Raw genomic sequence first — 57671 nt, forward strand, 5'->3', positions numbered from 1 at the left:
AAGCCAATAAAGACTGGGCTATGTCTGATAAGATACGCAACGAGCTCACTGCCTTGGGATTCGAGATTAAGGATACCAAAGACGGCTTCGAGTGGAAGCTCAACAAGTAAACGAATGACACCGCAGGAATTCTTTCGGAACGACCGGTTTGCTTCTGATGCCGGCATAGAGTTGATTGAAATAAAACCCGGTTACGGTAAAGCCCGACTGGAGATAGGTCCTCAACACCTCAATGCCGGTAACACAACACAAGGAGGAGCGATCTTTACGTTGGCCGACCTGGCTTTGGCTGCCGCAGCTAATTCACACGGCACATTGGCCTTATCAACTACGTCGAACATCAGCTTCTTGCGAAGTAGCGGACCGGGAGATATTCTTTATGCCGAGGCAGTAGAAAAATACATCGGACAACGAACAGCGCACTACCAAGTTGATGTAACTAATCAGAACAGTGAACTGATTGCTACATTCAACGCAAGTGTTTATCGAAAAGATATACCGTTAGGTTTTACTTTGTAACGATAGATGTAAGCGGGTACCTGTTGCCCCGCACGCTACTTAAGAAGGCTTTTGCCGAACCAAAATTGAGGTACAAATCCAAACGAACCGGGAGGTGATTTTTATCGTCTGTAATATAGAAGGTAATCACCTCCTTTTCTTTCCCTTTCTTATACTCCACCAAAGAGAAAACCAGGCAACGATAGGTTGTGTCATTCTCGGCAGTAAAGCTTTTCCTTCCTCTGAAGATGAGGGTTTGCTCCTCAACCTTACGACCGGTGGTCATGGGGAATTGAATGCGCTGCCCCACTTTATAATCAGTAGGGTCAAATGAACGTGCCTGCGCCAGAATGCTCAGCATATCATAAATGCAACGGCTGTCACTGTACTCCGAACGCTCAATCTTTCCGTCCTTCATTCGGGACTGCTTTACGTGACACAAGCCATTGCTATAAGAAAAGCGAGCCTCATCAATGGTATAACGTTTGCCTTCTTCGGCGGCCTTCTTGAAATAATAAGGTTCCAAGCGATTTCCGATGATACAAGTAACCGTATCACGCATTTTAAAGAAGAAATCAGCTTTCTTGCTTCCTATAGCCAGCAGGTTAATGCGGTAAGCCGGCTTTGCCTGATAGATGGTTTCATTGGTAGTAAGACTTGCCAATCCCGCTTTTGTCCAGATAAACTTCCAGTTGAAAAACAAATCGTACATCACGTGTTCGCCCGACTTAAAAGCATCGTTCTTAGCCTCGCACTGTGCACTTGCCGGCATGGCAAACAAGCTCAATGTTATAACGAGCAGCAACAATTTGCAACTAGTAACTACGCCTCGACGAGCTATTCTGCTTATTGGCAGCATTGTTCTTTTTCTTTTTGTCTTCATCCGGTTTTTGTTTTTTAAGTTCATCTAGTTTTTGTTTATCAAGGGGTTTAGATAGCACATTCCAGTCTTGCTCCAACTCCCAAAGAGCTTTTAACTCAACCAGTTGGGGGTAATAATAAACCATTTCGGGCTGAAGCTTCTTTTCATAGTTGCCCGTATCCCATTTATAATTACCATTCGTATCTTCAATAAGTCGTGCGGTATATTTACCGGGGTTCAGGTAATAGAAATCGGCCTGCCCATTGAGCACCGGTAGCTTTCTGACCACCTTATCCTGCCCATCGAGCAACTCAACGAAAGCAGCAGTTTGAATACCGGACACATTGAAATAAATGGCTCCGTATTCCTCCAACGAACGAACCTTGAAGTTCTGCTTTATTTTATTGGAATGCAATCCGTATAAACCGACAAAAGCCATTGAATCAACCTCCAGTTCATATTCCGTTCCGGGTTCCCAATTACTGAATAAATTATAGCGACGCAGTTCAACAGAATCGGGCGCAAAGGCAAAAGGCGCCTCTTTCCAAAGAGAATCGACCTTCTGTTTCAGGTGAATGGCACCGCCTATGTAATGATCCAAAGGTTCATCAAACACAAAACTGATACTATCATATACATTCATTGAGGCCGGAATGGTGGGAGTAACAGCAATAAAGCGTGTTGGCTCCGGTTCATTCTCCTTCCCTTTTTTCTTTTTCTTCTCGGGTTGGCGATCTTCGGGTCCTCCCTTCGCCTTTTTAACGATCAGATTCAACGTATCGGTACGGGGAACCAGCTGATTAAGCGTATCGGTATACAAATAGCTGAGACTCATGCTTAGCGTATCTTTTTTATAGATCAGCGAGTCTTTTACCCAATAATGTATGGTGTCATTCTTATGATTCTTTTCAATAAGGAACGCATCTTTCTCGTCAAAGTTAAGTCCCTTCAAAATCGGTAACGTATCGGCTTTAGCAACAAAATACAAAGAAAACTTACGATCCAGCGTACGCTCGCTCTTAGCCAGGTACTGCGAGAAGAGTTCTTCTTTGAAAGTACGCAATATCAGGTTATCGGGCAGATAGTGGGTGTATTTACGTGGCACGATGGTGTCAATGGTCAGTGAATCTTTCCAGGTAGTATCGTTGCGAAGGCGTTCCTCAAAACCGGGAATCACTAACGAGTCATTGAAAGCAAGTACTTCACTTTTCTGAGAATAGATAAAATTCTGATCGGCATCCTGCAAAGCGTAAATGCGATATTTGCCGGGCGCTATACCCCGAATGGAGAAATGCCCGCGACTGTCTGTCCGTGCTACCCTGTCGAACGGTTGCTTCACAAACGCCGAGTCTTGTAAATTAGCGTGCAAGCCTACCAATATGCCTTTAACCGGTTCCAGGTTCGATGCGTCGAGTACGGTACCCGAAACAACCATGCTGTCAATAGCGCTACCTGTCGAGAAGGTAAAAGCAAAATTACCTAGCGGATTACCTTCGTTGTTATCAACAATGGCATCGGAGAAGTCAATGGTATAAGTGGTATTGGCTTTGAGGGAGTCGAGCAGATTTATAGAGACCTTCTTCCCTGTCGTTTTAATTTCAGGCTGCTGCACCTGAGGAGGCGAAACAACGACTTTTTCGTTAGCCTTTTCGAGCTTGACGAATTCATCGAATTCAATTAGTATTTTTGTTCTTTTATTGTTTAAGGCACCCGCCTGAGGGGTACTCCCTATTACTTTGGGAGGCGTTTCATCAATAGGTCCTCCTTCGGGACGGCCCACGTTGGCACAAGAGTAAAAAACTCCTACCATGGCGGTAGCAGCCAATGCATACCGGGCAAAACGCTTCGTGTTATGATACTTTCCGTTTAACATGCTGCAAAAATAAGGGTTCTGCCTGAATTAGCACTATCTTTTACACATATTTATAAAAAATAAGAGTGCAGGAAAGCAATCGCCTGCACTCTGTTGTTTACGGATGTACCTCTTCAAATGCCTTGTTTTCTTCCTGAACCTGCGAAATAGTTTCTTTCAGGTCGGCAATGGGAAGGTCAAAACTATACCACGCTGTATAGCAATCTGTTACATACCAGTTACCGTCAATCAATTCAAAGACAACACGAAGGTCAACTTCCGATTCCTCATAACCGGCCTCGAACTCTTTGTGAGTAGGCTCGTTCACCACAAACCGCGACACATAAACTCCGCCTTCATCTTGAACGATGCGTTCTTCCTTCAGCGTTTCTTCATCGAGCAACGGCCATTTCTCTTTGGTGAAAGGAAATGTTTTTTCACTGTTTCCATCATCAGACATGAGCGTAATGGGAGTTTTCAACGGAAACTTAACGCGAGTGTACTGAAAAGCGGCACTCGAAGTAAATTTAGTCAGAAACGCCTCAAAGCTGTCGTCTTTTTGTGTAGTACCGGGAGTCACATCTTTCCCCGATGAATCTTTCGCCGATGTGTTACCACAAGAGATAAAACACACGCTAGCCAGCATAGTTACCATCAATAAACAGAGCGCAAATCTTTTTGCATTCATAGCCATAAAACATTAAATTGTTGAAGCTCAAAATTCAGCAGGCAAATATAGTACAAGTTCGGAAAATAGAATCAAAAGTGCAGACTTATTTATGCTTGAGGTACTCATAACCAAAACGACAACGAAGACAATCCTTTTTATCACAATATTCTTTCTGCAACTGTAGTATGGCTTGTGAGTCGGATGCCGATTCCACTTCAATGCCTGCCGCCTGCCACAAACGGATCACGTAGTTATTCTCTGCCTTCAATAACTCCAGATAGTTGCCTGCCCTTTGGCACAATTTGTCATCGCCCTTATGTAATCCGTAAGCATACAAGAACGGAACCACTGTATTAATGAGAATAAGGCTAAGCGAGTCCTCGCTAAGGTTCTTCTGCCTGCGAAGCGACGATTTACTAAAAATGAAATGTGTATCCCAATAAGCTGATGTTCGTGTTAAAAGCAATTTCTTTACTTGTTCCATAGAAGCAGCTTCCACGACCTTGGAAAGGAGTCCGTTGGCAGAGTGATAAAGATAGGCTAGTTGGGCAATCCTGACATGCGGAAAGTTACCGGGTCGTAACCGAAGAAAACGCCACAAAGAGGCATCCATCTCATTCAGACTGAATTTGTGTTTCAAATAAGAATATTCTCTCTGCAAAGACAAGTAATACTCATCTCCTTCTTCCTCAGTCAAAAGTCCAGCTTGTCCAAAGAAGATAGCCTCAACCTGAAATAAGTTATCGCGATGCTTATCCACCGCCCTGAAAGAAACCAGATTAGCCCAAGTTTCAAAAGCATCCCCATTCAGCCCGAACCCATAATTACGGGCCAGCGTCATAAAGAAAGTATCCTCCCAATGCTGATTGGTGCGTTGAAGGCGTTGCCTGATCAGGGCAGTTTTCTGCTCAAACCGTTCCGACTGAAGTGCCGACATCCACGAATGCACAGCCAGTTTAGGTAAACCAGACAAGATAGAGTAACAATAAGGTCTCACCTCAGAACGGTGCAATTGCTCGTAATTAGCCTGAATATGGTCGGGGCAAACCAGTTGCAGCTGCGGTATGCATTCACCCGTGGAACGATGCACTTCACAATCGGCATGGGTAATAATGTGCATAATAACAGAATCGTATGTCTTATCGTGATTATGCCCGTGACGCATCCAGTCCGACGAAGACTGGTGCACTTCCACATTGCCTACCCAAAGTGTTCCGTCAATTTTAAGTTTCGCATTGAAAAAGTCGGGTCCCGAATTACTGTTTTGTAAACCGGTATCAATCACCTCGACCGGTAGTCCTGTCGTAGTTCTTAACTCTTTTAAAGGGAAAATTTTGTGTTTCCATAGGTAATGCAGTAGTTGTTCCATTGTTAACAAGGCGTTAATATGCGGCAAAAGTAATAACTTACCATCAAAATAATTATCTTTGCGTCAATTATTTCTACAAAACATATAGAACAATGAAGATTGCATTGATTGGTTATGGAAAAATGGGCAAAGAGATAGAAAGAATTGCCTTAAACCGCGGACACGAAATAGTGTGTATTATAGATCTCAACAATCAGCAGGACTTTGAATCGGAGGCTTTCCGCTCTGCCGATGTTGCGATTGAGTTTACCAACCCCATGGTGGCTTATTCTAATTACATGAAAGCATTTGCTGCAGGTGTGAAAGTGGTTTCGGGAAGTACCGGCTGGATGGATGAGCACGGAGAAGAGATCAAGCAACTTTGCAGCACAGGAGGAAAAACATTATTTTGGGCATCTAACTTCAGCCTGGGTGTTGTGATCTTCTCGGCAGTTAATAAGCACCTCGCCAAAATCATGAATCAATTCCCCGCGTATGACGTAACCATGAGCGAAACGCATCACATTCATAAGCTAGATGCTCCGAGTGGCACAGCCATTACCTTGGCTGAGGGCGTGCTTGAAAACCTGGATCGTAAAAGTCACTGGGTAAAAGAAGATGCACAACAAGCCGATGAGCTGCCTATCCATTCAATCAGAGAAGGTGAGGTATTCGGTATACATACCATTCGATACGATTCGGAGGCCGACAGTATCAGCATTACGCATGACGCTAAAAACCGTAAAGGTTTTGCATTGGGAGCCGTACTTGCCGCTGAGTATACAGCGGGCAAACAAGGCTATCTGGGCATGTCCGATCTATTTTCCTTTCTTAACGAATAAAAAAACTAAAAGCAATTCACCATGGATAAACGTACACCCCGTCAATGGCTAAAGTGCTGCATAGCAATTGTACTTTACCTTCTGTTTCTTATTTGGGTTAAAAGCTGGTGGGGACTTCTTTTCGTTCCTTTCATCTTTGACATATACATTACCAAAAAGATTCCCTGGACATTCTGGCGGAATTCTAAGAATGAAATGGTACGCAGCATCATGAGCTGGGTAGATGCCATCGTTTTCGCTTTAGTAGCCGTTTACTTTGTGAATAATTACGTGTTTCAGAATTACCAAATTCCGTCATCTTCTCTGGAGAAGTCATTGTTAGTAGGCGATTTTCTGTATGTAAGCAAAGTCAGCTACGGACCACGGGTACCCAATACGCCCCTATCCATGCCTTTGGCTCAGCATACGTTGCCCGTATTGAATTGCAAATCGTACATTGAATGGCCTCAATGGTCATATAAAAGGGTGAAAGGTTTAGGCAAAGTGAAACACAATGATATTGTGGTATTTAACTTTCCTGCCGGAGATACGGTTGCACTGAACTACCAGCAAACTGATTTCTACACGCTGGCTTATCAGGAAGGCAAGAGCATGTACCCGGCCAATGTAAACATGGACAGTATCTCTTTCAAAGAGCAATCCATGATTTATGATCTGTATTATGCTGCCGGACGTAAAATGATACTCTCCAATCCGGCCAAGTACGGTGAGGTTGTGATCCGACCGGTAGACCGCCGAGAGAATTACGTAAAACGTTGCCTCGGCTTACCGGGTGATACACTGAAGATAGTGAACGGTCAGGTTTACATCAACAACAAGATATCTCCCGATCCCGAAGGTGTGCAGTTTAACTACTTTGTGCAAACCACAGGCTCTTACATATCCGATGATATGTTGCGCGAGATGGGTATCAGCAAAGACGATCAGGTTATGTTCAACATTGATCAGGCTTCTGAGCCCGCACTAGTTGCTATGGGACTGGACGGCAGAACTGCCGAAGGACGCCTTTGTCCGGTTTATCATTTCCCGCTAACCAAACAAATGTTCAACACATTTGCGGCTAACAAGAAGCTGATTCATAAAATAATCATGGAATCAGAGGATTATGCCGGACAGCTGTACCCATTGAACATGAACACCAAGTGGAACAGAAACAATTACGGACCGATATGGATACCGGCAAAAGGAACAAGCATTACACTGACCGAAAAGAATCTGCCTATTTACGAACGATGCATTGTAGCGTATGAAGGCAACAAGCTGGAGAAGAAAGCAGACGGACTTTACATCAATGGAGTTAAAACCAACCGGTATACCTTTAAAATGGATTACTACTGGATGATGGGCGACAATCGTCATAATTCGGCCGACTCACGCTATTGGGGTTTTGTTCCCGAAGATCATGTGGTTGGTAAGCCCATTGTAGTATGGCTTTCATTAGATAAGGACCGTGGATGGTTCGATGGAAAGATACGATGGAACAGAATATTTAAGTGGGTTCATTAACAGCAAGATGAAACTAAAGGGAGGAAAGTGGATACTAGCATTTGCGGGAGCAATAATCGCCGTATTGTTGTTCCGGACCTTTGTGTTCGGTTCCTTCCTTATTCCCTCTTCGGGCATGGAGAACGCCCTCTATCAAGGAGATCATATTCTTGTTAATAAGTGGAGTTACGGATTGCGTATGCCATTCATGCAATGGTTTTCTTATCACCGCATACTTGAGAAGCCTATTGCTGTAGGCGACTTTGTAGTATTCAACAATCCGGCTCAACCCCAAGAAAAAGTATGGAGTAACAGAAAGGTTTTCATCAATCGCTGTGTCGGAATACCGGGCGATACCCTCTTACTTGATTCCTTCTTTCACCCTATCAGGACAAGTCAGGGAGTCATACCCGATGAGAAGTTGCTATATGCTTATCCGCCCGAAAAAGAAAATTCGATGGATTCGTTGATTTCGGTCTTATCAATTGCCCCCAGCAAGTTATTGGGGCAAAGCAAGAAGATGCACGTCAGAAGCTTCAGCCGATACGAATACTATCTTTTGGGGCAAGCCATCAGCGGAACCAACTGGGTACGTCCGCTGGCAAGTAATGAAGACAGTCATCAACTAACCTACCGGCTACCCATACCCCGAAAAGGGTCTGTTATTAAAGTTACCCGATGGAATGCCGTATTATTGCGTAACACACTGGTTCTGCATGAAGGCAAACAAGTGGATATAAAAGGAGACACCCTTTACATTAACGGCAAACCCACACAGCATTGCTACTTCACAAAAGATTATTATTGGATGGCAAGCAATAACTCCATCAACCTGGAAGATTCACGTATGTTTGGTTTTGTACCGAAAGATCACGTTATTGGAAAGGCATCGTTCATCTGGTTTTCCAAAGAAAAGGGAAAAGGCTTATTCAAAGGATACCGGTGGAATCGTATTTTTTCGGCAGTGAGGTAATCGTAAAACAAGCATCATGAAAACAATATATCTTAGTTCAGCCTATTTGGCACCTGTAGAATATTACAGCAAACTGAAAGCGTACGATAAGATCTACATAGAGCAGCACGATCATTACGTCAAACAAACCTATAGGAACCGGTGCAATATTGCAGGTCCCGAAGGGGTATTATCTTTGTCGGTGCCTATCATAAGACCCGACACGCCCAAGTGTGCCATGAAAGACATCCGCATATCCGATCACGGCAACTGGCGGCATTTGCATTGGAATGCCATAGAATCGGCCTATAACAACACCCCTTTCTTTGAATACTATAAAGATGATTTGCGCCCGTTTTACGAGAACAAATATACTTTTTTAGCCGATTTCAACGAAGAATTACGCTGTAAGATCTGTGAGCTAATGGATATCAGTCCTGTAGTAGAGCACACCGCTTCTTACCATACCGACTTTCTACCGGATGAGGCCGACTACAGAGAAGTGGTTCATCCGAAGAAAGATTATACGGAAGTTGACAAGGACTTCCTTCCCAAACCTTACTATCAGGTATTTGAAAGCAGGCACGGTTTTTTGCCTAACCTGAGCGTTATCGACTTATTATTTAATATGGGACCGGAGAGTGTTTTGGTTCTGTAATCTATAAATGAATTAAAAATCAATTAACTATATTATCAAATCATGGCAAATTTATTTAGTGTAAAAGACAGAGTTGTAGTGATTACCGGAGGAACCGGAGTTCTGGGAAAAGCTATAGCCAACCATTTAGCCGAAGAAGGGGCTAAAGTAGTTATTTTAGGACGCAAAGCCGAAGTAGGCAACCAAATTGTAAACGAGATTAAAGCCCAAGGTGGTGAAGCCATGTTTCTAGTAACCGATGTATTGAATCGTGAAGTCTTGGAACAAAATCTCGCCGATATTTTAAAAGCGTACGGACGGGTAGATGCACTTCTTAATGCAGCCGGTGGCAACATTGCCGGAGCAGTTATTGCACCCGATGCCACATTCTTTGATCTTAAAATAGATGAATTCCAGAAAGTGGTTGATCTCAACCTCACTGGAACTGTGCTTCCAACACAAGTATTCCTCAAACCCATGGTTGAGCAAAAAGCCGGATGCATCGTTAACTTTGCTTCCATGGCCTCATTCCGCCCTATCACTCGTGTTGCAGGATACGCAGCTGCCAAAGCAGGCATCTCAAACTTTACGCAATTTATGGCAACTGAGATTGCAGTGAAATTCGGCGAAGGAATACGTGTAAACGCTATTGCTCCGGGCTTCTTCCTGACCGAACAAAACAGAAACCTGCTGACTAACCCCGATGGTAGCTATACTGCCCGCGGAGAAGCGGTAATTCGTCAAACTCCTTACGGCCGCATGGGACGTGCGGAAGAATTGTGCGGAACCATACAATACCTCATCAGCGATGCATCGAACTTCGTAACAGGAACAGTAGCCGTTGTTGACGGAGGATTCAATGCTTTTGCTATGTAAATTCAATAACAAGGAAAGAAATGGAAAACAAAAAACAATTATACCTGAGCGAACAAACATGGCGCTGGTACGGTCCGAATGACCCCGTTAGCCTGTGGGACATTAAGCAAGCCGGTGCAACGGGAATTGTTACGGCCTTGCATCACATTCGCAACGGTGAAGTGTGGACAGTAGAGGAAATTACCAAACGAAAGGAACTCATTGAATCGGTAGGTTTGGTGTGGTCTGTTGTTGAAAGCGTTCCCGTGCACGAGCACATAAAAACTCAAACAGGTAATTTTAAGACCTATATAGAGAATTACAAGGAAAGCATACGCAATCTCGGTAAGTGCGGCATCAACATTGTAACGTACAACTTCATGCCTGTACTCGACTGGACACGTACAGACTTAGCCTACGAATTACCCGACGGCTCGCGTGCACTTCGTTTTGAACGGGATGCATTCGTGGCTTTTGATCTTTTCCTGCTGAAGCGTCCCGGTGCAGAAGCCGACTACAGCGATGCCGAAAAGGCTAAAGCCAAAGCTCGTTTGGAACAAATGACGGAGGATGACAAACAACTGCTCATCCGAAACATGATCGCAGGTTTACCCGGTTCAGAAGAAAGCTTCACGCTGGAACAGTTTCAGCAAGAGCTCGACAGATACAAAGACATTGACGCAACGCAACTGCGGTCCAATCTCATTCATTTCTTAAAAGAGGTAGCTCCTGTAGCCGACGAAGCCGGAGTTAAGCTGGTTATTCACCCCGACGATCCTCCTTGTTCAATACTTGGATTACCCCGTATCATGAGTTCGGCAAATGATTTTCAGGCGTTGATTGATGCAGTACCCAATGCATCCAACGGACTATGCCTTTGCACAGGTTCTTTAGGAGTAAGCAGCAGCAATGACTTGGAAGGCATGATGAAGACTTTCGGAGACCGGATTAACTTCGTGCATTTCCGCAGTACACAACGCGATGAAGAAGGAAACTTCTTCGAAGCCAACCACCTGGAAGGTGATGTTGACATGTACCATGTCATGAAAGCATTCCTGGAGCTTCAGCAGCGCAGACAAGTATCCATCCCCATGCGTCCGGATCACGGGCACCAAATGGTTGATGATTTAAAGAAGAAAACCAATCCGGGTTATTCTTGTATCGGAAGACTCAGAGGACTTGCTGAACTCAGAGGTTTAGAAATGGGTATTGCCAAATCGACTTTACTATAATCGGTAGAGAACGAGTAACAGCGTAGTATAAAAAAGAACTTGCCATCTTCCGTAATGGATGTGACAAGTTCTTTTTTGTTTTATATCGTTTTTCCAAGCGTAAGCATCCAATGTCCTACATCACGCCATTCATCAAACTTACGTCCGACTTCCTTCATGGTGGAAACCTGAACAAACCCAAATTTCTCGTGCAAACGTACACTACCGTCATTGGGGATACAGATTCCTGCTATCAATACATGCGTTTGTTCAAGATCAATCTGCTGTAACATGTGCTCATAAAGTAGGGACCCTAACCCTTTTCCCACATACTCTTTATCCAAATACACCGTTACCTCTTTGGTTGACGAATACGCACATCTGTTTTTCCATTTATGAACATAATAGTAGCCCACCACTCTACCCTCAACTTCAAGCACGAAGTACGGTAAATTTTCATTTTGCACCTCAAGGACACGTTGCCCCATTTCTGCTTCCGACACCGGATTCGTTTCGAACGTTACAGCCGTATGCACTACATAATGATTATAAATACGACATAAAGCACTCGCATCATCCGGGTTCGCTTTCCTTATTACCATAATGACAACCTAATTTAATGAACAACATAAAGATTGTCACAAAGATAAGGGATTTAAGATCATAAAGAAACAAATAAGCTTTATAATGTCAGAGACAATCTGCCAAATACATAACGACCGTTGAAACCAAACTGCTGGCCGGTACGGGAATAGATAAAATACCCGGCTCCCACATTACTTCCTTTGTTTTTATCAGGATACACATCAAACAGATTATTAGCACCGACAGTCACCCTTAAGCTCTTTGTAAAAGCATAGCTAGTACTTAAATCGGTAATAATCTTAGGATCGTACGTTTGATAATCGGCAACCGTATTGGTGGCAGCTTCGACCTCACCAAAATACACATTTCTCAAGAACACATTCCAGCGGCCCAGGTTATAGTTCAATGAAAGATTGGCTTTGATCCGAGGCGTAACAGACTCAATATACACCCTGCTGGCATGATCCAGATAAATAGATTCTTTGCCAGCCAGCAAATCAGAAGTGTGTGCATCACCTATAATGGCTGTTTTAACGTACGAACCCGATAAATCAGAACGGAGTGTACCGCCGAATAAGGAAGTCTGATGCGAAAGCACTACATCTACCCCCTTAGTCTCCGTATCAATGGCATTGGCAAAGAAACGAGCCGTTGAAGCTCCCGCCTGATCCAGCAAGTTATAAATTTCGCGATCCTGATCCGTAGCATCGGCAGCATTGCTTCCTTTAAACTGACCTGTGTAAATAACACGATTATCAATCTTAATATAATAACCATCAACGGTCAGCTTAAATGCTCCCAAACTACCGGTAAAACCCAAACTGTAGTTCTGCGAAGTTTCTTCTTTCAATTCAGGAATTCCCAACAACTTAGCCACACGACTGTCGTTGCGGAAAGTACCCGATTGTATGATCTCTCCGTCAGTAAACACACTCGAAGTGGCACTAAAATAACGCTGGTGAAGAGAAGGCGCACGGAATCCGGTACTCGCAGCACCGCGCAGAGCCCAGTTATCATTTAACTTATAGCGCAAAGAAGTTTTCCAGTTGAGGGTTGAACCAAAATCAGAGTAATTTTCAAACCGAAGCGCACCGGTAAGCAACCATGAATCAGAAAAGTTCAGCTCAGCATCCGTATAAACCGCCACCGATGAACGTGTAGCATTAACAGCATTCTCCGGTCGGAAACCGGGAAAAGCCTGTGCCCCACCGGCGTATGCCTTTCCGTTAGCAGCAAATAAAGTAGAAACATTTCCGTTTACGTCGGGCAAGAGTATATCATCACCATTAGCATCCTCTCCAATCACCAGCGCCCTTCCATAATCACGATACGAATCCTCTGTACCGGCTACAATCTGATACTTCTCGTAACGATGTTCGGCACCAAAAGCTAAGTTAATGCCACTCCACACATCAAAAACTCTGTTGACATCAAAATTGGTTGTATTCTGGAGGAAACTATATCCGCCAGCCTCAAAAGACGTTGGAGAAGCCGCAAGCAGCGAAGCATTCAGCGAGTTTGTTGTCTTGAAATCAATGGCATTCTGTCCGAGCGTATTAGAGAAATCAATATTCCACTTGCCTCGTTTTCCACGAATACCGGCCGACAACGAGCGATCCGAATTATCCGTATTGATCAAAGGCAAAAAGCCATCGGGATAGATGCTTGCAATGTTTTGCGTAAGCTGAGCCGGCTGACGACGGAATGCCGCAGACTCACCGTTCCGGAAATTAAGTCCCCCAAAGAAATAGACCTCCGCATTTTCGGCTACAGGCAAAACACTATTCACAAACAAGGCACCTCCCCTGTTCTTCGATTGCCCAACGCGAGATACATAATCGGCACGCGTTTTACCCTGTCTGACCAGTTCCTCTTCGGTAATATCAACTCCCGTAGGATTGGGATACAAATCGGGGCGGTTGTAATCGAGGAATATAGATCCGGTAAACTCCTTCTGTCGGTTTGTGGGATTACGGAAATCATACGAACCCGCCAGATTGATAAAGCCCCCCTTCTTTCCAACGGGCAATCCGAAGTTCACATTAGCCTGTACAGACTCCCCGTCGACCGTGTTCTCAGAGTTCTTTGATAGATACCCGCCCGTAGTAAGATTGGAACGGAGCTGTTCCGTATTATCTTCCAATATAATATTAATGACACCCGCTATAGCATCAGAACCATATTGTGCCGCCGCCCCATCGCGCAGAATTTCGATACGCTTGATGGCAGAAGTCGGTATGGCATTCAAATCGGTTCCAACAGAACCCTTACCAGCCGTTCCGTTTATATTAATCAGTGACGTGGTATGCCTTCTTTTCCCATTGATAAGAACCAACACCTGATCGGGTCCTAGTCCCCTTAACGAAGCCGGATCAATGTGGTCTGTTCCGTCACTTATAGTCTGTGTACTTGAATTAAAAGAAGGCGCCAGGTAATGCAAGATCTGGTTTAAATTCACTTGCGGTATATCCTTCAGCAATTTCGTATCGATTACATCAACAGCTACAGCCGTCTCCAGTCTGGACCGCGGCGCCGCGCGTGAACCCAGCACAACCACTTCATCCAGTTCCAGTAACTCATTGAGAACAAAGTCTACCTTCAAAGGCTTTCCTGCCAGTACCTGAATGGTTTTCTTTTGTGTTGAATAACCTACAAAACTTGCTCTTAATGTATATTTACCCGGGTTCAGGGAGAGTTGAAATTCACCGTCGGCATTTGTTATTCCACCGGTCGCCGTTCCCTCAACCAACACAGAGCCACCTACTAAGGAGCCATTGGCATCAGATACCTTCCCTTGCACCTTTACTTGCTGCGCTTTTGCAGTGCCGATGCCTATCCCCAGAAAAAACAGAGCTGCTAATAGAAGCACTCTTCCCAATCTTACATTCCTTTTTTTCATAATCCTTTTACCTTTACTGAATATCATTAATTACTTATCAACTTTCCATGTTGCAAAAGTAAAAGGTATAGCATAAAGCATCTATAACATGTTTATGGTAATTTTATAACATGTTAATAGTATTTAATAGGGAAAAAGGAGCAATCCCAACGCCGATCCGCTAATAACCAGCCATGCACTATTCACTTTTTTAAAGAAGAAAACAACCAGAAGTCCTAGCAAAAAGATAAGAGTAGTTCGCCAGTCGGTAACCGCCTCAAAGCCCATTTGCAAGCAAACCGCCAGAATAACAGCCACGGAACCCACGTTGACTCCATCGAGAAAGGCCGATACCGGTTTCCATTTCCTCATTCGGGGAATCAAAGGATTGAGCAAAGCAACCAACAAGAAAGAAGGGAGGAAAATACCGATTGTAGCTAATAAGGCCCCCTCAGGCCCTTGAAGAATCCAACCCACAAAAGTAGCGGTCGACAAGACCGGCCCGGGGGTAAATTGCCCTACGGCTACCGCATCCATCAACTCAGTTCGGCTCATCAAACCGGTAGCCACCAATTCCGCATCAAGAAAGGCAAACAACACATAGCCACTGCCATACAACAAAGCACCCACTTTCAGAAAGATCAGAAACACACGCAAGCTGTCGGCAGTAACTCCCCCGGTAGTCAACGGCATCAGTAAAACAGGAAAAACGCCGCTGCTTCGTTGCTTGAAAAAATAAAGCAATAAAGCCAGAACACCAGTTAAGAACAAAGCCAAGATTTCATTGACACCCACTAATGATAACACCACACACAAAGCCCCCAGTACATACAATTCTTTAGCCTTTAAAGCCTTTTTGCCTAAAGTGATAACTGCCGAAGCTATAATTGCCACAACCGCCGGTTTAATGCCATAGATAAACGGTTCCGCCTCAGGAAGCTGTCCATAAGTAACATACAGCCAGGCAAATAGAGAAGTGATTAAAACTGCCGGAAAAATAAACGCCACTCCCGCCACAACAAGCCCCCTCAAGCCGGCACGTTCGTGTCCGCAATGCATGGCCATCTCTGTGGAGTTAGGACCCGGAATCAAATTGGTAGCACCAATCAGATCAAGAAAATGATCAGCATCCATCCACTTACGCTTCTTCACAACTTCCGCTTCCATCATTGCGATGTGAGCAGCAGGTCCGCCAAATGAAAGGAACCCCAGTTTAAGAAACAAACCGGCTATCTCTCTTAGTCGTCCTTTATCAGATACCTTATCCATAGATTGCAAAACACAGCGTTATGACTATAACAACATGTGATAACGATTGATTGTTTGAATCACTCCGCCTCATAAAATGCATGAAAAAAAGTATCACCAAGTATCACCAACCTTGCAGAAACCTGATTATCAGCTTTTTATGTGTGATACTTTACTAAAAAAAAGCCTCACCAAGTATCACCAAGTGTCACCAACTTTTTTGGTAGTGATTCCTTACGATCATATCTCTATTTAGCTCCTATATATAAGCTTTATAATCAGCATGCTTCTGCGATTTATTTTGCTGGTGAGCAATTTTCGTCTCCACCCGGATGTACACAGTTTGTACACCCCCATGTACATGGTCTGTAGTTCCGGGTGTACAAATGCCCTACACCCGGGTCTACAAAAAGTTTTGCAACCAGCAAACCAAATGAATTGCACTGTATGCAATAAAAAGACTATATTTGTGCATCTACTATCTAAAACAAAACTATTATGTCAGCATTCAAGGCATTTACACTGTTTATCACTTGTGGTATTATGTTTCTGTTTTCTTCCTGTTCCTCTTCATCCGGAAGAAAAATAGATAAAACGATGGACGTTGTTGAACGACTTGTTGAACAACATCCCGATAGCGCATTGAACCTGCTCGACTCATTGGTTTATCCAACCAATCTAAACAAACGTCAATATAACCGTTACATGCTCCTTGAACTACAAGCTAAAGATAAAAGTTACAAAGACATAACTTCAGATACGGCTATTTGGGGCGTCAAAAACTATTATTTGCAGAAGAAAGACTATCCTAATGCTGCCATGGCTGCCTATTATTGTGGTCGTGTAAGTACGGAACAAACTCGTTATGATCGTGCATTATACCATTATTTAGAGGCCGAAAAATATGCTTCGTCTTCTGATAATATAAATTTGAAGGGATTAATACAAAGCGGGATGGGAGAGGTTTTGATATACCGGTTCTTAAGTAAGCAAGCTTTACCTAGGTATCAAAAAGCATTAGGTTACTTTCTTCAATCCAATAATTATAAAAATGTGGCTATTACCTATCTATCCATAGGGAGTGCCTTTTATGTTGAAGAGAAGATTGATAGCTCTTTTTATTATTCATTCAAGGCACTTGATGTAGCTGATAAATGCAACGACAGGGGGCTTGTTTCTGACATAAAGCAAAGCATCAGTTTATTCTATTCTAATCTCAAAAAGTACAAACAAGCCAAAGCCTATTTATTAGAATGTTTACCAAACATTGCAGAAGAAAAGAAATCTATTATTTACGCAAAGCTAGCTAATATATTGAGCTTAGAATCAAAAGTTGATTCTGCAAAAGGGTATTTGCATGAAGCTATCAGGTCACAAAAAGATGAAAAGGATAACGCAGTATTAGCAAATATCTATGAATCTTGGTCGTTACTTGAAGAACGTAGTGGGAATTACGAAAAAGCGTTGGAGCAGAATAAGAAATATACTGATTGTGTGATAAATATAATTGGTGATAATGAAGGTGCTGCATTACTCAATATGCAGAAAAAATATCGATTTGAACAGTTGAAGAATGAAAATATCACTTTGACGTTGCAAAAACAACGGATATTGCTGTATTCATCTTTGGGGATTATTGTTCTCTTGGCCGGATTCTTGTTTTATTATCGAAAATACACGTTAAGCAAAAGACATGAATTAGAGGCAGAACAAAAAATTTATCATCTTCTTAATATGGCAAAAAGCTATAGTGAAAAAGAAATAACTTTTAGAAATGCCCTACTAGAGCAGTTTGAAATATTAAAAAAAACGGCTTCTTTGGAAAACTACATCCGGCAAGGTGATAGCAATCGAAGTAAGCTGTTGCTTCGCAAATTTAATGAGATAGTTTATGGTCAGGATACCCTTAACTGGGAGCGACTATATAGAGTGATGAATGATCTTCACAATGGCTTTTTTGATCTCTTGAGAGAAAGATTCCCTCTTTTAGAAGAAGATGAATTTCGCATTTGCTGTCTTACATATACTCAATTTTCCAGTTCAGAGATTAGCATCATAATGGGACAAAGTATCAATACGATCCAGATGAAGCGTTCTGCTATTCGGAAGAAACTTCAGATTCCTTCTAAAGGAAATATTCCTCATTTTCTAGATGAAACTATTCGCGTTTCTTATAAATAAAGCTCCAGATTAATCTTTTAAAAGCTATATCAAGCTTATATCTTATTTATCTTAATTCACTAATAATCAGAGTTTTATAAATTTTAATATAGCCCAAAAAGCTATATCACTCCTTTTGCGTATTGTTTTCTTTATAGTTTAGGTTTAGCTTTGTGGAGTGTCTAAATTATAATTCAAAATAATATGAAAAAATGGATTTTATCAACGGTAATATTCTGCTCTTTTATTACTCTTAATGTGGGCGTTATTTTTGCAGAGAATGCTGCGTGCGAGGGTGCGAAAAAAAATAGATTTATTTATTAATAATATGACTACTCTTTATCAACGATATACTATCATTGGTTTATAAAATTAATCATTAGTGTCCACTAAAAAAGTGCCATAGTTCTTTGAAACATTTGATAATTAGCTAGTTGTCGCAAGAAATTGAGTCAACGGACTTGAACTTGTACCTTTGCAGGTTAAATAGTACTGCATATGTTTCAAGACAAATATGTTTCTGCCCAGTTGACCACATTTTTGGATAGAAATCACTTTAACTACCTTGTGCGTAAATATGGTGGTGACAAGTCTGTGAAGCACTTTACTTGTTGGAATCAACTCCTAGCTTTAATGTTTGGCCAGTTGTCAAACCGAGAGAGTTTGCGCGACCTTATCGTTGCATTAGAAGCGCATCAGGGTAAAACCTATCACTTAGGTCTTGGTAAGCATATAACCAGAAGTAATTTGGCAAAGCTAACCAAAATCGTGATTACCACATTTTTGAGGCATATGCCTATTATATGGTCGAACAAGCAGGAAGCAAGCGTAAAACAGACATATTCAAACTTGGTGGAAATGTGTACGCCTTTGACTCTACAACCATTGACCTTTGTTTGAGTGTTTTCTGGTGGGCTAAGTTCCGTAAGCGTAAAGGAGGTATTAAAGTGCATACATTATATGATATAGAAACACAGATTCCGACCTTCTTTCATATAACAACAGCAGCAGTACATGACAGTAAGATTATGGATGAAATCCCTTACGAAACAGGTGCTTATTATATATTTGACAGAGGATACAACCACTTCAAAAGCCTTTTTCAGATTGAGAACATTGGCTCTTATTTTGTTGTTAGGGCAAAGTCAAACCTACAGTTTAAAGCCAAACGTTGGAAACGTCGGTTACCGGAAAATGTATTGTCTGATGCTATTGGAGAACTGACTGTATATAACAGTTCTAAAGCCTATCCGGATCTGATACGCAAAGTTTGCTACTGGGATAAAGAACAGAAACGTCGATTTACATTTCTTACTAATGCGATGGAGCTATCACCTTTGCAAGTCGCAGAATTATACAAAAAAGATGACAGGTTGAGTTATTCTTTAAATGGTTCAAACAGTATCTCAAGATTAAGAAGTTCTGGGGAGACACAGAAAATGCGGCAGAATACAGATATACTCAGCAATCATAGCCTATTGTCTTGTGGCAATTGTCCAATATGACTTAAAGCTCGACAGGTCTACATACGAAGTCCTTCAAATCCTTGGCATATCACTTACAGATAAAGCTCTTTTGTCGGATCTCTTCAACAAAGCTAATTTCAAAAATGACAAAGAACGAAGCGGTTTTAGTGAACCGAATTTATTTATTTTTTAAGTGTCCACTTTTTAGTGGACACTTATGAAAATTAATATTTAATAAATTTCGTGTTATGAGATTAATTAGTTTTTTAGTTTGTGTATTATTATGCGGTTCTTTTATCGCTTGTAGTGATGATGATAATGCCAATAATAACTTAGAATTGGATGTAGATTATCTTAATCAATCTTCCTGGAAAGGACAGTATATTATAAAAGAAAAGGACGGCAGAATAAACGAGAGATGCAATATCGGATTTTCTTTTACCTCCAGAAATAGGGGCTTATTCACGATATTCAGTAATGAGTCGGAAGAGTTCAATATAACCGAATACATGATATATTCGGTAGATAAAAAGAGTTTGATAATGACTAATGAAGCAGGTAATGCAGCAACTATATTAGGTGATGGCTGGTTAGTAACTGAGAAAGATAAAAACAATCTGGTATTAGTTAGAGACTTAGAAACAGGATTATACACAAGGTATCTATTTTTAAGAAGAACTTATTAGTATAAAATCACTATATAACCATTATGAAAAGGAAATTTAACATCACAAATTGTATCACCTGTTTTTTTATTGCAAGTTTTTCTTTTGTGTTTACCTGCTGTGATAAAGATGATTGGTCTCTGATTTATTTTAGGTGTGAGTTAAATGGAGAACAATATAAAACTCCCAATCCCACTTTTTCATTTGAAAGCAAAAACGAGCCTGTGCTGACTATCACCGCAAGCGAATCAACTACAACATATCATTTTTATACCACTATGTATCCGAAGGACAAGAGCGGTGATAAACCTGCTTATTTTTTAAGTTTTACCCTTTATCTAAAAGAGCCTTTGAAAATAGGAGAAACTTACTTCGTTTCTAAATTAGAAGAACCATATCCGGTTTGGAACATGGATACAAAACCAATATTGAAAGATTATGTATACTTATCAATTTCTGGGACAAATAATATAAGTTATGGTTCTGGAAATTTTAAGTTGGTTGAATATAATAAAGAAGAGCAGTGGTACAAAGGAACTGTTGAATTTGAGTTCGATTCTCTAGTTAAAGAAGAAGGAGGAAGTGAAAAAATTATATTAAAAGGAGAATTTTGTGCAACAGACTATTAACTACATATATTCTTGCTGTTTAAAAACACTAGATTTAACCAATAAAGCAAGGGGCTATCCAATGTTTCGGATAGCCCCTTAATCATTATCTGCATGGCAGATTACTTCAATTCAAAAGAAACGGTACTTCTTATATCAGCCGATGAAGCCCCAACAAAAGCTTCGAAAACACCCGGTTCGGCAACCCATCTATTTTGAGTATCATCGTAATAGCTAAGGTCGGTTTTATCTATTGTAAAGCTGACCATCTTCTCTTCGCCCGGGGCAAGCTTCACCTTACTAAAGCCTTTTAACTCCTTGATGGGGCGAGGTAAAGCCGATTTCTTATCACCGATATACAACTGAACGACTTCAGAACCTTCACGGCTACCAGTGTTCTTTACCGGAACAGTGAATGTAATTGTTTCATCAGCAGTAAGTGATTTTTTAGTGGCAGTAGCTTTACCGTATGCAAAGGTGGTATAACTCAATCCATGGCCAAATGCGAACAGCGGCTTGGTCTTTTTCTGCTTATCAGCCCAACGGTAGCCAACAAAAATACTTTCATTGTACTTCACGTTTATGCTGTCGCCGGGATGCTCACCCAATGCATGTGCACCATTGTCTTCCAGTCTCGCAGGGAAAGTAAAAGGTAACTTACCCGATGGATTGACATCACCAAACAGAATAGATGCCAATGCATTACCCGCTTCAGTGCCACTATACCAAGCCTCAACAATTGCAGGAACTTGTTTTACCCAAGGCATGGCAACAGCATTGCCCGATATGATAACAACTACGGTGTTAGGATTTGCTTTTGCCAACTCGGCAATCAGTTGATCTTGCTCGTAGGGTAAACTCAGCGAACTCCGGTCGTTGCCTTCGCAGTCTTGACCATCATTCTTGTTTAAACCACCCACAAAAAAGACTACATCTGCATCTTTGGCCCATTTCACCGCATCATTTCGTAATGCATCGGCGTCAATTTCCATTTTATCAGGCTCTTCTGCTCCTAACACATCTTGTTCTTTCACTGCCGGAGACACATATCCCGGCGAATAAATAACTTCCGCTCCATCTCCCAAACGAGCCTTGATGCCTTCGAGCGGAGAAACCTCGTATTTTGCCTTGAGCGAAGAGGAGCCACCGCCCACAGTCATCCGTTTCACTGCATTCTCGCCCACAACCAGCACTCGCTTCACTTTCGACGCATCAACAGGCAGCACATTTTTCTTGTTTTGCAAGAGTACAATACCTTGTTGAGCAATGGTACGTCCGGCTAAGGCATGTTCTTCGGTACCGAAAGAACCAAAATGACGTTCCTTAGCCATATTGGTTCTGAATACCAACCTAAGAATGCGGCGGACCTTATCATTCAGTTCTTTTTCGGTGACTTCGCCCTTTTTAATCAAATTCAAATAAGGATGGGCCAGGTAATAATTATCGTAGGCATTGCTTTGCCCCCAGTTCAAACCATTGGTCCAACTTCCAAATTCCATATCGAGCCCATTAAAAATAGCTTCTTTGGTATCATGCACACCGCCCCAATCGGACACCACTACCCCGTCAAAACCCCAGTCGCGCTTCAACAAATCATTGAGCAGGTACTGATTGTGGCAGCAGTGTTCGCCTTTGTATTTATTGTACGACCCCATGATAGCCCACGCTTGTCCTTCATGCACAGCTGCTTTAAATGCAGGCAAATAAATTTCGTGAAGAGCGCGGTCGTCAACCTGCACATTGATATGTCCTCTGTATATCTCTTGATTATTGAGCGCAAAGTGTTTCACACAAGCGGCAACACCGTTTTTCTGAACTTCACGGATATAGGGAACCACCATCTTTGAAGCAAGATAAGGATCTTCTCCCATGTATTCAAAATTACGACCGTTAAGTGGTGTACGGTATATGTTTACACCCGGTCCCAACAGCACGTTCTTATTGCGATATCGGGCCTCTTCACCGATACTTTTCCCATAAAGAGCCGACATCTCGGTATCCCATGTAGCCGCCAAACAAGTCAAGGCCGGAAAGGCGATGCAAGAATCATTTGTCCAGTTGGCACCATACCATTCATCCCAAAGTACTTCGGCTCGGATACCATGCGGCCCGTCGGTCATCCAATTCTCGGGAATTCCCAAGCGGGGAACTCCCGGCGAACTGAACTTAGACTGTGCATGTGTCATGGCCACTTTTTCTTCCAGTGTCATCCGCCTCAACGCATCTTCCACTCTTACTTCAATAGGCTTGTCAACATCCAGATACGCTGGCCTCTGCTGTGCAAAAACAGGCAGCGCGAAGAGTGAAACACCCCAAAAAAAACTTTTTATCTTTTTCATAAACTAATACGTTAATAGTTCTATTATTACACAGTTCTTTCTATTTGCTATCCTCCCAGTTGTCCGTTCGGAAAGGGGCTGCAGGCAATCCGTCTTTATTATATAAGTTCACATCCGGATTATTAGACCATGCATAGCGTACTGCTATGGGATGAGTAATATGAGTGGAAGAAACTACCACTTTGTCGCCATCTAAATAAGCCTGTGCCCATTCAAACTGCTGATTGGCACCAGCAATAGAAAACCCTTCTATATAGCCATACTTATTCTTCACACACAAGCCCTTCCCTATTTGATCATATTCAATATAAACCTTATTACCTATAACGTTCATTGACTTGAAAACAGGGCCGGAACATGTCATCTCTTTCATTCCGTATGTCTTATTCAAAGCAATTAGTGCCAGACGAAATCCTACGTCCTGCTTGTTTCGAGGGTGAAGATCATCACCATCTCCAATATCCGTAATGACAGCTTGTCCTGTTTGCGGCAGTAGCAATGTCATTGTCTGGGCTTCACGTAGTTCGGCCCATTCACTTCTTCGCGGTTTCACATCTTTAGCCATATAATTGGCTAGTTGCACCCAATAAAAAGGCAACTCACGGCCCCACTTGGAACGCCAGGAATTAATCATGGCAGGAAATAGAGTGCGATAGTCATAAGCATATCCCACATTGCTTTCTCCTTGATACCAAATAACCCCCTGAATAGGGAATGATATGAATGGATGAATCATGGCATTGTAAAGCAGTCCGTAAAGCATGTTGGGTGAAACCGTCACATAGTTGAATGCTTTGTTAGTAACAGAGGATTTATACAACCATTCTCCTGCTAATGAATAGCGTCCTTTGGCGGTTTTTATATACATGTCATCGGCATTGCCATACATGCCACCACCTCCTGAATAATCGGATACCTTCACTACGATTGTATTTTCTCCTTCTTTAAGAAGTTCAGACGGGACTTCATAAATCCTATTTATTGCATAGCCTTTGCTTTCTCCTATCTTAACCCCATTCAGCCAAGTTTCATCATCATCATCAATAGGGCCTAGTTGTATCACCGTGTCTTTGCCCGAATCCTCTTTAGGCAAAGTAAATGTTCGCCTGAACCACACAATACCGTCTACATTACCCAATACATTTTCCCAAACTTGAGGAAGCAGCATCTTTTCCCACAATGAAACATCCGTTGAAGGATTGTACCACTGTTCCTTTACGCCAGGATCACGATCCATCGCTTTCTGATATAAACTCTTATTGATTTCGTTTTCTTTCAAAAAAGAATCAAAGTCGGCCATATCAACAGCTTCGTATTTATCATTGAACCTTGCGGGCAGAGCCTTGTAAGCATCGGGGGTAATCCATGATTCTATTTCGGTTCCTCCCCATGATGAGTTAATAATGCCGATGGGAATATTCAACTCCAGATTGAGTTTCCTGGCAAAGAAATAAGCAACTGCCGAAAAATCCGCCACCTGATCAGGAGAACAGACCATCCACATTCCTTCGCAATCATTGCGGGGCTGTGCGTCCATTCCTTTTGTCACATTGAACGTTCTGATGAGAGGATAGTCCGCATTCTTAATTTCTTCCTGATAATTATCAACGGAACTCCAACCATGAACAGGCATCTCCATATTCGACTGTCCCGAACAAAGCCACACATCTCCTACATAAATATCCTTCAATGTAATATGATTACTTCGGCCTTTTATCTGCATGCTATATGGACCGCCAAAAGCCATCTTATCAAGAGATAATGCCCAATTTCCGTTTTTATCTGCTTTGACTCTCTTGCTCTGGCTGCCAAAAACAACTTCTATAGTTTCGTTCTTATCCGCCCATCCCCATATTTTGACCGGCTGATCTCGCTGCATAACCATGTGATCCGAAAACAAGTGGGGAAGTCTCACAGTAGCACTCACATTTGTTAAGAACAAACTGAAACAGCACAAGAGAGTTAATTTAATCTTTTTCATTCTTAGTCTATACAAGCATTCATTGTACCTTAAAAAAACTAATACCTATTCCTAACGGTTCTTTATTTTTCCGTGATGGTCAGCTTACAACCTACAAGTCCGGCAGGAGCCTCAATTTCAAAAACATAGGTTTTACCTTCGGTGAGGCTTTTGTCTTTTATCAAGGCTAAGTTACCATTGTCAACACCGTTTACATTCTGACCTTCTCCAATCAAGATAAGATCACTCACCACCTCCAGTGTTCTGTCACCACCCGAAACAGTTTCAGAGCCTTTAAAGCCGGTGCCCCAGTCTTTCTGATGAATAAACACGAAATTGATGTTGCTTGCACTAATCATTTCACCCGCAACAAAGCTAGCCCGGTATTTGCCATTGCCCATGGGAGCCATACAAATGCCCATAGATGGGTTCCAACTTGGGGCATATTTTAAAGCAGGTTTACCAACACCGTCGCCAACAATCCATATAGCACCGGTACCGTCTTCTTTCAGACTGGCCGGAGCAGTGCCCGACATCACCTCCACTTTCAAATATCTGCGTACAAAGTCGGCAATAATACGGTAGTCGCCATCAATCGGTTTAAAGGTTAGTTTATCTCCATCTTTTGTTAAGAAATCAGGGTCTATCCACCATTCATTAAAATCATCGATCCCTTCAACACGTACTTCATCTCCTTGCTTCAATGCCAAATCGCGTTTATAACGATCTTCCGTATCACCTTCAGCTAATTTCTCCATCTTCACCCCGTTAACTACATACGCTACGATAAACGGTGCCGCAGAGTAATCCTGTGTATTGAACGAAATGGTATATTCACCTGCAGTCAAATTAGAAAAAGTAATAGGCTCGGTTGAACCAAAAGCAATCGCACCGCTTTCCCAACCGAAAGTAAGTTCATTGCTATTAGAGGTTGTTTTGGGAGCTTTTATGTAGCCTTTTATTTTCTGAGGGAGCGTTTCTGTTAATTCATAATTGTGACCACTCTTGTGAAGCATTTTATACTCTTTACTAGCTGTCACAAAAGTTAAGTAAGGAAACACCGGACGCGTCACTGTTAAATCATACGTTTTATTAGTCAACGTAAAATTGATGTTTTGTAACGTGAACTCCAGTTTAGCCTTTCCATCGGGGGTATCTTTAAAGAATGGAACATAAATTTTACCGGAATAAGAACCATTGGTTTTGGTTCTGAGCACTACTTCGGAAACCTTTTCTTCTCCGTAATAAATTCGGGCCTTTAATGTAGATAGGGGAACCTCATCGGTTACACTGACAGTAAAAGGCAAACTATCACCATACATGGCATTAGTGAATTCAGACTTGATATCCATTACGGGATTTCCCGCTGCCTTCTCATCATCGTCAGAACATGATGCCAACAAGATGACAGAGAACAAAAAAAGGAGTTTATATGTAAGTAATTTCATAATTAGAATTTTTATTTGTTAGTTAACCATCGGTAAGAAACAACAGCTTTAGCAGGCACTTCATGCACAAAGCTCTTTTCGCCATCATATAAGTTTATTTTTTTAGGCATTGACGATTTGTTAAGTACGATGAACGCATAACTGTTATCCGCATTCCTAAAAGCAGAATAAACCAATTCCTTGTCTGTGTATCCGGAAGTACCAATACGAACAGCTCCGGGTTTTACAACAGAAGATAAATGTCCGATAATAAAATAGTGAGAATTGCAAATAATGGTTTTATAAGTTGCTTTATCAATATCTACTGCACCAAAGCAAGAATTGCATCCGCCGGGTCTGAAAGGTCCTTTTTCTGAATCCAACATTAAATTCCAGACAATGACAGCCTTGCACCAATTGTTTACCGTACCCAGTGCCACTTCTTCCATATCTTCTATCAAGCGCTTTTCAAAGTTCCTACCGTCATTCCACTCTCCGATAGATGTTTCGGTAAAGATCAACTCTTTATCAGGATTGGCATTATGAATAGTGAGTAACTCCGATTTATCGCCTCCATAATTATGATAAGCTGCGCCTGCAACAAAGGTTGCCGTTTGGGCATCTGCGTAAATATGTAACGGATACTGCATCTGATCCTTGGTCTCTTCTTTATGATTGTCATAATCATAATTGTGGTCATACAAGTAAATCTTGGTATTGATTCCCTCTTGTTTGAATTTCGGGCCAAGTGCATTTTTAATAAAAGCATTCTGTTCTTCCCATCCCATATACATAGATGCCGAATTTCCCCTATTCAACGGTTCATTCTGAGGAGTAACCGAATAGATAGGAATACCATGTTCCTCCATCGCTTTAATCCATTTCACAAAATAAGTGGCATAATCCTGATAGTAGGCAGGATTTAACTGGCCACTTGTCCATGATTCAAAAGGCTTCAAATCTTTGAGGTTATTAACCTTCATCCAGGTGGGGGGCGTCCAAGGCGTACCCATGATTTTTAGTTGAGGGTTGATTGCTAATATCTCTTTCAATACAGGAATAATGTATTTCAATTCTTCTTCTTGCAAAGCAAAATGCTCAATACCTTTTTGATCACAGCAAGTATATTCGCTAAGGGAAAAGTCGGAACAGCCGATAGCGATTCTTACATAGCTCTGCCCCATACCGTCTGATTCAGAGAAGGTTTTCTTCAAAAAAGCATTTCTGTCAGAAGACGACATCTTCAATAAATTGAAAGCTGAAGAACCGGTAATAGCAGTTCCGAAGCCGTCCATCGTCTGATATTTCTTGCCGGAAACAAGTGTAATGGTAAAGGGCGACATATTGTCTACTCTATCACTAAAAGATATTTCTTTGGGGACAAATTCAGATGAGCGGGTCGCGGTAGTAACATAAGCTGTTACTACCTCTCCCTTTACGATTTCTTGGTCAGGATCTAATGTATTACCTTTACCGGTACTGCATCCTGTCATAATGAGAAACAATAATGCAAACCATCTTATGCTTTTTAGCTTATTCATGCTTGTCAGTAGTTAATTATTGGCTAATAGCCTTTATTTTGAACCAGATTTGAATTTGTCTGAAGTATTTTCAGCGGTATCGGTAACCGATAAGAATTCTCAGTAAAAGTCTCTTGGAGAGCTCTTCTTCCTGAGTCTTTGGAATAAACAGCATTCATTACGCTTTCCACTTTATCTAATCTGACCAAATCAAACCAACGTTGCCCTTCGAAAGCCAGTTCCATGCGTCGTTCTTTCAACAAAGCATTAAGCATGTCTTCCTTATTTCCCTTTATATTAGCCGGTAATTTGGGCAATTTGCGTTTAGTACGTATTTCATCAATAATATTTGCTGCTGCTGTTAAATCAGGAGATGAACGCATGATCAGTCCTTCAGCCTTAAGCAAAAGAATATCAGCATAGCGCATCCAAATAATACTACTTTGCGACGAACGACATTTGTACATGAAAGGGTAATGATCTTTAGGATAATACAGAGACCATCCGCATTCATAATAAACAATCGACTCCTGGAAGCGTTCCACATCTCCTTCCGATTCATAAAGCTTTATTAAATCACGTGAAGGCGTAACCCACTTATTCCAGCTGAAATTTTCGTCCCAATTCAGAAGATTACGACCAAACATCATGTAGCACCAATTATTGTCGCCCGCCACAAAATGAGCTTCCAATAGGGACTCGCTAGTATTACGGGCTTTTGCATCAATGTAATTGCCTTCTTCATCCTTCTTCATACCAAAAAGCACACTGAAATCGTCTACAAGTTGAGGGCCGTCTTTGGCAACATCATCTGCGTATTTAATCACTTTTTCATAATCTCTCAGCGGCTTTTCGGCATATAGTTTGGCTAGTAATGCGCGGGCTACAGTTTTTGTCATCACTCTTTTATCTGCCGGATTGTAATCGGGCGCATTTTGTACTGCAAATAACAAATCTGATTCTATTTGCTTATAAGTATCTATTTCGGGGGTTTGCGAAGGAAAATATAATTTATATACTTCATCGAAATTTTCGCTGGTAATATTAGGAGCAACTTTCGTTACGACAGGAATATTTCCCCAAAGGCGAACCATATCAAAGTAAATCAACGAACGAAATATCATTCCTTGTGCCTGATAGTTCTTCACCTCGGTGTCACTCAACGATTTATCGGCAACACTATCTGCATAAATTACCAACTTATTGGCAAGTCCAACCTGATTCAAATAACGATTCCAATCTCTCTCCAATACACTGTTTGTTGCATCAAGAGAGTTGTCTTCGTAAGGCAATACCTCGGCATTAAATGCACCTGCATAAGCATTGTCAGAGTGACTTTCCGCCATCAGCATTTTATCAATATACCATTCTTGGTTTCTCAATTCTGTGTAGAGGAGTTTTAAATGTTCGTCTACAGCTTTTTTATCTTTAAAAACCACCTCTTTCCCTGTATCAGTTATTCCTTCTGTGACATCGGAATAATCAGATATCGGATCGAAGTCCAACGAACAGGATGCAACTGCCAAAGTAATAGCTCCACCCAATATGATCTTTCCTATATTATTTCGTTTCATCTTTCTCATCAAATTTAAAATTAAAAATCAACATTAATACCGAACACAAATGATTTGCTGTGAGGGTAAGTTCCCCAGTCTATACCTTGTGCATCACCGCTATTGCCAAATTGGTTTACCTCGGGATCCATGCCAGAATAACTAGTCAGTGTCAGCAGATTATTGGCCGTGAAATAAGGTTGCAAACGGGTAATTCCTGCTCTTGACAGAAACTTACTCTTGACATTATAGGATAATGTGACTGTTTTTACACGCAAATAACTACCGTCTTCCACAAAATAAGTAGAATTCTTGATGTTAAAACCAGCTTTAGGTACATTGGTGATTTGTCCGGGTATTTTCCATCTATTAAGCACAACAGCCGTTTGGTTCTTTGCATCAAACATACCTTCTGTTTCCATGCGTGATGCATTATACACATCATTACCATAAGAACCTTGAAGGAAAATGTTCAGGTTGAAGTTCTTCCAAGAAAGATTATTAGTCATACCAAAAGTAAAATCAGGATTAGGATCTCCAATAAATGTCTGATCACCGGGATTTCCACCTTTACCATTATTATCCAAATCGCGATATATAAGATTACCGGTTTCGGGATCTACACCGTCACTGATGTAACCATAGAAGCTACTCAACGGACGCCCTGGCTGATTACGAACTACTCGGGCATTTACATGGTCACTGGTCAAGCCCGATTCCACGAAAGGCATATACATTAATTCAGTTAGCTTGTTCTTATTGAATGAGATATTAAAGTCGGTATCCCATGCCAAAGCTCCCTGCAAATTCTTGGTTCCAACAGCTATCTCAAACCCTTTATTCTCCATGGCAGCGTTATTGCGCTGAATGGTAGAAATCGAGCTAGCTCCGGTTGAAGGCATCGTTACATACATCAACATATCCGTTGTTTTCTTGAAATAATAATCCAGTGTAATATTTAACCGACTACTAAAAGCAGTAAAGTCAATACCAATATTTGTTTGTGTAGTTGTTTCCCATTTCAGGTCTGTTGCTCTTAGGTTAGCAGGAGAAATAGTAGGAAGAACATTCTCTTTTCCTTCTTCAAACCAGGCCAAACGCTGTATCGAATATTTCTGTAAATAAGCATAATTGGGAATACCCGACTGGTTTCCTGTTTTACCCCAACCTGCACGTATTTTCAAATCGTCAATCCAAGAATAGCTTTCCATGAATTTCTCAGAAGAAATTCTCCATCCGGCCGACATAGAGGGAAATGTTCCCCAACGACTATCTGGATGCAATCTGGATGATCCGTCACGACGCATGTTGATCGTAAGCAGATATTTACTATCATAATTATAAGCAACGCGACCGAAATAAGACATGATTCCCCATTCCTCACCTGCAGTACCCGTATTATTCCAATCTATCTTATTCGCCGCATTGAGCGTTTCAATATCACTTGATCTGTAATTTGTTCCGTTAATCCAACTATTTAAGTATTCCGATTTGGTATATGAAGTACCCAACATGGCTTCAAAAGCATGTTTAGCAATACGTTTATTAAACGTAGCCACATTATCTATCGTTATTACTGTATTCCTGTTTCTTTCATCACTACCAATACCAAAATTCTGTCTTCCCCAACTAGTCTTCTGAGGATCAAGAAAGTTTGTATCAAGTCCATTTCTACGATCTAAGCTAAAAGAAGATTTAAAATTCAGCTCCGGCATGAAAGTAATCAACGCACTTCCGGATAGAATTATACGGTCTTCCTTCTGTTTATTGTTTCTACTACGCTCCATATTTTCTAACGGATGAGTAAGATTTGCACCGTAAAAGTTATCGTTATATTGTTCCGGATTGCTCGGATTCCATATAGGTGCATAAGTAGGTGTGTTGATAACTGATAGCACAACACCACCACGGTTTGAACCTTGGCCCGTGATTAAATCATTCTTTATGGTACTAGAATAAGAAATATTAGCTGATAGTTTCAACCATTTTCTTACATCATTTTCTATATTACCTCTGAAATTATAACGTTTGAAAAAGGCCGCATCTAAAGTTCCTTTTTGATCCAAATAACCTCCGGACAGAAAATACTTTAACCGATCAGAACCGTCAGAAACAGAAGCCTGATAACTTTGAGTATGTCCTATCTGATAAGCTTCATCGAACCAATCTGTTTGATCTGTTAAGCCATCGGGTAAAGAGGTATTTCCAAGCTCTCTTTGCAATTCTACGTATTCTTGTGTATTCAGTACTTTGACGTTATCAATCACTTTGTCAATACCATATTGCACATTCAAAGATACCTTAGCAACTCCTTTTTGTCCTGTTTTAGTTGTAATAAGAACGACCCCATTCGCTGCACGCGAACCATAAATAGCAGCCGATGAAGCATCTTTCATCACTTGCATGCTGGCAATATCATTGGGAGCTAGAAAGTCAATCTTATCTACAGGAACTCCGTCAACTACATACAACGGATCATTGCTGGCATTTAATGAGGTAGTTCCTCGTACACGAATGGATAGCTCTCCACCAGGCATACCACTGGGTTGAATGACAGAGATACCAGCCACTTTACCTTGGATGGCTTGTCCGGCAGAGGTGATTGGTCTTTCTATCAAATCTTTTGTAGATACTGTAGAAATAGCAGTCGTTACATCTTTACGTTGTACTGTTCCATAGCCAATAACAACTACTTCCTCAAGCATTTCAGCGTCTTCCTGAAGTGTGACTGACATTTGCGAAGTGACTTTTTTCTCCATCGTTTTGTAGCCGACATACGAGAAAACCAAAACTGCATTTTCTTTTGTATTCAGGGAGAAACGTCCCTCTATGTCGGTAATTGTACCATTGGAAGTTCCTTTTTCAAGAACACTTACCCCGATAAGAGGTTCTTTCGAAGTATCAGACACAAGTCCGGATACACTTAACTGTTGGGCGAATGCCCCCAATGAGAAGAATATTGCCGAGAAAGCAATAAAAAACTTTCGAGCTATAAAGCGGCAGCTCCGCTTACTCTTTTTCATAAGCATTAATTTAAGTTTGAAAATCAAAGTTTACTTTAACCCGTTAGCATGATGTATGCCAAGCGAATCAATGGACACAAAACTAAGCAAAAAGAGAGAGGTGCTTTGGTCCGATGAAAGAAATAGTGGATACAGCCAGAACATAAAAAGCTGATTATAAGCTAATTATAAAATAAAAACAGGCTTAAAAAGTGGATGAAATACAAAGATATTAGCGAATATTACGAACCATATTTTCAAGTCATCACGCGAAACCTGGGCTTTATTCTTCACTTTAGCGCGATAATTATAAATGGTATTGACTGAATAACGCAAAAACTCGGCTATCTGCGAACTATCTTCAATACCTAGGCGAACAAGAGCAAAAATACGTAATTCCGTATTAAGCAATTCTCCTTTTTTAGGTAGGATAGCAGCATCGGGTTGCAACAATTCATTGAATCGTTTCACAAAATCAGGAAACAATTGCAAGAAAGCGGAGTCAAAGTTGTCATATAGTTCTTTCAACTCCAAGTCGAGTGTATCTTGAGAGCGTGCAATGCGCAAAAGTTCAGCAGTCTGGCCACCCGATATTTTCTTACTGACCATACGACGATAAGCATCCAACTTGTCTATGTAAGTAGAGCATAACTTGATAAAACGGCCAATGTACTCTTCTTTAATTTGGTTGGACTCAGAAAGTTCTATATTGGTTGACTGCAAGCAGCCATTTATCTGTTTCAGCTCCTCATTTAATGCCTTAAGTTGTTCGTTAACTTGCTGGAGGTTATTCCTTGCTACCGAAAGTTTTTTCATCTGACAATAAATGTATGCCAAAGCAACAAATAACAGAATAACCAATGCACTAATCAGTATCAGGTAATTCTCTAACTGCCTATTCTGTCGTTCTATTTTTGCCTGATACGTTTTATCTATAAGAGATAGAATACCTGCACTTTGCAAGCTTCTTAAACGTGCATTATAAAAATTAGTTTCATCCCAGGAAAAGCGTATGTAATGATAAGCCCGCTCCACATCTCCGTCTTCATAAAGTAACTGCGCCAGCATCCATAAGGAAGCATGGTCTTTTATAGCCGATTGAATATCTGAAAGAGCCGAAAGAGCCAGAAATTTCTTTTCTTGATTCCGATCACCATTTTGTTGAAAAGCCAGGGCTCTATGAAATGTTATCAAAGCATACTCCGGTGTTCCAGACTTAACTTTGGAGAGCCGCATATCATTTACTTGAAGTGCTTCGGCAAATTCACTATTGTCTCTATAGGCTGTTTCTTTCATTGACAGATACAAATCCGTAGAATGATCAACCACATGGAAAAGAGAATCTTTGTACGCATCAGATATTTTTCGGTAACCTGCAGAACTAACCTTATCTTGCGTATAAAAGGCCAATTCACCGTACACATGATCGAAGCAAGAATAATAATCTGTAAGAAACCGAGCGTTTATAGTACCACGATCAATACTTTCGAGAATATCTACGGCCTCTTTATACATCCCTGAAGACGCCAGCTGATAGGACAGCAAAAGCTTACTTTCATCTTGCTTCATGCGATCGTTCATTTTACCGGCTAACTCAATATTCTTATTTAGATAATGAATAGCTGAATCACAAATATAAGCCCTATACTCTTTGTAAAGCTTCCTATTCCTATCATACAAAGATGTAAGGGAAGTAGCAGGTGGGGTATTCCTTTTGAGTTCATCAATACGCACTTCTTTCTTCATACTGAAAGAACGATGAACAGCAATAATTTTATCGAGTTCATTCAGCAGGGAATCGACCTCATTACCTGCACATATATAGGAGGGACTAAACACCAAAAAGGCAAAAAAGAGCCTTGTTTTCATTTTAAACATCTTTGTTTTCATACTATACAAGATAGGTATAGGGCAAATATAGTAACATTTGTCTGTTCTGAGACCAAATTCAGTGATTTTATCTGGGGCACCCATTCAACAAAGCGATTCTTCAATTTGTTTATGTATTGAAAGACAAGCATTTACGGATTATTGACCTTTAAATCATTCCACCATGAAAATGTCTGTAAACTCCTCCATTATCCTCTTCATCGTTTTTCTATTCAGTTTAACGAATCACTCTATACGTGCCCAAGAGAATGAGGATGTATTTGTAATCAGCGGAATCGTAAAAAGCCAAAAGAATAAACGTCCGCTCGAATACGTAAACGTTTCTGTGCCCGGAAGTAATGTGGGTACCATTACAAACTCTGATGGAGCCTTTACGCTGAAAGTAAAGAAAAGCTTGCATGCGCATCTTATAGAGATATCACACATCGGTTACGAAACGGCCACTATTCATATCAATCAGAAAGATGTAGATGATAGGGTGATTTATATTACGCCGAATACTGTGGTGTTAAATGAGGTGGTAGTAAAGCCGGTAGATGCACGCAAAATCGTTGAACAGGCATTGGTGCGTATCCCGGAAAATTACAACGACAAGCCTGCCATGTACACTGGATTTTACAGAGAAGCTTCTCAAAAAAGAAAAAAATACATCAGTATCTGTGAAGCGGTAATCAACGTCTACAAATCGGCCTACACGGAAGATATCAGCAAAGATAGAGTGAAAGTTTTCAAAGGAAGACGGTTGTTAAGTCCCCACGAAGGAGATACTCTTGCCATTAAACTATTGGGAGGCCCCACACAGGCAATCTTTATCGATATGGTTAAAAATCCGGATGTGTTGCTCAGCAAGGATTGTTTGATGTATTACAATTATACATTCAATGATTACGTAAACATTGACAACAGACCACATTATGCTATTCGTTTTGAACCGCGTATGATGCTGGATGAACCATTGTATCAGGGTACACTGTATATTGATAGGGAAACTCAGGCCATTACACGCATGGAGTTTGCACTCGACATGCGTGATAAGATCAAGGCCACGTCTCTTATTCTACGAAGTAAGCCGGTTGGACTCCGATTTAAACCCGAAAACTTATCTTATCTGGTTACTTACAGACAAATGGGCGGACGCACTTATTTGAATTATGTGCGTACTGAAATAAAATTTAAGTGTGACTGGAAACGTAAACTCTTCTCGACGGGATACACTGTTATCTCTGAAATGGTAATGACTGACCGGCTCGACAATGCTGCATCTACCATCACTTATAGGGAAAGTTTCAAGGCCAATCAAGTTCTTTCAGAGAAGGTATTGAATTTTTATGATGGAAATTTCTGGGAAAGCTACAACATTATTGAGCCGACTGAATCATTGGAAAATGCAGTCAACAAGCTCAAAAAAAGCTATAAATAGTTGATTTTGTGTTGGTGATTCTCTCTTGTGAATCTCTGAGGAGATGAATGTGAATTATCTTTTCAGAGATTCATTTTATTACGCAACTCAACAGGCTTTGGTTTTACTTATAAATGAGTGTTGAAAGCTGCTCCTCCCCAAACAACTCATTAGCAATTTCAAGCAATTCTGATGAAGTAATGCTTTCTATTCGTTTATAAACGGCCTCGGATGCTTCGTATCTGTTATAATGAAGGAAGGTCTTAGCCATTCCCAAAGCGTTATTCTCGTTATTATCGGAGGCCACTCCGATTTGCCCAATCAATTGCTTTTTGGCCGCTGCAAGTTGAGAAGGTGTCAATTTCAAATCACATAACTTCTTCAATTCCTTGTACGTGAGGGTCAAACACCGGTCAACATCATTGGGATCTGTACCAAAATAAATGCAGAAAATACCTGTATCCGTGTACGAAGTCAAATTAGATTCCACACTGTAAACAAGGCCTTTACGCTCACGCAAAGAAACATTCAAACGGCTATTCATGCCGGGACCTCCAAGCATGTTATTCAATAAATATAAACCCGTACGCTTGTTGTTATGCGCATCATATCCTCGGTTGCCAACCATTACATGAGCCTGATGTGTCTCTTTATGGATCAATTTATGCTGAGGAACATAAAGGGGCGGCATAATGCGTTCGGAAATCCGATCGCTCAATGTCAAGTGCCCCGTATACTTCTCTGCCAAACGTATTACTTTCTTGAAATCAACATTTCCAAGAACAAAAAAGACCATATTGGATGGTTGATAATAATTGCTCCAGAAACGTATAATATCTTCACGCGTTATCTGGTTCAGCGATTGAGGGTTTCCTAGAATGTTACGCCCTAAGGAATGATCCTTGAAAATCATGTCTTCGAAGTCATCGAAAATAAGTTCGGAAGGATTATCTTCGTATGATTGGATCTCATCTAAAATGACCTCTTTTTCTTTATCAAGTTCATGATCGGGAAAGGTTGAGTGAAACACCATATCACTCATAAGCTCTACCGCTCGGTCCAAATCTTCTGTCAGGAACGATGCGTAAAGGACTGTTTCTTCTTTGTTGGTATATGCATTCAAATCTCCTCCTACATTTTCCATGCGGTTTAAGATATGCCATGCGCGCCGGTGAGTAGTACCTTTAAAAATAAGATGCTCAACCAAATGGGCCATTCCCTGCTCAGAGGAGCTCTCGTCGCGGGTACCTGCATCTACAGCAAAGCCGGCATAAGTTACTTTTGAGACCGACGATTCATGAATGATGCGAAGTCCATTGGGCAATGTATACTGATTATAATTCATTGTTTTCTAATTGGTTATTGGTACAAGGGCACAAAAATACAACAAAACTTATTGCCATTTATAGGAAATTGCAGATATTTGCAGGCTATAATACATCAAGCTTAATGGAAAAGATAGGAATATTTTGCTCTGCATCCAACAGATTACCCTCTGTATATGTGGAAACTACGCGTCAACTTGGCGAGTGGTTAGGTAAAGAAAAAAAGACAATTATATACGGAGGAGCAAATTTAGGATTGATGGAGGACATTGCTTCGGCAGCTAAGGCAAACGGAGCTACACTCATAGGAGTTGTTCCTAAGATACTCGAAAAGAATGGCAAAGTAAGTACTCTTCCCGACAGACTGATACACACAGTTAACCTGAGTGACCGAAAAGACGTTATTGTTGAAGAGTCTGATATACTTGTAGCTCTTCCGGGTGGAATTGGTACGTTAGACGAGGTTTTCCATGTAATGGCAGCCTCAACCATAGGATACCATCACAAAAAAGTCATCTTTTATAATGTAAACGGCTTTTATGATACTTTACTGAAAGCTTTGCAGCAGATGGCTCAAGCCCAATTCATACGTGGATTAGAAAAGAATGAGTACTACTTGGTAGCAAATTCATTCAACGAACTGATAAACATCTTGAAAAAACCTAATTTAACTGATAATAATGATTGAATCGATTCAAACTCTCTTGCAGAAAGAGGCAAATGCCGTTCTTAACATTCCGGTAACTGATGCATACGAAAAAGCGGTTGAACTTATTGTAGAGCAAATACACCGAAAGAAAGGAAAGCTGGTCACTTCAGGTATGGGTAAGGCCGGTCAAATAGCCATGAACATTGCCACAACTTTCTGCTCCACAGGAGTTCCTTCTGTTTTTTTGCATCCTAGCGAGGCACAACACGGTGATTTGGGTATTTTGCAAGAAAATGACTTGCTGTTACTTATATCTAACTCGGGCAAGACAAGGGAGATTGTTGAACTCACCCAATTGGCTCACAATCTGAATCGTAATCTGAAGTTTATTGTCATTACCGGAAATGCCGACAGTCCACTTGCCAAAGAGTCGGACGTATGCCTTTGTACCGGTAAACCCGATGAAGTTTGCACATTGGGCATGACTCCAACCACGTCTACAACTGTGATGACTGTAATAGGAGATATATTGGTTGTTCAGACTATGAAGCAAACAAAATTCACAATCGAAGAATATTCCAAACGTCATCATGGAGGTTATTTAGGTGAAAAATCAAGAGAACTATGCGTAAAGTAATCGGAATAGGAGAAACCATTCTCGACATCATTTTCAAAAAAGACAAGCCATCGGCTGCTGTTCCGGGAGGTTCCGTCTTCAACGGCATGATTTCCTTGGGGAGAATGGGTGTGGATGTACGTTTTATAAGCGAAACTGGCAATGACCGGGTTGGAAGAACCATTCTTGACTTTATGCAGGAAAACGGGATATCAACAGATCACGTAAATGTGTTTCCTGACGGTAAATCACCAGTATCTTTAGCATTTCTAAACGATAAAGGTGATGCGGAGTACATTTTTTATAAAGAATATCCCAAACAACGATTGGATGTAATTTTTCCGCAAATTAATGAAGATGATATTGTTGTTTTCGGCTCTTTTTATGCCTTAAACCCGGTTCTTCGAGATAAAATGACCGAGCTACTTGAGTTAGCAAAAGAACGAAAAGCCATTATCTACTATGATCCTAATTTCAGGAGCACACATAAAGATGAAGCCATGAAACTGGCTCCTACCCTTATAGAAAATTTAGAATATGCTCATATTGTCAGAGGCTCATCAGAAGACTTCTTCTATATGTATGGACTGCAAGATGTTGATAAAGTATACAAGGACAAAATAAAATTTTATTGCCCTAACTTTATCTGCACATCGGGTGCAAACAATATTACATTGCGTACCAATTGTTTATCAAAAGAGTATTCTGTAACTCCATTGCAAGCTGTGAGTACAATTGGAGCTGGAGACAACTTTAATGCGGGTCTTATTTACGGACTGCTCAAATATGATGTCAGATTACGGGATCTGGACAATCTTGATGATGCCCAGTGGGACAAGGTTATAGCTTGTGGGAAAGATTTTTCAGCCGAAGTTTGCAAAAGCTTCAACAACAGCATCTCTGTTGAGTTTGCAGAAGCCTACAAAAAATAAAAGAGAAACCGTATGCGTGTTTCATACGGTTCTCTTTTTCTAACTGTTATTTCGTAAACCTCCAATAATCAAAATACATAATGTTGCTGGCAGCTCTTCCTTTGAAAACAAAGAAAACATCATGAACTCCTGTTATAGGAGTAACATGCGTCTCAATCAAAGCCCATCGATCACTGCCTCCAGTACATGGAACCTTAATTGTACCAACTAGTGGCCCATCGATCTTATCTAACCGGATTTCCATTTCAACGTTGCCATTGTGGGTTGTCCCTACTCTGGCTATGAAGCTTCTAGCAACAGTATTCTGAAAATCTACGTTCCTTACTTTCGTGTAACTACCGTTTGCTGTTGCAGTAACAAAGACTCCCACACGCTGATCATGGCCGGACTTAACGCCCTCGGACCATGCAATCGTTTCCGCTTCTGTCTTCACATAAGGATTCAGTGTTCCCAAAGGTTTCGAAACACCATTCGTCATCTTTAGTTGAGGCAATGACTTATCTTTGTTTATTGCGAGTTCTTCAACACAGACTGAACGAGTAAACCCGCTTCCACCGGGTAAAGCCCCATTGTGATAAAAAAGATAAGTGTTACCTTTAAAATCAATTATCCCTGGATGATTGGTAAAACTACGTCCCTCAGCAGGCATTAATACTCCACCGTATTTCCAAGGACCAGTTGGGCTGTTACTAGTTGCGTAGCCTAAATGCTCGGGAATTGGGCCGGCAGCAAATAAAAGATAATACAATCCATTGCGTTTGTAAAGCCAAGGTCCTTCTTCGTAAAGCGTAGCTCTTTCTGGATTTCCTTCGCGCTTGCCAAAAGACTCTACTGTCATGGGGACACTTACAATATCTCCTTTATACGAAATCATATCCTCATTCAGTTTGACGTAATAACAGTTTGGATTTCCCCAGTAAAGATACGCTTGACCATCATCATCAATAAATACAGTAGGGTCAATATCACCTTTCCCGCTTTTAACAAGTGGTTTACCCAACGGATCTATAAAAGGACCATAAGGACTGTCGGCAACTGCCACACCAATAGCACCTTGGTTGTCTTGTCCCGTTAACGGAACATACATGTAGAAACGGCCGTTGCGTTCTATGCATTGGGCAGCCCAGGCGTTTGCTTTACCCCAGCTAAAATCCGTATATTTTAAAACAGCTCCGTGATCAGTCCAGTTTACCATGTCTGTTGTTGTGTAAAGTCGCCAATCATTCATCGTAAACCAAGTGGAACCATCTTCATCGTGAGTCGTATATAGATAAACCTTATCGTTATATACCATAGGAGCCGGATCGGCCGTATATAATGTTTGAATGATAGGATTCTGAGAAAAACCCTTTAATGCAAACATAAATAAAAACAATAATAAGAAAGATTTGTGTTTCATTTCGATAACTTTAAATATGCATATCAATTATTTGAATTCCCAATAATCGAGTTTGAATAAATCATTTGCCTTTTTGCCTTTAAAGCATAGGTACAGATCGTGTATCTGTTTGGCTCCTTTTATGGGACATGACATCAGTTCATATTTATCAGAACTACCACTAGGCTTCACCTTAACCGTTCCAACTAATGGTCCGTCAGCACCATCCAAACGAATTTCAATAAGACCTTCCATGCTATCACATGCAGCGTTAACTATAAATTTCTTAGCACCTTTCGCTCCAAAATCAACACCACGAACGCACAAATATTCATTGTTATCAATATGAGTGAGGTACATTTTATTATTTGCTGATTGTTCCGTTTTTAGCCCATAGCCCCAAGCCATAGTCACAGCCTGTACTTTCCGATAAGGATTGAAAGAGCCTATTTGTTCGAGCTTCGTTTCTGACCAATAAGGAACTTCATTGATTGTTCCGTCCGGATTATAAGTCATTTTAGCAACTGAAACAGAACGCCGTTCACGATGCTCAGGCGTTTCTCTTCGAAGCAAGTCATAATTTAACCCAAATACATAAGAATTCCCTTTATAATCAATGATTCCTGGATGATTGCCTCTGGATTTTTCTGTAGGCCGCATAATGTATCCTTTGGTTTCCCAAGGACCGGTAGGTGTATTACTCATTGCATAACCAATCCCCTCGGGACAACAAGTAGAAGCAAAAGCCATGTAATAATGCCCGTTACGTTTATATGTCCAGGGACCTTCCTGATAATGTTTCGGGCGTTCGCTCAATTTAACAATATCACCTGAGTAGGAAATCATGTCCTCGTTGAGCTTTACATAATAAACATTGGGATTTCCCCAATACATATAAGCCTGACCATCATCATCAATGAACACTGTAGGATCAATATCATCCCAATGTTCTTTTTGCCATACCAAAGGTTTATTTAGAGGATCTTTAAATGGACCATAAGGACTATCAGCAACCAAGACCCCTATTCCATTGCCGTGTATGGGGCAATACATGTAGAACTTGCCATTACGTTCAATAACTTGTTCTGCCCAAGCGCCGTTATCTCGTTTCACCCATTCAAAGCTTTTCAAAGATGCCACAGTTCCGTGATCTGTCCAGTTAACCATATCCGTAGAGGTGTAGAGCAACCAATCAAGCATCTTAAATCCTTCGGCATCATCCTCATCGTGAGTTGTATATAGAAAAACCGTGTCATTATAAACCATAGGAGCCGGATCTGCCGTGTACTTCGTTTGAATAATGGGATTCTGAGCAATTCCCGTTGTGGCAGTCAAAGCCAATAGCAATGACAAGCCTGATAAAAATAACTTCTTCATTCGGTATTAATATAGGTTGATTTTATTTATAATTTCACTGCCAATTTACGGCCGTTATATTCAATACATTGTTCCTTAGCAGTTTCTATTATCCCAACTCCGGAGCCTTTGCCAACCTTTACCAATCGTAATTTACGGGAGGTTGGCATCCCTGGAAACGTACCATTACGATCAGAAATTGTTAATGTATTCTGTTTGTCGTTCCAGTCTAAGCGATAGGTAGAACAGGAACCTTGTTCATACTTGTAATTATCACCTTCGTCTTCATATACAGTAAACGAACCATCGGCACCCGGATAAATGCGTATTTCCCATTCGCCATCCTTTTTTTCAGATGTATATTGCATAACTGGTCCCATAGGAATAATTGCCCCCTGCCTTACAAACAAAGGGATTTTATCAATAGTAGCGTCAGCTTTAACCCATTGCCCCCCTTTTAAAGCTGTTCCCGTCCAGAAATCAATCCAATCTGCACCTAAAGGCAAATAAACACGACGACTCTTATCTGCATTCTCCAGAGGAGTAGAATTAGTTGTGAAATACATTGGGTTCGTAACCGGAGCAACTAAGAAGGAGGGGCCAAACATAAATTCGTCTTTCAAATCAGCGACACCTGCATCTGAAGAAAAATCAAAAGACAAGGCCCGTGTCATTGTGTAACTTTCACGATACACCTTTCCGGCTAAAGAATAAATATACGGAAGCATGCGATACCGCAAGTGAAGCATACTTATCAAACTATCGTAGAAAGGATCGCCCGGCTTACCAAAGCGCCATACTTCACGAGGTGTATCAGTCCCATGGCTTCTGAAAACCGGAAGAAATGCTCCAAACTGAAACATTCGTGTATATAATTCGCGATATCCCATATCATCCACTCCTTTGTCATAATCACCTTTCCAAAACCATTGAGGGCCCTTTTTAACAAAAAAGGCACCAATATCTATTGACCAATAGGGGCAACCGGTAGCCATAAAATTCAGTCCGGCAGGAATCATTTGTGCAAAAGACTTCCATGTGGCATGTGTATCTCCATTCCAAGTAATGGTTGAAAAGCGTTGCTGCCCCGCATAGCTAGACCGAGTGAGATTAACAACTCGCTTGGATGCATTTGTGACACGTTGATTTTCATAAATGCCCATGGCGTGATACAAAGAATACAACTGACTACGCTCCGCTCCTAAAGCATCACTCAATATCTCTGTATTCAGTTTCCAACGCCTCTCATGACTGTCCGGACCATAACTGGCATCCATAAATTTCCAATCAGCGTCCAATGGTTCAGATGAGTCACACCACCAAGCGTCAAAGCCATTACTAAAGAATTCCTTGTTTGCATAGTTCCAATACAAGTCTCTTCCCAAAGGATTAAATGCATCATAAACAGTTGTGCCGTTGAAAAGCAGTCCTTTCTGTTTAAAATCATCAGTTTGAGGACTATTCACCGCATTAGGCCAAATTGAAATCATTAATTTAGCATTCATCGCATGAATTTCGTCGGTCAGCTTCTTTTTATCAGGATAAAAGGTCGGGTTCATGCTCATACGCCCCCACTGACCATCAGGCCAATAATTCCAATCCTGAACAATCATATCAACAGGAATCTGTTTTTGACGAAACAGCTTTAACGTGTTTATTAAATCATCCGAACTCACATACCGTTCTTTTGATTGAATATAGCCAAAAAGATAAAGAGGCATCATGGGCGATTTACCCGTTAGCAGACGATAATTGGCAATCACAGCATCCATTGTCTTTCCCTTCATAAAATAATAGTCTATCTGCTTGGCAGCCTCCAGTTCCACATAGCCCACCTCTTCTGTATCTCGAAACAGCATACTGCATCCGGCATCAAACAATAATCCGTAACCGGCTGTTGAGTTGATCACCGGAACCATCGCTTTGAGATTATGTTGGCACAGATACAGTTCTTTTCCTTTCAGATTCATATAATCTTCCATGTGCGATCCCAGACCGTAAAGTGCTTCCGAAAGCATCCAGCGAAAGTTCATCTTGTACTTCCAACTAGCCCCCACTGTGTCGCGAGTCAATACCGTTTTAACCTCTATATCGCCATTAGCTGTTTTTTCTACTCGCTTTGACGCCTCATCATAAGTAACTCGCTCCGTGAACACTTTAGTGCCGACTCTTGGAATCATAGCATCTTCACGCAACAAAGCTGAACCATTCGTATCAAAATACGAAATAGCCCCTGTACGAATATCTACCTTGACAATTAAACTATCCGACTTTAGCCAAAAATGTTGCGCCTCTTTCCGATGAGAAAAGCGAACCCTCTCTTGGTTACGAGGGACACAAACATCTGTTCCGTTCCCAACAAACTTAGCCTCTTTCGTGTATTGCACCCTTACTATATCCGGAGTCACAAAATCAACCTGCAACATTCCTTCCTTTAAAGTACAAGAGATGCCATTAGCAGAAAATGTTGATTGAATGACTTGGGAAGAAAGGCTTGTTACACTTGTTAGCCCTAGTAACACGACAGTCGATCTTAGTATGAAAGCTCGAATTAACAACTTCTTCATTGATCTTATAATTTAGAAATTAACACGCAGACAACAAGCCTCAAATTAAAATGAAACCGTCACTTTCTTCCCGTTATAATGAACTATTTTCTGTTTTCCATCTTGTAGAATAACCTTTAAAGTTCTATTCTTTAGCATACCGGGATAGCTCCCTTTAGTGTTTCCAATGGTTAACTTACGACCAGAATCATGCCATTTCATGGGTATTTCAACATATGCTCCTTTTTCGTAGTTATAATTATCGAATTCATCTTCATATAGGGTAAAAGAGCCATCAGCACCAGTGTAAACACGTAGTTCGAGCTGATCCCACGATTTTTCAGTAGCATATTGCACATCGGGGCCCATCGGAATAATACTACCTGCCTTTACAAATAATGGAATGGCATCAAGGCTTGTTTCTTTCGTTATTTCCTGACCACCCACCTGTTTCTGATTTGTCCAAAAGTCATACCAAACAGCACCAGCCGGAAGATATAACTTAGTCGTTTTTGTTTCAGCAAAGTTAGTTAGGGCATTATTTCCAACCTTCTTTGAAGAGTCTCTGTTCCAGCCCTCTTCTTCGGAAACTTTGACTGCCTTTTCAGGCGTATATTGTGCATGAACAATAGGAGCTACAAGTAGTGACTTACCAAACATATATTGATCATTAATATCCCATACCTTTTTATCGTCAACAAAATCCATGACCAATGCCCGCATAAAAGTCGACTGATTGTTTGTAACGTCCCATGAGGTAGAATAAATATAAGGCAACAATGAATATCTCAATTTTATCATCTTTTCAATGGCATCATACACAGGCTCACCTTTCACACCGAAATTATAAATTTCTCTCGGCACATCTGTACCGTGTGAACGCATCATGGGTGTAAATGCACCAAATTGCAACCAACGCACATATAACTCCTGAAACATGGGGTTTTTAGAACCTGACCCATCATTCCATGATTTGTTATAATGCCCAGCAAAAAAACCGCCAATATCACTATTCCAATGCGGCATACCACAAAGAGAGAAGTTCAGTCCTGCCGGTATCTGGTTACGAAGACTCTCCCAAGTAGAAGCCACATCACCTGTCCATACGTTTGCTCCATAACGCTGTTGGCCTACGAAACCTGAACGCGTAAGTATAAACACACGTTTATCATTTGACACCGCACGCTGATGAGTATACACTCCTCCAACCGTCATTAGAGGATAGATATTCCGTACTTTACGAAAAGAACCTAAAAAAGTTTTAGTATCCATATCTTCAGGCTTCCAGTCGAGATGATCAGGTTCTGTTGAGTCCATCCACCAACCATCCATTCCCTTTTTGAAGATACCTTCATTCAGATACTTCCAATAGATATTGCGAGCCTCGGGATTATAAGCGTCATATACGCGTACCCCGGAAGGGTAATCCATCTCGGGCGGCCAAGTCTCAAGACCCGATTGAGGCCAAGTTGAAATATTAAACAACATGCCCTTCTTTTCCATTTCTTTGTAAGGCTTGGTCATTGGACCGAATGAAGACCATATGGAAATAACCATGTGAGCATTCATGTTATGCACCTCGTCAATCATTCTTTGAGGATCACTGAATGACGGATTTTTAAACTCCATTGCATTCCAAAGATAATTATTCCCCCAATATTGCCAATCTTGTATGATTCCATCAAGAGGCACTCCTAATTCACGGTATTTCTTAACAACCCCTACAGTTTCCTCTTGACTTTTGTATCTCTCTTTGCTTTGCCAAAACCCGTATGTCCATAACGGAAACATAGGCACCTCTCCAGTCAGGTAGCGCATTTGTGAAATTACACCATCAGCATTGGCGCCATACATAAAATAATAATCAATACAATCAGCTACCTCAGAACGGAAAGATGTTTCAGATTCATTATCAGTAAAAAGCGTGGGAGAATAGTTATCCCAAAAAAGTCCATAGCCTTTTGTTGACTGAAAGAAAGGAGATACATCTTCAACATTACCTTGAATCAGATTCTTGGTCATGTTTCGCTGAATCATTTTTCCGTTTTGCAACTGTCCCAAACCATAAATAGCCTCTTCTTTATCTAGCAGAAAAGGTTGGTAAGCAGTATATGTTTTTACTCCTGCATCGTTGAAGTCAATAAACTTTGGACCTGTTTCTTTTTCCGTCAATAAAGTTTCACCCTTACTAGTCTGGTAAGTGATTGCCCCTGTTTGAGTATTCACACAAATCTTAATAGATCTGGAAATCAATATAATTTGGCCATCTTTCGCTGTCGTTTGGAAATTAACCTTTTGAGGTTTAACTATTACAGAGACGCTCTCTTTAGTGTACACATGACCTTGCGGAGCTTTCACTACTCTTACTACAGATGGTGTAATAAATTGCAATTCCAGATCAATACCTCCTTGAGAAGTTTTGATACCTGATGATGTCTTTTGGTAATCTTGTGCCAACAGAGTTGACATTCCCAAACACAAAATAAGAAATAAGCTACATGTTCTCATCGTATTATGATTAATCTATTTTACAATCAAAAATCCACCGTTACAAGGTATTGATAACTGAACTTCCTGTTTTTTATTCATTTTGACTTGCTTTATACTACCTTCCAACTGCAAGTTATCGGTATAGATCTGTACAGATTCGCCGGCTGGTATCATTGGCAAATGAACTTTAACGTTCAGAGATTCCTTTTGAGCATTAACCCCCGCAATATACCATTTATCGGCATGGCGACGTGCTAAAATAATATATTTTCCAGGATAACCGTCAATGTAACGTACTTCATCCCATGTAGTAGGAACTTGCTTCATAAAATCTATGGCCCATGAAGGAGCATCCGTTAAGTTATTAGGAGCCAAGGCAAAATGCTGAACCGGACTCTGGAACAAAACAGCAGTAGCCAATGCAAAAACATCGGAAGTCACCCTACGGCTACCTCTTGGAGCGTTGTTCGAATTATAATATTTATTTAAGGCACTTCCTCCAAAGTCCATACTGCCCACAGTGTTTCTAATAAAAGGATGCAGGCAGGCGTTAAACGCTTCATTGTCACAACTTCCTTGAGAGAAATGAAGATTTTCACTAGCTAGTACCGCTTCAGCAGACGCAAAATTAGGATACATTTTTTCCCAGCCCCGAGGTAAAGTACATCCATGGAACACAACAAGCAGTCCATACTCGTTGGCATCAGCCAAAATATCTTCATACAGTTGCAAGGTATGCTGTTTGTCGCCACCAAAGAAATCAACCTTTATGCCCCTAATCCCAATACTTTGCATCCATTTCATCTCTTTGCGTCGCGCAATGGCATTGTCCATAAAGCCACGAGGCGACTGAGGAGCATCATTCCAATAACCATTAGAATTATACCACAGATAAAGAGCTACTCCTTTACTTGCAGCGTATTGCGCTAGTTTTGCAATTTTATCACGTCCAATTTGTGTATCCCAAAGTGCATCAATCAATACCGATTGGAATTTCATTGCCGCAGAAAAATCAATATAACGGATTTGCTCATCGTAAACAGTGCTACCATCCATTCCAATAATCCAACTCCACGAGCCACCGCCGTATACATATTCCTTTGAAGCGTCATACAACGGACTGACTACATCAAAAGGAACTGTGGTTTCCACAATAGGAGCCAATGTTTCGCCTACTGTAATTGTTCGCCAGGGAGTTTCGCCCGGCAATGCAACACCCGGTGCAACAGTGCCGTTACCATTACACTCTCCTGTTTGAGGAAAACCTATGGTGTATAATCCATCAGTCTTTCCAAGTAAACGACTTCCGCAATAGCTGCCGTTCACTCCTGTTTCAGAGATCAAAACCCATCCCTTATTACCATTCTTGAAAAGGCATGGGAACGTATAACCTTCACCCCAGCCATTTTTGCCCAAAGCATCATCTACCGTATAAGGAGTTTCGTAACTGGGAGATGTACGAGCAAATCCACCCATTGGTTTACTTTGCGGACAAAGGAAAGTTGTTGTGCCTTCAGGAAGCACAAACCCGGTAACTTCTTCTTGAACGACACAACTATGGGTTTCACCTTGAGAGAATATCTTATATTTAAAAGCTACATCCTTATTACTGATACGAAATACAACATCAAATATGCGTTTTCCTTGTTGCATAAATGAGCAAACAGCTTCTGTAGCGGTATAATGAACCTTACTTTGTTTAATGTTGCGCAACTTATAAGTTTCATCAATAGCCGACGTCTTTACATCTCCGGCAAAATACATGTTATGAGAAAAATCACCGATATTTGTTCGTAATCCTAACGGAGACGGTTTCAGGAAAAGGATACCATTGTAGTTAACTGAATATGACGGGGAACCATTTTCGTCGGAAACCACCACTAATAATCTGCCGTCAGGGCTTTTAAACTCTTTCTTCTCAGCATTACAAATTGTAAACACCTGAAGCAATGTCATCACTAAAAATAGCTTTTTCATACTGTTGTTTTTCATTATACTAAAAATAGAGAGACAAATATAGTAGCTATTTGAAGAGTAAGTCCAAAGAGGTGTTACATGTTTCTTTTGTGACGTTACGAGATTCCGTCTAAATGCACCTTTTCCGATAAATATTCCCCTAATTTATGATTTTCGCAGTCTATTTTTGCACCTTGAAGTTATCTCAAGAATACTATGAATAGACAAGTAAATAGCCCGATACAAACTTTTTCGGATAAATATCTCATCCAAATACTCTTTCTATTATTGATATGGGGAGGCGTGTGTAAAGCTACCGCATCTAACTTAGTTGCTTTTCCCGGTGCAGAAGGCTTTGGTAGATATGCCACTGGTGGACGCGGTGGAAAAGTGTATCATGTCACTACACTACAAGATGGACTAGAAAAAGGCACTTTACGTCATGCAGTTATGCAGAAAGGAGCACGTACAATCGTCTTTGATATTGCTGGAACAATCTTTCTAAATAACAATTTAAGAATTGTAAGTGGTGATTTAACCATTGCCGGACAAACGGCACCCGGACAAGGAATTTGCATTGCACGCTATCCGGTTACCATTCAGGCTGATAATATTATAGTTCGCTATCTACGTTTTCGTGTTGGCAACGAAGGAGGAGGTGAACCTGACGGACTAGGCAGTACGGATTGTAAAAACGTAATTATTGACCATTGCTCCATTAGTTGGTCTGTAGACGAATGCTGTTCTGTTTACGGAGGAGAAAATCTAACAGTACAGTGGTGTTTGATTTCTGAAAGTCTTCGCACAGCGGGACATGCTAAGGGAAGACATGGTTACGGCGCAATATGGGGAGGAGATAAAGCGTCTTTCCACCATAACTTACTAGCTCACCACGAAAGTCGGGTACCCCGACTCGGACCACGCCCAAGCACCCAACAACGTGAACATGTAGATATGCGCAATAATGTATTCTACAACTGGGCGGGTAACGGATGTTATGGAGGAGAAGGAATGAAAGTGAATATCGTTAACAACTATTACAAACCCGGTCCGGCTACACCCAAAAATCAACCAATTCGCTATCGCATAGCCTCAATAGGAGTTCGTACAACAAAATACTGTCATCGAGCAGATGGAAGTCCTAACGTCTGGAACCCTATGGAACACGTTTGGGGAAAATTTTATGTAACAGGAAATGTTATTGAGGGACACCCCGAAGTCAGTCGTGACAATTGGACAAAAGGTATTTACGAACAAATAGACAAGAATGCTTGCGACAACACCTTTACAGATCAAGTAAAACAAGACATGCGTTTATCAGAGCCATTGTTTGCAGACGTCATTACGACTCATGGGGCAGAAGAAGCATATAATCTCGTATTAAAAAAAGCCGGTTGTTCCATCCAACGTGACCTCATAGACAAAAGAATTATTCGTGAAACCCAAACGGGTACAGCACAGTACATAGGAAGTGTGACTCCAAATGCAAAAGATTCTCCAGGGCTGATAGATATGCCCTCTGATGCAACACCCGAAGGAACAACCAATCCCTGGCCGGTACTAACAAACGGGGGAACTACCGCAGCTAATATAAAAGACACTGACGAAGATGGAATATCCGACAGCTGGGAAATGAAGCACGGTTTAAATAGTAAAGATGCTTCAGATGGGTATAAAACGAATCTAAATAAAGAAGGATACACAAACCTCGAAGTATACATAAATAGTTTAGTCAGTGAATAATTAACGAGTAAACAGAAATCTATTTAACAAGTTGAAAATAATTAATTGTTTAACCAAAGTAATGCTATCATGAAACAAAAAAATGAAAAGTTGAGAAGCAAATTACTTCTTTTGTTTGTACTATTATTAATGGTACCCATTGGAGTATTTGCTCAAAACATGACGGTAAAAGGTTCGGTGGTTGACTCACAGGGTGAACCTATCATCGGAGCTTCAGTAGTAGAGAAAGGCAATAATTCAAACGGTGTAATCACCGATTTGGAAGGGCAGTTTTCTCTTACCCTCCGCAAAGGAAAGCGAGTCGTCATTTCCTACGTAGGAATGGAGACACAAGAAGTAGATGCTGTAGCCGGCAAAACACTAAAAGTTATTCTCAAAGATGACTCACAAGCAATCGAAGAGATCGTTGTTATTGGTTACGGCAGTAAGGCACGAAAAGACTTAACAGGTTCTGTTGGTTCTATTTCCGGAGCCAAACTAGCAGCGGTACCTGTCACATCTGCAGCTGTAGCTTTGCAAGGAAAAATAGCCGGCGTGCAAGTGACTACCGTGGATGGTGCACCGGGAGCAGACATCAATATTCGGGTACGTGGAGGAACGTCCGTTACCCAAAGCAACGAACCACTTTATATTGTTGATGGTTTTCAAACTGACAACATAAATGATATCCCCCCCGCAGATATTGCTTCGATAGATGTTTTAAAAGATGCATCTTTGACTGCTATTTACGGTGCAAAAGGTGGTAACGGTGTAGTTGTTGTTACTACAAAATCAGCCCAACAAGGTAAAGTATCAGTTGGATTCAATGCACAAATGTCAATTAGCAAATTAGCGAAAAAGCTTGATCTAATGGACACATCTGATTTTGTACGCTATCAATATGATTGGGCTGCAGCAAACGGAACACGTAGTTCAAATGCAAAATATTATCGAGCTAATTTCGGTAACCCTCTCGATCTTGACATCTATCAACGAGCCACAACACGCGATTGGCAAGACGAGGTTATGAGCGAAACACCATTTAATTATTCCACCAACTTTACCGTAGGAGGAGGCACCGAAAAATTCCGTTTCAATGCATCTTTAACCAACTCAGAAGACAACGGTATTATTATGGGTTCAGGCGTTCGTCGTACAAATTTGAATATCAAAATGAATATTCAGTTGACTAGAAATCTAACCCTGACAATCAATCCAAGATTAACATACCGACGCGACACCGGGGCCGGTGGCGATAAAATAGGCAGTGGAGGTATCATCGACGTTCTACGCTATCGCCCAACCAACGGTCTGCGCGAATTTGCTTTTTGGGATCCGGCAACTGTCGACCCGGATGATGAAGCTGTATTCGAATATACTAACCCGAAAAGCGACATTGACCAAAATACATTAAAAAAACATTCTTATGCCTATACCAATCAGTTTAGTTTGGATTGGAAACCCATTGAAGGACTCACATTACGTACAGAAGGAGCACATTTTATCTCATTCAACGATGAAAACCGTTTTTATGGTGCTATGACCGACGAAGGTCAGAATAACAAGAAACTACCTGTAGCAGCCATTACAGATAAACGCACTGAAAAATACACTTGGACCAATACGGCTTCTTATGGTTTCGATATTGACAATTTGCATAATTTTTCTTTCCTATTAGGACAGGAAATACAACACAATCAAACCAAGCAAAGCTTTATAAAAAATCGCTATTTTCCTCGCAGTATTTCTGCAGATAGAGCGCTCAATAACATGGGACTGGGAACACCTTGGGAATCGACGTCTTCTTTGTCCACTCCCGAACGCACAGCTTCATTCTTTGGACAGACAAGTTATAACTACGACCATAAATATTTAGCTTCTATTACATTCCGTGCTGACGGTTCCACCAAATTCTCTCCGGGAGAACAATGGGGATACTTTCCATCTATTTCAGGCGCTTGGGTACTTTCTAAAGAAAGCTTTTTGGAAAATAATCCTATTATAAGCAACCTAAAATTAAGAGCAGCTATAGGTCTGGCGGGTAATAACCGAATTGATAACGACATGTGGCGCTATCTTTATTCCGTAAATACAACAGGCGGACCAGGTTTTGGTGAAGTTACTGAGAATGGAGAGAAATGGTATGGAAATGCAGGTGGAAGCACTTTTGCCAATACTAAAATTAAATGGGAAACAACCCTAACGCGTAATTTAGCCTTTGATCTTGGCCTGTTTGGCGACCGGCTCACTATTACACCTGAAGTTTATTGGAATACCACTAAAGATTTGCTCTATAAATCGGACGTACCATCAACAACGGGATACACGCAACAAATGCAGAATATCGGTCAGGTAACTAATAAAGGGTTTGAATTAACGATTGGTGGTGATATCCTTCGTGGAAAAGATTACGTATTGAGTGGTAACCTCACATTGGGCTCCAACAAAATGAAAGTAGATAAACTGAATGACACAGATAACGTTATTTGGGATCAGAATGACCGTTGGAAATCCAGCTATAATGATTATTGTCTAAAAGTGGGCGACCAAGTCGGCTTAATTTACGGATTTGTTTATGATGGATTGTACGGTTTCGATGAATTCGATTTTGACCCAAATCAAAATTTCCTTGCCGTACCTAAAGAAGGTACTATTATCAATAACGTTTTTAATGACAGTAATTCGGGTAAAGCAACACTACCCGGTAAAATCAAATTCAAAGATATCAGTGGTCCGAACGGCAAACCCGATGGACAAATAACAGAAGACGACCGAACCATCATTGGTAATACAAACCCCAAAGTACAAGGAGGATTTGGCTTGAGCGGACAGTGGAAAGGGATCGACTTCACAGCCAATTTCAACTATATGTATGACTTTGACGTAAATAATGCCACCGCATATCAACTTTCATCATCAGAAAGCAACAGCAAAAACTTTTTCAACGTACTGACTAAGTTCAATAATCGGTGGACCTACGTACGTGAAGATGGCGAATGCTTGTACAAAAACACCTACCTTGAAAATTCGGTAGAGCTCTACAAAGAATTGAATGCAGGTAAAACATTGTGGAACCCAACAGATGTAACCAACAAGGTAACTCATTCTTATTTCATTGAGGATGGATCATTCCTTCGTTGCCAAGACATCACCATAGGTTATACTCTTCCAAAACAGCTTACAAATAAATGGGGAATGTCAAGATTGCGCTTCTACGTAAGTGGATCTAATCTCTTCATTATTACAGGCTACTCTGGCTACGACCCCGAAGTCGACGTACAAACCGGCTTAACAAGTGGTATGGACTACAACAGATATCCACGCAGCCGCAGTTTCGTATTTGGAGCAAACATCACTTTCTAATACATAAAAACGGATTACATATGAAAATAAAAAATATTCTTATTGCTGGTCTGGTTGCGGTTGGCTTTTCTTCATGCAATGATTTCTTGAAGGTTGATGCCATCTCGAAATACGACACTGAGTATGTTTTCAGTGACAAGACTGAAATTAATCGCGCTTTAAATGGCGTTTACGCACAACTATTGAACAGTAGCACCTATGGTAGCGCCTACATGAGTACCTTCTGTCTAAATAGCGATGTAGATATGTCTATATCTACCAGCGAGGTAGCTACAGATAATAACTACCGTCGCTTTGATTGCAACAGCATGGGAGGAGATATCAATAAATACTGGATTGCCGCTTTCCAAGGAGTGGAATATGCCAATAATTTCATTTACGGCTTGGAAAACAGTCCGCTTTTTAGCGCATCAGACGCCGAATTAATGCAACAGTTAGGTGAAGCAAAAGTGATTCGTGCCATGTTCTATCATGACTTGGTAGTCCTGTTTGGCGATATACCATTCTCACTAACTCCTAACTTCGAATCAGATGATTTTGTCATGCCTGTAGTTGATCGTGAAGAAATTCATAAAGCATTAATCGAAGACTTGAAAGGCATTGCACCTTACATGTCATTCGCTCGTGATCTGAGTGACGGTGTAGAACGTGTTTCAAAAGAGTTCTGTTGGGGAATGATTGCTCGCATGGCGTTGACCTGCGGTGGATACTCTCTTCGTCCTGACAAGAACAATGCAACCAGTTATGGCACCATGCAACGCCCTTCAAACTACAAAGACTACTATCAAATAACCCAAGCCTATTGCGATTCAGTTGTTTCATCCGGGACTCACTCACTACGCCTACCCTATCGGCAAGTATTTATTGACCAATGCAATTACATTGTAAACAACAATGACGATTCGATGTTTGAAATACCTTTTGCGAAAAACTCAAGCGGCAGCATCGGTTATATTCAAGGACCAAAGGGTGAGAATTACGAAGGCGCTACATCCGGAAAAAATGTTTGGGGAAAGAGTGACGGAAACGCCCGTTTAAACGCCTTTTATCGTTACTCTTTTGACGATGAAGACGCGCGCCGCGACTATGTCAACGGAATGTGGTATTATTTATACGACGGTACCCCATCCATTCTTACTGACTACACTGTATTCAATAATAAATGGTCTAAATTCTGGGCTAATTCTGCTAATACATTAGGAGCAGGCAGCACTGGAAACACTGGTATCAATTATCCTTATATGCGCTATGCCGATGTATTATTGATGTATGCAGAAGCCGTAAACGAGTTGGAAGATGGAGTGAGTGGTACAAATGGTGCGAAAGCAATTGAAGCCCTCAGACAGGTACGTGCCCGTGCATTTACCAATTCTGATAAAATCGATGCATACATCGCTTCGGCTTCCGGTTCTAAAACAGATTTCCTAAAAGCAGTACTCAACGAACGCAAATGGGAATTTGCCGGTGAGAACATGCGCTGGAAAGACCTGGTTCGTAATAATTTATATGGAGAAGTACTCTATTATAGCTTCTTACGATACTACGCAGTGGCCGAAAACGCAGCAGGAACTTCTGACTATATTGAAGCGGTAGAGCAATACGACGGTAAACCCGGATATTTGGAATTAACCCTGCCTTACACCATATATTATAAAATAACAAATAATCCGAATAACACCTATATTTATCCCAATACGACATTAGATGTACTAGAACTGTATAATCCGTACAAATCTGAGAAATATCCGGGTTCCGAATGGACAGCAGGAGATTATTACGGATGGTGGAATGACACCGACGGATGTCCTAAAGACCAGTGCTTATTCTCATTCTACGGATTTATGCGTGGTGACCGGGGAGGCAACGTGTACTTAGTAAAAGATGGTGATATTTATGCTCAAACCGGTGCATCAAACCTACCTGTAGTACGCTATATTTTACCTTATCCCAATGCAGCAATACAGCGTAGTGCTGGTCAATATAAGAACTATTATGGTTATATTAAGTAATCAAATTGAAAAGAATACAATATGAAAAATAAATTAAGTTACATACTGATACTCCTCATGTCTGCATCCATCTTTTCTTGTAAAGACGATGAGGTAGTGAGCAGTGATGGCTACTCTTCCGATAGAGAGTTTATGACCATGTTCCGCAAAGACGATAATACCGGCAAGGGTGATTCAGATCCCTATAGATGTCAGGCGGTTAACCTGAATGACATCCAACTTTACTGGTATGGAGTGAAAGACTGTGCTGGTTATGAAGTTAAAATGGCTTTACAACCCAACGTATCTTCGGGTTTAGCGCAAGATTGGGAAAATCCTGATTACATCTTATTTGATACGATTGTAGGTCCCGATGTAACAGATCTTTTGATTAAAGATCTACAGTACAGCACTGACTACCGCTTTGCCATACGAACACTCTCAAAAAAAGGAGAAGCCTACCATTCTAAATGGTATGGCTATGGAAACGGACGCCAGTGGGCCGACTATTTAGGGATTACAACGGGAGACAGATACAATGTTCCCGAAGTCATTGTTGTCAATCAAGTGACTAAGACAACTTTTCGCATCAACATTGATCGCGCTTATGCAACATCTGGTGACGACGGAACTTTCAAAACGAACTTTGAAGTCGATGAAAATGGTAATTTTGTGATGCATGTCATTACTATCGAGGCTTCTCCAACTAATCCACAAGCAACAGTGCCCGAGAAATGGCAGAAATACAGCCTTACTTCTGCCGACTTCCAACGTGGTTACATAGACATTGACGGATTACAGGAAAACAGTGTATATGTAATTAACGCAGAAAACAAAAACATACCAGTTCGTTGGGACGCTATCTACAACACTTGCGTTATACGTATGGACGGAGATCCCGGAGATCCAATTCTGATAAAACATTTCTGTGACCCGAATGATACCATTGCAGGAGCTACCACATACAATGCTTCACGACTTGATACCATCTTATCAAACTACAATAGTGATGCATCACTAGCAGAAGGTACTATATTTGAACTGGAAGGTGGAAAAACCTACTACCTTGCCAACAACGTATCATTGTGCAAAGGACTAACTTTACGCACCAAAGCAGGAACCGGCAGGGCCAAATTGTTAATGAATGGTATGTCAACCGTTAATGGAGCAGCACAAACGATGAACTTCATGTTTGGTCGTCAACCACAATCAGGAGAACTTGGTGGCATCAATATCAAATCACTTATTTTTGAAGATATCGACTTTGACTGTCCGTTAGCTAAAAACTATGGTGACGGTAGTGCTACAGGAAACTATTTCATCAATATGTACTCCAACGGTATGGCGGTAACACTTCAATCATTTGAACTTAAAAACTGTACATTCCAGCGAATGATTCGCGGTTTCGTCCGAGTTCAGGGTACAAACCGTAAGAATT

Annotated in this window: 38 protein-coding genes and 2 pseudogenes (2 of these 40 cut by a window edge); 20 read left to right on the forward strand and 20 right to left on the reverse strand. The window is 41.0% G+C overall.

Features of this window, described 5'->3' with window-relative positions; all coding sequences use genetic code 11:
• Positions 1–110, forward strand: the 3' portion of a protein-coding gene (cysS, locus tag ACKPCE_RS03745) for a cysteine--tRNA ligase (protein WP_319504238.1). Its footprint begins 1366 nt before the window's first position; only the last 110 of its 1476 coding nucleotides appear in the window; the start codon falls outside the window, past its left edge; its stop codon occupies positions 108–110.
• Between the two features lie 4 nt (positions 111–114).
• Positions 115–519, forward strand: coding sequence for a PaaI family thioesterase (locus tag ACKPCE_RS03750; RefSeq protein WP_319504239.1), 405 nt, complete (start codon positions 115–117; stop codon positions 517–519).
• On the opposite strand, the gene ACKPCE_RS03755 is transcribed toward ACKPCE_RS03750, so the two are convergent.
• From ACKPCE_RS03755 to ACKPCE_RS03770, 4 genes are all read right to left on the reverse strand, one after another.
• Positions 509–1270, reverse strand: a complete 762-nt coding sequence (locus ACKPCE_RS03755; protein ID WP_407655025.1) for a DUF3108 domain-containing protein — start codon at positions 1268–1270, stop codon at positions 509–511. The two genes, ACKPCE_RS03750 and ACKPCE_RS03755, sit on opposite strands and share 11 nt — an antisense overlap.
• 43 nt (positions 1271–1313) lie before the next feature.
• Positions 1314–3233: an Ig-like domain-containing protein gene (locus ACKPCE_RS03760; protein WP_407654948.1), complete on the reverse strand. Its 1920-nt coding sequence runs from the start codon at positions 3231–3233 to the stop codon at positions 1314–1316.
• Between the two features lie 97 nt (positions 3234–3330).
• Entirely contained in the window at positions 3331–3900 is a 570-nt protein-coding gene (locus tag ACKPCE_RS03765) for a DUF4348 domain-containing protein (protein WP_277638578.1), read from the reverse strand.
• An 85-nt stretch (positions 3901–3985) separates the two neighbouring features.
• Positions 3986–5251, reverse strand: coding sequence for a DUF2851 family protein (locus tag ACKPCE_RS03770; protein ID WP_319504241.1), 1266 nt, complete (start codon positions 5249–5251; stop codon positions 3986–3988).
• A gap of 92 nt (positions 5252–5343) precedes the next feature.
• Here ACKPCE_RS03770 and dapB point away from each other — a divergent pair, with 92 nt between their 5' ends.
• From dapB to uxuA, 6 genes are read left to right on the forward strand one after another with little or no spacing between them, the layout of a single operon-like run.
• Positions 5344–6072 (forward strand): 4-hydroxy-tetrahydrodipicolinate reductase, encoded by a 729-nt coding sequence (dapB, locus tag ACKPCE_RS03775; protein ID WP_319504242.1) that lies wholly within the window; start codon positions 5344–5346, stop codon positions 6070–6072.
• A 21-nt stretch (positions 6073–6093) separates the two neighbouring features.
• Positions 6094–7578, forward strand: coding sequence for a S26 family signal peptidase (locus ACKPCE_RS03780; RefSeq protein ID WP_319504243.1), 1485 nt, complete (start codon positions 6094–6096; stop codon positions 7576–7578).
• A gap of 7 nt (positions 7579–7585) precedes the next feature.
• Positions 7586–8530: a signal peptidase I gene (gene lepB, locus ACKPCE_RS03785; RefSeq protein ID WP_319505917.1), complete on the forward strand. Its 945-nt coding sequence runs from the start codon at positions 7586–7588 to the stop codon at positions 8528–8530.
• Positions 8531–8546: 16 nt separating this feature from the next.
• Positions 8547–9167: a WbqC family protein gene (locus ACKPCE_RS03790; RefSeq protein WP_319504244.1), complete on the forward strand. Its 621-nt coding sequence runs from the start codon at positions 8547–8549 to the stop codon at positions 9165–9167.
• 42 nt (positions 9168–9209) lie between these two features.
• Entirely contained in the window at positions 9210–10022 is an 813-nt protein-coding gene (locus ACKPCE_RS03795; RefSeq protein ID WP_319504245.1) for an SDR family oxidoreductase, read from the forward strand.
• A gap of 20 nt (positions 10023–10042) precedes the next feature.
• Positions 10043–11233: a mannonate dehydratase gene (uxuA, locus tag ACKPCE_RS03800; protein WP_319504246.1), complete on the forward strand. Its 1191-nt coding sequence runs from the start codon at positions 10043–10045 to the stop codon at positions 11231–11233.
• An 80-nt stretch (positions 11234–11313) separates the two neighbouring features.
• Here uxuA and ACKPCE_RS03805 read toward each other — a convergent pair whose 3' ends face one another.
• From ACKPCE_RS03805 to chrA, 3 genes are all read right to left on the reverse strand, one after another.
• A complete protein-coding gene (locus ACKPCE_RS03805) occupies positions 11314–11814 on the reverse strand; it encodes a GNAT family N-acetyltransferase (RefSeq protein WP_319504247.1) in 501 nt (166 codons plus the stop codon).
• 80 nt (positions 11815–11894) lie between these two features.
• A complete protein-coding gene (locus tag ACKPCE_RS03810) occupies positions 11895–14696 on the reverse strand; it encodes a TonB-dependent receptor (RefSeq protein WP_319504248.1) in 2802 nt (933 codons plus the stop codon).
• A gap of 123 nt (positions 14697–14819) precedes the next feature.
• Positions 14820–15944, reverse strand: coding sequence for a chromate efflux transporter (gene chrA, locus ACKPCE_RS03815; protein WP_319504249.1), 1125 nt, complete (start codon positions 15942–15944; stop codon positions 14820–14822).
• 576 nt (positions 15945–16520) lie between these two features.
• On the opposite strand from chrA, the gene ACKPCE_RS03820 reads away from it, so the two are divergent.
• From ACKPCE_RS03820 to ACKPCE_RS03835, 4 genes and pseudogenes are all read left to right on the forward strand, one after another.
• Positions 16521–18104 carry a hypothetical protein gene (locus tag ACKPCE_RS03820; RefSeq protein ID WP_319504250.1) on the forward strand — a complete coding sequence of 528 codons (1584 nt, stop codon included), beginning with the start codon at positions 16521–16523 and terminating at the stop codon, positions 18102–18104.
• 477 nt (positions 18105–18581) lie between these two features.
• Positions 18582–19742 (forward strand): annotated as a pseudogene (locus ACKPCE_RS03825) (IS4 family transposase).
• A gap of 55 nt (positions 19743–19797) precedes the next feature.
• Positions 19798–20235 (forward strand): hypothetical protein, encoded by a 438-nt coding sequence (locus ACKPCE_RS03830; RefSeq protein ID WP_319504251.1) that lies wholly within the window; start codon positions 19798–19800, stop codon positions 20233–20235.
• Positions 20236–20258: 23 nt separating this feature from the next.
• Positions 20259–20843: a hypothetical protein gene (locus ACKPCE_RS03835; protein WP_319504252.1), complete on the forward strand. Its 585-nt coding sequence runs from the start codon at positions 20259–20261 to the stop codon at positions 20841–20843.
• Between the two features lie 101 nt (positions 20844–20944).
• On the opposite strand, the gene ACKPCE_RS03840 is transcribed toward ACKPCE_RS03835, so the two are convergent.
• The 7 genes and pseudogenes from ACKPCE_RS03840 to ACKPCE_RS03870 all read right to left on the reverse strand — a co-directional run bounded on the left by ACKPCE_RS03840 (position 20945) and on the right by ACKPCE_RS03870 (position 34501).
• A complete protein-coding gene (locus ACKPCE_RS03840) occupies positions 20945–23161 on the reverse strand; it encodes a glycoside hydrolase family 3 C-terminal domain-containing protein (protein WP_319504253.1) in 2217 nt (738 codons plus the stop codon).
• Between the two features lie 40 nt (positions 23162–23201).
• The gene (locus ACKPCE_RS03845) at positions 23202–25142 is read right to left on the reverse strand and encodes a sialate O-acetylesterase (RefSeq protein WP_319504254.1); all 1941 of its coding nucleotides are present in this window, start codon (positions 25140–25142) and stop codon (positions 23202–23204) included.
• 62 nt (positions 25143–25204) lie between these two features.
• Positions 25205–26569, reverse strand: coding sequence for a DUF5125 domain-containing protein (locus tag ACKPCE_RS03850; RefSeq protein WP_319504255.1), 1365 nt, complete (start codon positions 26567–26569; stop codon positions 25205–25207).
• Between the two features lie 11 nt (positions 26570–26580).
• On the reverse strand, positions 26581–28089 hold the full coding sequence (locus ACKPCE_RS03855) for an endo-1,6-beta-glucanase (protein ID WP_407654949.1): 1509 nt from the start codon (positions 28087–28089) through the stop codon (positions 26581–26583).
• 23 nt (positions 28090–28112) lie between these two features.
• Entirely contained in the window at positions 28113–29642 is a 1530-nt protein-coding gene (locus ACKPCE_RS03860) for a RagB/SusD family nutrient uptake outer membrane protein (RefSeq protein WP_319504256.1), read from the reverse strand.
• Between the two features lie 20 nt (positions 29643–29662).
• A complete protein-coding gene (locus ACKPCE_RS03865) occupies positions 29663–32644 on the reverse strand; it encodes a SusC/RagA family TonB-linked outer membrane protein (RefSeq protein ID WP_319504257.1) in 2982 nt (993 codons plus the stop codon).
• A 211-nt stretch (positions 32645–32855) separates the two neighbouring features.
• Positions 32856–34501 (reverse strand): annotated as a pseudogene (locus ACKPCE_RS03870) (DUF6377 domain-containing protein).
• A 175-nt stretch (positions 34502–34676) separates the two neighbouring features.
• On the opposite strand from ACKPCE_RS03870, the gene ACKPCE_RS03875 reads away from it, so the two are divergent.
• The gene (locus tag ACKPCE_RS03875) at positions 34677–35933 is read left to right on the forward strand and encodes a carboxypeptidase-like regulatory domain-containing protein (protein WP_319504258.1); all 1257 of its coding nucleotides are present in this window, start codon (positions 34677–34679) and stop codon (positions 35931–35933) included.
• A 103-nt stretch (positions 35934–36036) separates the two neighbouring features.
• On the opposite strand, the gene ACKPCE_RS03880 is transcribed toward ACKPCE_RS03875, so the two are convergent.
• Positions 36037–37257: a M16 family metallopeptidase gene (locus ACKPCE_RS03880; protein WP_319504259.1), complete on the reverse strand. Its 1221-nt coding sequence runs from the start codon at positions 37255–37257 to the stop codon at positions 36037–36039.
• Positions 37258–37361: 104 nt separating this feature from the next.
• Between ACKPCE_RS03880 and ACKPCE_RS03885 the strand changes: the two genes are divergently transcribed.
• From ACKPCE_RS03885 to ACKPCE_RS03895, 3 genes are read left to right on the forward strand one after another with little or no spacing between them, the layout of a single operon-like run.
• On the forward strand, positions 37362–37925 hold the full coding sequence (locus ACKPCE_RS03885; protein ID WP_277639961.1) for an LOG family protein: 564 nt from the start codon (positions 37362–37364) through the stop codon (positions 37923–37925).
• Positions 37918–38523, forward strand: coding sequence for an SIS domain-containing protein (locus ACKPCE_RS03890; protein WP_024995465.1), 606 nt, complete (start codon positions 37918–37920; stop codon positions 38521–38523). Before ACKPCE_RS03885 ends, ACKPCE_RS03890 begins: the two co-directional genes overlap by 8 nt.
• A complete protein-coding gene (locus ACKPCE_RS03895) occupies positions 38511–39434 on the forward strand; it encodes a carbohydrate kinase family protein (RefSeq protein WP_319504260.1) in 924 nt (307 codons plus the stop codon). The genes ACKPCE_RS03890 and ACKPCE_RS03895 overlap by 13 nt, the downstream gene beginning before the upstream one ends.
• A 46-nt stretch (positions 39435–39480) precedes the next feature.
• On the opposite strand, the gene ACKPCE_RS03900 is transcribed toward ACKPCE_RS03895, so the two are convergent.
• From ACKPCE_RS03900 to ACKPCE_RS03920, 5 genes are read right to left on the reverse strand one after another with little or no spacing between them, the layout of a single operon-like run.
• The gene (locus ACKPCE_RS03900) at positions 39481–40833 is read right to left on the reverse strand and encodes a glycoside hydrolase family 43 protein (protein ID WP_319504261.1); all 1353 of its coding nucleotides are present in this window, start codon (positions 40831–40833) and stop codon (positions 39481–39483) included.
• Positions 40834–40860: 27 nt separating this feature from the next.
• Positions 40861–42189 carry a glycoside hydrolase family 43 protein gene (locus ACKPCE_RS03905; protein ID WP_319504262.1) on the reverse strand — a complete coding sequence of 443 codons (1329 nt, stop codon included), beginning with the start codon at positions 42187–42189 and terminating at the stop codon, positions 40861–40863.
• Positions 42190–42215: 26 nt separating this feature from the next.
• On the reverse strand, positions 42216–44735 hold the full coding sequence (locus ACKPCE_RS03910) for a glycoside hydrolase family 31 protein (protein ID WP_319504263.1): 2520 nt from the start codon (positions 44733–44735) through the stop codon (positions 42216–42218).
• A gap of 45 nt (positions 44736–44780) precedes the next feature.
• Positions 44781–47222, reverse strand: coding sequence for a glycoside hydrolase family 31 protein (locus ACKPCE_RS03915; protein ID WP_319504264.1), 2442 nt, complete (start codon positions 47220–47222; stop codon positions 44781–44783).
• A gap of 15 nt (positions 47223–47237) precedes the next feature.
• On the reverse strand, positions 47238–49181 hold the full coding sequence (locus ACKPCE_RS03920; RefSeq protein WP_319504265.1) for a glycoside hydrolase family 97 protein: 1944 nt from the start codon (positions 49179–49181) through the stop codon (positions 47238–47240).
• Between the two features lie 195 nt (positions 49182–49376).
• Between ACKPCE_RS03920 and ACKPCE_RS03925 the strand changes: the two genes are divergently transcribed.
• From ACKPCE_RS03925 to ACKPCE_RS03940, 4 genes are all read left to right on the forward strand, one after another.
• Positions 49377–50903, forward strand: a complete 1527-nt coding sequence (locus ACKPCE_RS03925; RefSeq protein ID WP_319504266.1) for a pectate lyase — start codon at positions 49377–49379, stop codon at positions 50901–50903.
• Between the two features lie 69 nt (positions 50904–50972).
• On the forward strand, positions 50973–54245 hold the full coding sequence (locus ACKPCE_RS03930; RefSeq protein WP_319504267.1) for a SusC/RagA family TonB-linked outer membrane protein: 3273 nt from the start codon (positions 50973–50975) through the stop codon (positions 54243–54245).
• 20 nt (positions 54246–54265) lie between these two features.
• Positions 54266–56254 (forward strand): RagB/SusD family nutrient uptake outer membrane protein, encoded by a 1989-nt coding sequence (locus tag ACKPCE_RS03935; RefSeq protein ID WP_319504268.1) that lies wholly within the window; start codon positions 54266–54268, stop codon positions 56252–56254.
• Positions 56255–56275: 21 nt separating this feature from the next.
• Positions 56276–57671 carry the 5' portion of a hypothetical protein gene (locus tag ACKPCE_RS03940; protein WP_319504269.1) on the forward strand. Its footprint extends 770 nt past the window's final position, so the window shows 1396 of its 2166 coding nt (coding positions 1–1396); its start codon is at positions 56276–56278; its stop codon lies beyond the right edge, outside the window.

The sequence above is a fragment of the Bacteroides graminisolvens genome, assembly GCF_963666085.1.
GTDB lineage: Bacteria > Bacteroidota > Bacteroidia > Bacteroidales > Bacteroidaceae > Bacteroides > Bacteroides graminisolvens.

Coding starts and splice junctions, on each gene's coding strand:
- ACKPCE_RS03795 (WP_319504245.1), top strand. CDS start 9,210: ATGGCAAATTTATTTAGTGTAAAAGACAGAGTTGTAGTGATTACCGGA.
- ACKPCE_RS03840 (WP_319504253.1), bottom strand. CDS start 23,161: ATGAAAAAGATAAAAAGTTTTTTTTGGGGTGTTTCACTCTTCGCGCTG.
- ACKPCE_RS03780 (WP_319504243.1), top strand. CDS start 6,094: ATGGATAAACGTACACCCCGTCAATGGCTAAAGTGCTGCATAGCAATT.
- ACKPCE_RS03845 (WP_319504254.1), bottom strand. CDS start 25,142: ATGAAAAAGATTAAATTAACTCTCTTGTGCTGTTTCAGTTTGTTCTTA.
- ACKPCE_RS03760 (WP_407654948.1), bottom strand. CDS start 3,233: ATGTTAAACGGAAAGTATCATAACACGAAGCGTTTTGCCCGGTATGCA.
- ACKPCE_RS03925 (WP_319504266.1), top strand. CDS start 49,377: ATGAATAGACAAGTAAATAGCCCGATACAAACTTTTTCGGATAAATAT.
- ACKPCE_RS03855 (WP_407654949.1), bottom strand. CDS start 28,089: ATGAATAAGCTAAAAAGCATAAGATGGTTTGCATTATTGTTTCTCATT.
- ACKPCE_RS03790 (WP_319504244.1), top strand. CDS start 8,547: ATGAAAACAATATATCTTAGTTCAGCCTATTTGGCACCTGTAGAATAT.
- ACKPCE_RS03875 (WP_319504258.1), top strand. CDS start 34,677: ATGAAAATGTCTGTAAACTCCTCCATTATCCTCTTCATCGTTTTTCTA.
- ACKPCE_RS03770 (WP_319504241.1), bottom strand. CDS start 5,251: ATGGAACAACTACTGCATTACCTATGGAAACACAAAATTTTCCCTTTA.
- ACKPCE_RS03880 (WP_319504259.1), bottom strand. CDS start 37,257: ATGAATTATAATCAGTATACATTGCCCAATGGACTTCGCATCATTCAT.
- ACKPCE_RS03890 (WP_024995465.1), top strand. CDS start 37,918: ATGATTGAATCGATTCAAACTCTCTTGCAGAAAGAGGCAAATGCCGTT.
- ACKPCE_RS03805 (WP_319504247.1), bottom strand. CDS start 11,814: ATGGTAATAAGGAAAGCGAACCCGGATGATGCGAGTGCTTTATGTCGT.
- ACKPCE_RS03910 (WP_319504263.1), bottom strand. CDS start 44,735: ATGAAGAAGTTGTTAATTCGAGCTTTCATACTAAGATCGACTGTCGTG.
- ACKPCE_RS03905 (WP_319504262.1), bottom strand. CDS start 42,189: ATGAAGAAGTTATTTTTATCAGGCTTGTCATTGCTATTGGCTTTGACT.
- ACKPCE_RS03830 (WP_319504251.1), top strand. CDS start 19,798: ATGAGATTAATTAGTTTTTTAGTTTGTGTATTATTATGCGGTTCTTTT.
- ACKPCE_RS03810 (WP_319504248.1), bottom strand. CDS start 14,696: ATGAAAAAAAGGAATGTAAGATTGGGAAGAGTGCTTCTATTAGCAGCT.
- ACKPCE_RS03850 (WP_319504255.1), bottom strand. CDS start 26,569: ATGAAATTACTTACATATAAACTCCTTTTTTTGTTCTCTGTCATCTTG.
- dapB (WP_319504242.1), top strand. CDS start 5,344: ATGAAGATTGCATTGATTGGTTATGGAAAAATGGGCAAAGAGATAGAA.
- ACKPCE_RS03900 (WP_319504261.1), bottom strand. CDS start 40,833: ATGAAACACAAATCTTTCTTATTATTGTTTTTATTTATGTTTGCATTA.
- chrA (WP_319504249.1), bottom strand. CDS start 15,944: ATGGATAAGGTATCTGATAAAGGACGACTAAGAGAGATAGCCGGTTTG.
- ACKPCE_RS03915 (WP_319504264.1), bottom strand. CDS start 47,222: ATGAGAACATGTAGCTTATTTCTTATTTTGTGTTTGGGAATGTCAACT.
- ACKPCE_RS03765 (WP_277638578.1), bottom strand. CDS start 3,900: ATGAATGCAAAAAGATTTGCGCTCTGTTTATTGATGGTAACTATGCTG.
- ACKPCE_RS03835 (WP_319504252.1), top strand. CDS start 20,259: ATGAAAAGGAAATTTAACATCACAAATTGTATCACCTGTTTTTTTATT.
- ACKPCE_RS03865 (WP_319504257.1), bottom strand. CDS start 32,644: ATGAAAAAGAGTAAGCGGAGCTGCCGCTTTATAGCTCGAAAGTTTTTT.
- ACKPCE_RS03750 (WP_319504239.1), top strand. CDS start 115: ATGACACCGCAGGAATTCTTTCGGAACGACCGGTTTGCTTCTGATGCC.
- ACKPCE_RS03895 (WP_319504260.1), top strand. CDS start 38,511: ATGCGTAAAGTAATCGGAATAGGAGAAACCATTCTCGACATCATTTTC.
- uxuA (WP_319504246.1), top strand. CDS start 10,043: ATGGAAAACAAAAAACAATTATACCTGAGCGAACAAACATGGCGCTGG.
- ACKPCE_RS03885 (WP_277639961.1), top strand. CDS start 37,362: ATGGAAAAGATAGGAATATTTTGCTCTGCATCCAACAGATTACCCTCT.
- ACKPCE_RS03755 (WP_407655025.1), bottom strand. CDS start 1,270: ATGCCGGCAAGTGCACAGTGCGAGGCTAAGAACGATGCTTTTAAGTCG.
- ACKPCE_RS03935 (WP_319504268.1), top strand. CDS start 54,266: ATGAAAATAAAAAATATTCTTATTGCTGGTCTGGTTGCGGTTGGCTTT.
- ACKPCE_RS03860 (WP_319504256.1), bottom strand. CDS start 29,642: ATGAAACGAAATAATATAGGAAAGATCATATTGGGTGGAGCTATTACT.
- ACKPCE_RS03820 (WP_319504250.1), top strand. CDS start 16,521: ATGGACGTTGTTGAACGACTTGTTGAACAACATCCCGATAGCGCATTG.
- ACKPCE_RS03920 (WP_319504265.1), bottom strand. CDS start 49,181: ATGAAAAAGCTATTTTTAGTGATGACATTGCTTCAGGTGTTTACAATT.
- lepB (WP_319505917.1), top strand. CDS start 7,586: ATGAAACTAAAGGGAGGAAAGTGGATACTAGCATTTGCGGGAGCAATA.
- ACKPCE_RS03930 (WP_319504267.1), top strand. CDS start 50,973: ATGAAACAAAAAAATGAAAAGTTGAGAAGCAAATTACTTCTTTTGTTT.